General features: G+C 53.8%; 54 protein-coding genes and 3 pseudogenes. 35 read left to right on the forward strand and 22 right to left on the reverse strand.

The features are described from left to right. Positions 1 to 63 precede the first annotated feature (63 nt). Positions 64 to 768, forward strand: coding sequence for an IS6-like element IS26 family transposase (locus tag H559_RS0112095; protein ID WP_001067855.1), 705 nt, complete (start codon positions 64 to 66; stop codon positions 766 to 768). On the opposite strand, the gene H559_RS22240 is transcribed toward H559_RS0112095, so the two are convergent. Beyond that, on the reverse strand, positions 659 to 1,618 hold the full coding sequence (locus H559_RS22240; protein ID WP_015057121.1) for a class 1 integron integrase IntI1: 960 nt from the start codon (positions 1,616 to 1,618) through the stop codon (positions 659 to 661). The two genes, H559_RS0112095 and H559_RS22240, sit on opposite strands and share 110 nt — an antisense overlap. Positions 1,619 to 1,763: 145 nt before the next feature. Between H559_RS22240 and H559_RS0112105 the strand changes: the two genes are divergently transcribed. The 4 genes from H559_RS0112105 to H559_RS0112120 all read left to right on the forward strand — a co-directional run bounded on the left by H559_RS0112105 (position 1,764) and on the right by H559_RS0112120 (position 4,527). Then, positions 1,764 to 2,555 (forward strand): ANT(3'')-Ia family aminoglycoside nucleotidyltransferase AadA2, encoded by a 792-nt coding sequence (locus H559_RS0112105; protein ID WP_001261740.1) that lies wholly within the window; start codon positions 1,764 to 1,766, stop codon positions 2,553 to 2,555. Positions 2,556 to 2,718: 163 nt separating this feature from the next. Beyond that, positions 2,719 to 3,066, forward strand: coding sequence for a quaternary ammonium compound efflux SMR transporter QacE delta 1 (locus H559_RS0112110; protein ID WP_000679427.1), 348 nt, complete (start codon positions 2,719 to 2,721; stop codon positions 3,064 to 3,066). Next, positions 3,060 to 3,899, forward strand: coding sequence for a sulfonamide-resistant dihydropteroate synthase Sul1 (gene sul1 / locus H559_RS0112115; RefSeq protein ID WP_000259031.1), 840 nt, complete (start codon positions 3,060 to 3,062; stop codon positions 3,897 to 3,899). Before H559_RS0112110 ends, sul1 begins: the two co-directional genes overlap by 7 nt. 127 nt (positions 3,900 to 4,026) lie before the next feature. Then, entirely contained in the window at positions 4,027 to 4,527 is a 501-nt protein-coding gene (locus H559_RS0112120; protein WP_000376623.1) for a GNAT family N-acetyltransferase, read from the forward strand. On the opposite strand, the gene H559_RS0112125 is transcribed toward H559_RS0112120, so the two are convergent. Together H559_RS0112125 and H559_RS0112130 are read right to left on the reverse strand one after the other, a co-directional pair. Beyond that, entirely contained in the window at positions 4,496 to 5,488 is a 993-nt protein-coding gene (locus tag H559_RS0112125) for a TniB family NTP-binding protein (RefSeq protein ID WP_001381192.1), read from the reverse strand. The two genes, H559_RS0112120 and H559_RS0112125, sit on opposite strands and share 32 nt — an antisense overlap. Positions 5,489 to 5,490: 2 nt before the next feature. Then, positions 5,491 to 7,170 carry a TnsB C-terminal domain-containing protein gene (locus H559_RS0112130; protein WP_000179844.1) on the reverse strand — a complete coding sequence of 560 codons (1,680 nt, stop codon included), beginning with the start codon at positions 7,168 to 7,170 and terminating at the stop codon, positions 5,491 to 5,493. 247 nt (positions 7,171 to 7,417) lie between these two features. On the opposite strand from H559_RS0112130, the gene H559_RS0112135 reads away from it, so the two are divergent. The 10 genes from H559_RS0112135 to H559_RS0112180 all read left to right on the forward strand — a co-directional run bounded on the left by H559_RS0112135 (position 7,418) and on the right by H559_RS0112180 (position 17,119). Then, a complete protein-coding gene (locus H559_RS0112135; RefSeq protein ID WP_001247892.1) occupies positions 7,418 to 7,708 on the forward strand; it encodes a nucleotidyltransferase family protein in 291 nt (96 codons plus the stop codon). Next, positions 7,705 to 8,091, forward strand: coding sequence for a HepT-like ribonuclease domain-containing protein (locus tag H559_RS0112140; protein WP_003100872.1), 387 nt, complete (start codon positions 7,705 to 7,707; stop codon positions 8,089 to 8,091). The genes H559_RS0112135 and H559_RS0112140 overlap by 4 nt, the downstream gene beginning before the upstream one ends. Before the next feature lie 236 nt (positions 8,092 to 8,327). Next, positions 8,328 to 8,684 (forward strand): cupin domain-containing protein, encoded by a 357-nt coding sequence (locus H559_RS22255; RefSeq protein ID WP_081413038.1) that lies wholly within the window; start codon positions 8,328 to 8,330, stop codon positions 8,682 to 8,684. Between the two features lie 254 nt (positions 8,685 to 8,938). Then, positions 8,939 to 9,265: a hypothetical protein gene (locus H559_RS0112150; RefSeq protein WP_003100858.1), complete on the forward strand. Its 327-nt coding sequence runs from the start codon at positions 8,939 to 8,941 to the stop codon at positions 9,263 to 9,265. After that, positions 9,262 to 9,762, forward strand: a complete 501-nt coding sequence (locus tag H559_RS0112155) for a hypothetical protein (RefSeq protein WP_003100856.1) — start codon at positions 9,262 to 9,264, stop codon at positions 9,760 to 9,762. Before H559_RS0112150 ends, H559_RS0112155 begins: the two co-directional genes overlap by 4 nt. Next, positions 9,759 to 10,130, forward strand: a complete 372-nt coding sequence (locus H559_RS0112160; protein ID WP_003100853.1) for a hypothetical protein — start codon at positions 9,759 to 9,761, stop codon at positions 10,128 to 10,130. The genes H559_RS0112155 and H559_RS0112160 overlap by 4 nt, the downstream gene beginning before the upstream one ends. Next, a complete protein-coding gene (locus H559_RS0112165; RefSeq protein WP_003100847.1) occupies positions 10,124 to 10,681 on the forward strand; it encodes a recombinase family protein in 558 nt (185 codons plus the stop codon). Before H559_RS0112160 ends, H559_RS0112165 begins: the two co-directional genes overlap by 7 nt. A gap of 422 nt (positions 10,682 to 11,103) precedes the next feature. After that, the gene (locus H559_RS0112170; RefSeq protein WP_034641144.1) at positions 11,104 to 13,053 is read left to right on the forward strand and encodes a site-specific DNA-methyltransferase; all 1,950 of its coding nucleotides are present in this window, start codon (positions 11,104 to 11,106) and stop codon (positions 13,051 to 13,053) included. Beyond that, complete coding sequence (locus H559_RS0112175) at positions 13,053 to 14,036, forward strand: virulence RhuM family protein (protein WP_034641147.1); 984 nt, start codon at positions 13,053 to 13,055, stop codon at positions 14,034 to 14,036. The genes H559_RS0112170 and H559_RS0112175 overlap by 1 nt, the downstream gene beginning before the upstream one ends. Beyond that, on the forward strand, positions 14,033 to 17,119 hold the full coding sequence (locus H559_RS0112180; protein WP_028452923.1) for a type III restriction-modification system endonuclease: 3,087 nt from the start codon (positions 14,033 to 14,035) through the stop codon (positions 17,117 to 17,119). The genes H559_RS0112175 and H559_RS0112180 overlap by 4 nt, the downstream gene beginning before the upstream one ends. 55 nt (positions 17,120 to 17,174) lie before the next feature. Here H559_RS0112180 and H559_RS0112185 read toward each other — a convergent pair whose 3' ends face one another. The 5 genes and pseudogenes from H559_RS0112185 to H559_RS0112210 form a co-directional block, all read right to left on the reverse strand. Then, a complete protein-coding gene (locus tag H559_RS0112185; protein WP_051279402.1) occupies positions 17,175 to 18,143 on the reverse strand; it encodes a tyrosine-type recombinase/integrase in 969 nt (322 codons plus the stop codon). A gap of 406 nt (positions 18,144 to 18,549) precedes the next feature. Further along, positions 18,550 to 18,881: pseudogene (locus H559_RS22260) on the reverse strand (transposase); the annotation flags it as partial. 102 nt (positions 18,882 to 18,983) lie between these two features. Then, entirely contained in the window at positions 18,984 to 19,577 is a 594-nt protein-coding gene (locus H559_RS22695) for a hypothetical protein (protein ID WP_155845399.1), read from the reverse strand. 1,023 nt (positions 19,578 to 20,600) lie between these two features. Then, entirely contained in the window at positions 20,601 to 20,939 is a 339-nt protein-coding gene (locus tag H559_RS0112205; protein WP_028452927.1) for a YkvA family protein, read from the reverse strand. Between the two features lie 360 nt (positions 20,940 to 21,299). Beyond that, entirely contained in the window at positions 21,300 to 22,001 is a 702-nt protein-coding gene (locus H559_RS0112210; protein ID WP_155845400.1) for a hypothetical protein, read from the reverse strand. 836 nt (positions 22,002 to 22,837) lie between these two features. Between H559_RS0112210 and H559_RS22265 the strand changes: the two genes are divergently transcribed. Further along, positions 22,838 to 24,466, forward strand: a complete 1,629-nt coding sequence (locus H559_RS22265) for a nuclease-related domain-containing DEAD/DEAH box helicase (RefSeq protein ID WP_034641151.1) — start codon at positions 22,838 to 22,840, stop codon at positions 24,464 to 24,466. A 58-nt stretch (positions 24,467 to 24,524) separates the two neighbouring features. Then, positions 24,525 to 24,782 (forward strand): hypothetical protein, encoded by a 258-nt coding sequence (locus H559_RS0112220; RefSeq protein WP_028452930.1) that lies wholly within the window; start codon positions 24,525 to 24,527, stop codon positions 24,780 to 24,782. 20 nt (positions 24,783 to 24,802) lie between these two features. Here the strand turns inward: H559_RS0112220 and H559_RS0112225 are convergent, their stop codons facing one another. The 7 genes from H559_RS0112225 to H559_RS0112255 form a co-directional block, all read right to left on the reverse strand. Next, a complete protein-coding gene (locus H559_RS0112225; RefSeq protein ID WP_211230939.1) occupies positions 24,803 to 26,113 on the reverse strand; it encodes a Fic family protein in 1,311 nt (436 codons plus the stop codon). A 530-nt stretch (positions 26,114 to 26,643) separates the two neighbouring features. Next, positions 26,644 to 28,221 (reverse strand): hypothetical protein, encoded by a 1,578-nt coding sequence (locus H559_RS0112230; protein WP_028452932.1) that lies wholly within the window; start codon positions 28,219 to 28,221, stop codon positions 26,644 to 26,646. Between the two features lie 112 nt (positions 28,222 to 28,333). After that, positions 28,334 to 31,534 carry a UvrD-helicase domain-containing protein gene (locus H559_RS20210; RefSeq protein ID WP_051279409.1) on the reverse strand — a complete coding sequence of 1,067 codons (3,201 nt, stop codon included), beginning with the start codon at positions 31,532 to 31,534 and terminating at the stop codon, positions 28,334 to 28,336. A 1-nt stretch (position 31,535) separates the two neighbouring features. Beyond that, complete coding sequence (locus tag H559_RS0112240) at positions 31,536 to 34,163, reverse strand: PD-(D/E)XK nuclease family protein (RefSeq protein ID WP_028452933.1); 2,628 nt, start codon at positions 34,161 to 34,163, stop codon at positions 31,536 to 31,538. Between the two features lie 188 nt (positions 34,164 to 34,351). Further along, positions 34,352 to 34,501: a hypothetical protein gene (locus H559_RS22700; protein WP_155845401.1), complete on the reverse strand. Its 150-nt coding sequence runs from the start codon at positions 34,499 to 34,501 to the stop codon at positions 34,352 to 34,354. Positions 34,502 to 34,543: 42 nt separating this feature from the next. Beyond that, on the reverse strand, positions 34,544 to 34,987 hold the full coding sequence (locus tag H559_RS0112250) for a hypothetical protein (RefSeq protein WP_028452934.1): 444 nt from the start codon (positions 34,985 to 34,987) through the stop codon (positions 34,544 to 34,546). Positions 34,988 to 35,018: 31 nt separating this feature from the next. Next, the gene (locus H559_RS0112255) at positions 35,019 to 35,693 is read right to left on the reverse strand and encodes an SGNH/GDSL hydrolase family protein (RefSeq protein ID WP_211230940.1); all 675 of its coding nucleotides are present in this window, start codon (positions 35,691 to 35,693) and stop codon (positions 35,019 to 35,021) included. Positions 35,694 to 35,919: 226 nt separating this feature from the next. Between H559_RS0112255 and H559_RS0112260 the strand changes: the two genes are divergently transcribed. The 7 genes from H559_RS0112260 (at position 35,920) to H559_RS0112295 (ending at position 41,536) form a co-directional block, all read left to right on the forward strand. Then, the gene (locus H559_RS0112260) at positions 35,920 to 36,234 is read left to right on the forward strand and encodes a hypothetical protein (RefSeq protein ID WP_028452936.1); all 315 of its coding nucleotides are present in this window, start codon (positions 35,920 to 35,922) and stop codon (positions 36,232 to 36,234) included. A gap of 78 nt (positions 36,235 to 36,312) precedes the next feature. Next, positions 36,313 to 38,166, forward strand: a complete 1,854-nt coding sequence (locus H559_RS23185; RefSeq protein WP_228098378.1) for a Sir2 family NAD-dependent protein deacetylase — start codon at positions 36,313 to 36,315, stop codon at positions 38,164 to 38,166. Positions 38,167 to 38,277: 111 nt separating this feature from the next. After that, entirely contained in the window at positions 38,278 to 38,607 is a 330-nt protein-coding gene (locus tag H559_RS0112275; protein WP_245579372.1) for an HIT family protein, read from the forward strand. Continuing rightward, a complete protein-coding gene (locus H559_RS23035; RefSeq protein WP_211230941.1) occupies positions 38,565 to 39,650 on the forward strand; it encodes an HNH endonuclease in 1,086 nt (361 codons plus the stop codon). Before H559_RS0112275 ends, H559_RS23035 begins: the two co-directional genes overlap by 43 nt. A 303-nt stretch (positions 39,651 to 39,953) precedes the next feature. Continuing rightward, positions 39,954 to 40,079, forward strand: a complete 126-nt coding sequence (locus H559_RS23320) for a hypothetical protein (RefSeq protein WP_281171375.1) — start codon at positions 39,954 to 39,956, stop codon at positions 40,077 to 40,079. 117 nt (positions 40,080 to 40,196) lie between these two features. After that, on the forward strand, positions 40,197 to 40,652 hold the full coding sequence (locus H559_RS0112290) for a hypothetical protein (RefSeq protein ID WP_028452938.1): 456 nt from the start codon (positions 40,197 to 40,199) through the stop codon (positions 40,650 to 40,652). After that, positions 40,649 to 41,536, forward strand: coding sequence for an arginase family protein (locus H559_RS0112295; RefSeq protein ID WP_028452939.1), 888 nt, complete (start codon positions 40,649 to 40,651; stop codon positions 41,534 to 41,536). Before H559_RS0112290 ends, H559_RS0112295 begins: the two co-directional genes overlap by 4 nt. Before the next feature lie 90 nt (positions 41,537 to 41,626). Here the strand turns inward: H559_RS0112295 and H559_RS20225 are convergent. From H559_RS20225 to H559_RS0112320, 7 genes and pseudogenes are all read right to left on the reverse strand, one after another. Continuing rightward, a pseudogene (locus tag H559_RS20225) lies at positions 41,627 to 42,557 on the reverse strand (IS5 family transposase). A 448-nt stretch (positions 42,558 to 43,005) separates the two neighbouring features. Then, on the reverse strand, positions 43,006 to 43,443 hold the full coding sequence (locus H559_RS0112305) for a hypothetical protein (RefSeq protein WP_028452940.1): 438 nt from the start codon (positions 43,441 to 43,443) through the stop codon (positions 43,006 to 43,008). A 25-nt stretch (positions 43,444 to 43,468) separates the two neighbouring features. Further along, positions 43,469 to 43,807, reverse strand: a complete 339-nt coding sequence (locus H559_RS23040; protein WP_034641157.1) for a hypothetical protein — start codon at positions 43,805 to 43,807, stop codon at positions 43,469 to 43,471. Next, positions 43,762 to 44,049 (reverse strand): hypothetical protein, encoded by a 288-nt coding sequence (locus tag H559_RS22705; protein ID WP_028452941.1) that lies wholly within the window; start codon positions 44,047 to 44,049, stop codon positions 43,762 to 43,764. Before H559_RS22705 ends, H559_RS23040 begins: the two co-directional genes overlap by 46 nt. 22 nt (positions 44,050 to 44,071) lie before the next feature. After that, positions 44,072 to 45,580 (reverse strand): DUF2779 domain-containing protein, encoded by a 1,509-nt coding sequence (locus tag H559_RS0112315; protein ID WP_028452942.1) that lies wholly within the window; start codon positions 45,578 to 45,580, stop codon positions 44,072 to 44,074. A 16-nt stretch (positions 45,581 to 45,596) separates the two neighbouring features. Next, positions 45,597 to 45,734: a hypothetical protein gene (locus tag H559_RS22710; RefSeq protein WP_155845402.1), complete on the reverse strand. Its 138-nt coding sequence runs from the start codon at positions 45,732 to 45,734 to the stop codon at positions 45,597 to 45,599. A 78-nt stretch (positions 45,735 to 45,812) separates the two neighbouring features. Beyond that, entirely contained in the window at positions 45,813 to 46,370 is a 558-nt protein-coding gene (locus H559_RS0112320; RefSeq protein ID WP_028452943.1) for a PP2C family protein-serine/threonine phosphatase, read from the reverse strand. Positions 46,371 to 46,579: 209 nt separating this feature from the next. Here H559_RS0112320 and H559_RS0112325 point away from each other — a divergent pair, with 209 nt between their 5' ends. The 11 genes and pseudogenes from H559_RS0112325 to H559_RS0112370 all read left to right on the forward strand — a co-directional run. Further along, on the forward strand, positions 46,580 to 47,596 hold the full coding sequence (locus H559_RS0112325; RefSeq protein WP_028452944.1) for a helix-turn-helix transcriptional regulator: 1,017 nt from the start codon (positions 46,580 to 46,582) through the stop codon (positions 47,594 to 47,596). 403 nt (positions 47,597 to 47,999) lie between these two features. Beyond that, the gene (locus H559_RS0112330; RefSeq protein ID WP_155845403.1) at positions 48,000 to 48,356 is read left to right on the forward strand and encodes a hypothetical protein; all 357 of its coding nucleotides are present in this window, start codon (positions 48,000 to 48,002) and stop codon (positions 48,354 to 48,356) included. A 63-nt stretch (positions 48,357 to 48,419) separates the two neighbouring features. Next, complete coding sequence (locus H559_RS0112335; protein ID WP_155845404.1) at positions 48,420 to 49,130, forward strand: hypothetical protein; 711 nt, start codon at positions 48,420 to 48,422, stop codon at positions 49,128 to 49,130. A 361-nt stretch (positions 49,131 to 49,491) separates the two neighbouring features. After that, positions 49,492 to 50,265 (forward strand): DnaA/Hda family protein, encoded by a 774-nt coding sequence (locus H559_RS20235; RefSeq protein ID WP_051279411.1) that lies wholly within the window; start codon positions 49,492 to 49,494, stop codon positions 50,263 to 50,265. A gap of 189 nt (positions 50,266 to 50,454) precedes the next feature. After that, positions 50,455 to 51,110: pseudogene (locus H559_RS22275) on the forward strand (IS256 family transposase); the annotation flags it as partial. Between the two features lie 271 nt (positions 51,111 to 51,381). Further along, positions 51,382 to 51,534, forward strand: coding sequence for a hypothetical protein (locus tag H559_RS22715; protein ID WP_155845405.1), 153 nt, complete (start codon positions 51,382 to 51,384; stop codon positions 51,532 to 51,534). Next, positions 51,512 to 52,270 (forward strand): metallophosphoesterase, encoded by a 759-nt coding sequence (locus H559_RS0112355; protein ID WP_028452948.1) that lies wholly within the window; start codon positions 51,512 to 51,514, stop codon positions 52,268 to 52,270. Before H559_RS22715 ends, H559_RS0112355 begins: the two co-directional genes overlap by 23 nt. A gap of 32 nt (positions 52,271 to 52,302) precedes the next feature. Further along, positions 52,303 to 52,590, forward strand: a complete 288-nt coding sequence (locus H559_RS23395; RefSeq protein ID WP_373277357.1) for a BPSL0761 family protein — start codon at positions 52,303 to 52,305, stop codon at positions 52,588 to 52,590. Between the two features lie 404 nt (positions 52,591 to 52,994). Continuing rightward, entirely contained in the window at positions 52,995 to 53,414 is a 420-nt protein-coding gene (locus tag H559_RS0112365; RefSeq protein WP_034641160.1) for a hypothetical protein, read from the forward strand. Positions 53,415 to 53,535: 121 nt separating this feature from the next. Further along, positions 53,536 to 53,787 carry a hypothetical protein gene (locus tag H559_RS23045; RefSeq protein WP_155845406.1) on the forward strand — a complete coding sequence of 84 codons (252 nt, stop codon included), beginning with the start codon at positions 53,536 to 53,538 and terminating at the stop codon, positions 53,785 to 53,787. 103 nt (positions 53,788 to 53,890) lie between these two features. After that, positions 53,891 to 54,150, forward strand: a 260-nt coding sequence (locus tag H559_RS0112370; protein ID WP_028452950.1) for an IS5/IS1182 family transposase, incomplete at its 3' end; no start/stop codon positions are given.

The following is a 54,150-nucleotide window of genomic DNA, read 5'->3' on the forward strand; positions in this document are numbered from 1 at the left end:
GGCACTGTTGCAAATAGTCGGTGGTGATAAACTTATCATCCCCTTTTGCTGATGGAGCTGCACATGAACCCATTCAAAGGCCGGCATTTTCAGCGTGACATCATTCTGTGGGCCGTACGCTGGTACTGCAAATACGGCATCAGTTACCGTGAGCTGCAGGAGATGCTGGCTGAACGCGGAGTGAATGTCGATCACTCCACGATTTACCGCTGGGTTCAGCGTTATGCGCCTGAAATGGAAAAACGGCTGCGCTGGTACTGGCGTAACCCTTCCGATCTTTGCCCGTGGCACATGGATGAAACCTACGTGAAGGTCAATGGCCGCTGGGCGTATCTGTACCGGGCCGTCGACAGCCGGGGCCGCACTGTCGATTTTTATCTCTCCTCCCGTCGTAACAGCAAAGCTGCATACCGGTTTCTGGGTAAAATCCTCAACAACGTGAAGAAGTGGCAGATCCCGCGATTCATCAACACGGATAAAGCGCCCGCCTATGGTCGCGCGCTTGCTCTGCTCAAACGCGAAGGCCGGTGCCCGTCTGACGTTGAACACCGACAGATTAAGTACCGGAACAACGTGATTGAATGCGATCATGGCAAACTGAAACGGATAATCGGCGCCACGCTGGGATTTAAATCCATGAAGACGGCTTACGCCACCATCAAAGGTATTGAGGTGATGCGTGCACTACGCAAAGGCCAGGCCTCAGCATTTTATTATGGTGATCCCCTGGGCGAAATGCGCCTGGTAAGCAGAGTTTTTGAAATGTAAGGCCTTTGAATAAGACAAAAGGCTGCCTCATCGCTAACTTTGCAACAGTGCCTTCTACGGCACGTTTGAAGGCGCGCTGAAAGGTCTGGTCATACATGTGATGGCGACGCACGACACCGCTCCGTGGATCGGTCGAATGCGTGTGCTGCGCAAAAACCCAGAACCACGGCCAGGAATGCCCGGCGCGCGGATACTTCCGCTCAAGGGCGTCGGGAAGCGCAACGCCGCTGCGGCCCTCGGCCTGGTCCTTCAGCCACCATGCCCGTGCACGCGACAGCTGCTCGCGCAGGCTGGGTGCCAAGCTCTCGGGTAACATCAAGGCCCGATCCTTGGAGCCCTTGCCCTCCCGCACGATGATCGTGCCGTGATCGAAATCCAGATCCTTGACCCGCAGTTGCAAACCCTCACTGATCCGCATGCCCGTTCCATACAGAAGCTGGGCGAACAAACGATGCTCGCCTTCCAGAAAACCGAGGATGCGAACCACTTCATCCGGGGTCAGCACCACCGGCAAGCGCCGCGACGGCCGAGGTCTTCCGATCTCCTGAAGCCAGGGCAGATCCGTGCACAGCACCTTGCCGTAGAAGAACAGCAAGGCCGCCAATGCCTGACGATGCGTGGAGACCGAAACCTTGCGCTCGTTCGCCAGCCAGGACAGAAATGCCTCGACTTCGCTGCTGCCCAAGGTTGCCGGGTGACGCACACCGTGGAAACGGATGAAGGCACGAACCCAGTGGACATAAGCCTGTTCGGTTCGTAAACTGTAATGCAAGTAGCGTATGCGCTCACGCAACTGGTCCAGAACCTTGACCGAACGCAGCGGTGGTAACGGCGCAGTGGCGGTTTTCATGGCTTGTTATGACTGTTTTTTTGTACAGTCTATGCCTCGGGCATCCAAGCAGCAAGCGCGTTACGCCGTGGGTCGATGTTTGATGTTATGGAGCAGCAACGATGTTACGCAGCAGGGCAGTCGCCCTAAAACAAAGTTAGACATCATGAGGGTAGCGGTGACCATCGAAATTTCGAACCAACTATCAGAGGTGCTAAGCGTCATTGAGCGCCATCTGGAATCAACGTTGCTGGCCGTGCATTTGTACGGCTCCGCAGTGGATGGCGGCCTGAAGCCATACAGCGATATTGATTTGTTGGTTACTGTGGCCGTAAAGCTTGATGAAACGACGCGGCGAGCATTGCTCAATGACCTTATGGAGGCTTCGGCTTTCCCTGGCGAGAGCGAGACGCTCCGCGCTATAGAAGTCACCCTTGTCGTGCATGACGACATCATCCCGTGGCGTTATCCGGCTAAGCGCGAGCTGCAATTTGGAGAATGGCAGCGCAATGACATTCTTGCGGGTATCTTCGAGCCAGCCATGATCGACATTGATCTAGCTATCCTGCTTACAAAAGCAAGAGAACATAGCGTTGCCTTGGTAGGTCCGGCAGCGGAGGAATTCTTTGACCCGGTTCCTGAACAGGATCTATTCGAGGCGCTGAGGGAAACCTTGAAGCTATGGAACTCGCAGCCCGACTGGGCCGGCGATGAGCGAAATGTAGTGCTTACGTTGTCCCGCATTTGGTACAGCGCAATAACCGGCAAAATCGCGCCGAAGGATGTCGCTGCCGACTGGGCAATAAAACGCCTACCTGCCCAGTATCAGCCCGTCTTACTTGAAGCTAAGCAAGCTTATCTGGGACAAAAAGAAGATCACTTGGCCTCACGCGCAGATCACTTGGAAGAATTTATTCGCTTTGTGAAAGGCGAGATCATCAAGTCAGTTGGTAAATGATGTCTAACAATTCGTTCAAGCCGACCGCGCTACGCGCGGCGGCTTAACTCCGGCGTTAGATGCACTAAGCACATAATTGCTCACAGCCAAACTATCAGGTCAAGTCTGCTTTTATTATTTTTAAGCGTGCATAATAAGCCCTACACAAATTGGGAGATATATCATGAAAGGCTGGCTTTTTCTTGTTATCGCAATAGTTGGCGAAGTAATCGCAACATCCGCATTAAAATCTAGCGAGGGCTTTACTAAGCTTGCCCCTTCCGCCGTTGTCATAATCGGTTATGGCATCGCATTTTATTTTCTTTCTCTGGTTCTGAAATCCATCCCTGTCGGTGTTGCTTATGCAGTCTGGTCGGGACTCGGCGTCGTCATAATTACAGCCATTGCCTGGTTGCTTCATGGGCAAAAGCTTGATGCGTGGGGCTTTGTAGGTATGGGGCTCATAATTGCTGCCTTTTTGCTCGCCCGATCCCCATCGTGGAAGTCGCTGCGGAGGCCGACGCCATGGTGACGGTGTTCGGCATTCTGAATCTCACCGAGGACTCCTTCTTCGATGAGAGCCGGCGGCTAGACCCCGCCGGCGCTGTCACCGCGGCGATCGAAATGCTGCGAGTCGGATCAGACGTCGTGGATGTCGGACCGGCCGCCAGCCATCCGGACGCGAGGCCTGTATCGCCGGCCGATGAGATCAGACGTATTGCGCCGCTCTTAGACGCCCTGTCCGATCAGATGCACCGTGTTTCAATCGACAGCTTCCAACCGGAAACCCAGCGCTATGCGCTCAAGCGCGGCGTGGGCTACCTGAACGATATCCAAGGATTTCCTGACCCTGCGCTCTATCCCGATATTGCTGAGGCGGACTGCAGGCTGGTGGTTATGCACTCAGCGCAGCGGGATGGCATCGCCACCCGCACCGGTCACCTTCGACCCGAAGACGCGCTCGACGAGATTGTGCGGTTCTTCGAGGCGCGGGTTTCCGCCTTGCGACGGAGCGGGGTCGCTGCCGACCGGCTCATCCTCGATCCGGGGATGGGATTTTTCTTGAGCCCCGCACCGGAAACATCGCTGCACGTGCTGTCGAACCTTCAAAAGCTGAAGTCGGCGTTGGGGCTTCCGCTATTGGTCTCGGTGTCGCGGAAATCCTTCTTGGGCGCCACCGTTGGCCTTCCTGTAAAGGATCTGGGTCCAGCGAGCCTTGCGGCGGAACTTCACGCGATCGGCAATGGCGCTGACTACGTCCGCACCCACGCGCCTGGAGATCTGCGAAGCGCAATCACCTTCTCGGAAACCCTCGCGAAATTTCGCAGTCGCGACGCCAGAGACCGAGGGTTAGATCATGCCTAGCATTCACCTTCCGGCCGCCCGCTAGCGGACCCTGGTCAGGTTCCGCGAAGGTGGGCGCAGACATGCTGGGCTCGTCAGGATCAAACTGCACTATGAGGCGGCGGTTCATACCGCGCCAGGGGAGCGAATGGACAGCGAGGAGCCTCCGAACGTTCGGGTCGCCTGCTCGGGTGATATCGACGAGGTTGTGCGGCTGATGCACGACGCTGCGGCGTGGATGTCCGCCAAGGGAACGCCCGCCTGGGACGTCGCGCGGATCGACCGGACATTCGCGGAGACCTTCGTCCTGAGATCCGAGCTCCTAGTCGCGAGTTGCAGCGACGGCATCGTCGGCTGTTGCACCTTGTCGGCCGAGGATCCCGAGTTCTGGCCCGACGCCCTCAAGGGGGAGGCCGCATATCTGCACAAGCTCGCGGTGCGACGGACACATGCGGGCCGGGGTGTCAGCTCCGCGCTGATCGAGGCTTGCCGCCATGCCGCGCGAACGCAGGGGTGCGCCAAGCTGCGGCTCGACTGCCACCCGAACCTGCGTGGCCTATACGAGCGGCTCGGATTCACCCACGTCGACACTTTCAATCCCGGCTGGGATCCAACCTTCATCGCAGAACGCCTAGAACTCGAAATCTAACGTCCGTTCGGGCATCGAGGTCCATGTCGGGGTGGGACGGGCCCGTGGCTTCAAGATCACTTGCAGTCCGACCGCGATGTCTTGGTTGCGCGAGAGGTTGTCGACAGGCCATGCTGAGTGTGCGATGGTTGATCGCTTCCTCGCCGCTCTCCACGGCGACGATGGCCGCCGCCATCAGCAAGTGCGCCAGTTCCCCTATGGTGCCCTCGCTGCGTGTGAGCAGGTAGCGAGCCATGTCCAGCGTGGCAATTGGGGAAGGCCGGCGCAGCGGGAGCGAAGCGGCGAAGCTGGCCAGCAGTGAGCAGCAATCGTCGTTGGCCTCCCATACCGGCAGCATCATCGGCTCGAAGCGATTTTCCAACTGGTCATCGGAGCGGATGGCTAGGTAGGCGTCGCGCGTGCCTACCCCAACCAACGGGATGCGCAGTTCGTTGCCGAGGAAGCGCAGCAGGTTGAGGAATTCCCGGCGGTTGACGCTGTTGCCGGCCAGCACGTTGTGCAGCTCGTCGATCACCAGCATGCGCACGCCGACCTTGCGCAGCAGTGCCAGAGCCAGTTGCTCCATTTCCGGCAACCGTGGGCGTGGGCGCAGCGGCGCGCCCATCGCGGCGAGCAGCGCGACGTAGAAGCGGATCACGGACGGCTCGGACGGCATCTGCACGACCAACACCGGGATGTGCTCCTGGTCGGCGTCGGAGCTGGCCGGGTGGGTGCGGCGGAACTTCTCGACGATCATCGACTTGCCATTGTTGGTCGGGCCAACCAGCAGCAGGTTGGGCATGCGTTGCTTGTTTGGCCACGCATAAAGGGCTTCCAGCCGGTTCAGCGCCTCGACTGCGCGCGGATAGCCGATCCAGCGGTCGGCGCGAAGGCGCTGGATGCGCTCGTCCGCCGGAAGACGGGCCAAGCCCTGGGCCGCCGGCAGCAGGTGGGACAGGTCGATGATGGGATATTCGTCCACGGCTACCACTCCTCAATCTGGTCGAACGGTTTGGCGGGTGGCAAGTTGTCTGCCTGCGGGTCGGCAATATCCGTATCCGGCGGAACGGGCTTGTCCGGCCGAGCTGATGTCTTGAGGTGCTGGCGGCGATCCGCGTCACGCCGCGCCTTGCGTGTGGCCTTCTGCGCGCTGGTCACAATCTCACGCATCTGGCCGATCATGCGGAACAGCGCCGACTCATCCACCTGTTCGCGCCCTTGCTGCCGCAGTTTCGCCAGCGCCTGCCGTTGTTCCCAGAGGGTGACAGCCGGATGCGACAAGGTACGGTAGGGAATTTCCAGGTAATGCTGTCCCTCCGGTTCCAGGACCCAGATACGGCTGATGTCGCGCGGATCGCGCCGGATCAGAAAGGACGGCCAGCGTTCACGCCGCGCAATCCACGGCTTGAGCGCATCGGCGTAGTAGTGGATGTGGTCGATGACAAAGCCGGTGCGGGTCAGCGTGCGCCGGAGGATCGGCAGAAAATCGACCAGGAACGAAGTAGCGCGTGTGACGACGGCCGGTACGCCGACACGCGCCACGGCCTCGGCCCAGCGCGCGGCCGGCGGTTGGAGCAGGCCGTTGTGCACCGAACCGTGGTAGGTGCCGACCGCCAATGTGAGCCAGCGCTCTAGCTCGCGCAGCGTCAGGGCGGCCTTGTTTTCGGAATCGTAGTCGCCGCGCTGGTCAGGGTTGGAGAAGGTCGTTCCCGGCAGTTCGTCGTGAATCATCTGCATCGCCGTGCCGATGATCCGTTCCACGATGCCGCCATAGTGCGGCTGTCCCAGCGGGCGATAGTCCAGCCGGATGCCATGCTGCTCGCAACCCCGGCGCAGGGCCTCGCTCTTGAACTCGGCCGCGTTGTCTAGGTAGAGCAGCAAGGGCTTGCCGCTCATCTGCCAATCCATTTCCACGTTCAGTCCTTCCAGCCAAGGGCGCTTGTCGCAGGCGACATGCACGAGGCACAGGCCAACCGAAACGGCAGACGGCGCTTCCAGCGTGACGACCATGCCGAGCACGCAGCGGGTGAACACGTCGATGGCGAGGGTCAGGTACGGGCGGCCAATAGGTTGCCGGTCGCGGTCATCGACCACGATCAGGTCGATGACCGTATGGTCTATCTGCACCTGCTCCAGCGGCGCGGTCACGGCAGGAGGCTCGCCGCCCACACCTTGTAGGTCACGAGCGGCATCCTGGCCTTCCCGCCGGCGGATGACCTTGCGCGGGTCAAGGCTAGCGATCCGTAAGGCCACGGTATTGCGCGCCGGCACTCGCAGTTTTTGAGCCTTGCACACCTGAGTGACTTCGCGGTGAAAGGCCGCTAGGCTGCGCTTCTGCTTGGTCAGGAACCGCTTTTGCAGTAGCTCGTGGATGACGCGCTCGACCGGTTCCGGCAAGCGCCCCTTACCTTTACCTCCACCGGACTGGCCGGGCACCAGATCCGTCACGAGGCCGCTGCCTTGCCGGGCACGCCGGATCAGAACGTATACCTGGCGCCGAGACAAGCCCAGCGCCTGAGCCGCCATATCGGCCGCTTCGTGCCCGACCGTCTCCGACTGCGCCAACGGACTGATGATCTCCGCACGACGGCGCGCACGCTCCCAAGCCTCATCAGGCAGAGTGGCCACGCCTTGTTCTGGAATCCGTGGGGTGTCCGTCGCCATGCTCACCTCGCTTTGGTGCACACGAGTATTGAGCATAGTCGAGATTGGTGCAGATCACTTCTGATATTGAACTGTCAGGAGCTGGCTGCACAACAGCCATTACGCCCAATCAACTGGTGCAGTCGTCTTCTGAAAATGACACCGGCGCGGCACGGGAATCAAGGCATTGCGATTCTCGAAAATAGTTCTTGAAATTCTATTCTTGATTGCATATCATCTCAACGAGTTTCGATAAGAAAGGATGCCCATGCGACCGTCTGTTGTGCTTGACATGAAGCGAAGCGCAGTGCGTGAAGCGGTAGGCCGCTTTCGCGCCGCGAACCCGCGCGTCTTCGGCTCGGTGCTGCATGGCACCGACCGGGATGGCAGCGACCTCGACCTGTTGGTCGATGCGCTGCCCGGTGCCACGTTGTTGGACTTGGGCGATTTGGAAGAAGAACTGAAATCGCTGCTCGGCGTTGACGTCGATCTGCTGACTCCCGGCGACCTGCCGCCGAAGTTCCGGGCCAAGGTGCTCGCGGAGGCGCAACCGATATGAGCGAGAACCGCCTGCCCGATTACCTCGACCACATTCAGCAGGCCGCAACCGATGCGCGCAGCTTCGTGGAAGGGATGGCCAAGGACGACTTCTTGGCCGACAAGCGCACCCAGCAGGCCGTCATCATGAGCCTGATCGTCATCGGCGAGGCGGCCACAAAGGTGATGGATGGCTACGTCGAGTTCACCCAGGCGCATGCCGACGTGCCGTGGCGCAGCATGCGCAATATGCGTAATCGCATGGCTCACGGCTATTTCGACATCAACCTCGATGTGGTGTGGGAGACGGTACAGGAATGGCTGCCGGCGTTGCTCCAGCAATTGCCCGCCGTGCGTCAGGATGCCGACGATGAAGACCGTAACGACAAAGGCATGGAGCCATGACCAATCAAGCCGCCGATGTTCGGCCCCTCTGGCGTGTTCGATCCCGCGACCTATGAGCCGCGCTCGGGCAAGACCTTCTGGATGGCCGCAACGGACGTGAGTTCGCTGGTGGGCAAGGAGGCAGCAGCCGACACGCTCATCGGCAACTGCACGACCGCACGACCAGCCTCCCGTTCAAATTCGAGTTAGAACTCATATCCAGCCTGTCTGGGGGCACTGTGAAAGAGGGATCTCCGATGACTGTTGAATCGAGAATATTTTCTGTAGCCGAGTATGTTCAGCCGTCCGAAGGCGAGCCTATTCGTTCCGTTGTGCTTGAAACCCGAGACTCAATTATCGTGGTTTGGCATGTCCATCCCGGGCAGGAAATTGCGGCTCACATTCATCCTCACGGCCAAGACACGTGGACTGTTTTGTCGGGAATGGCTGATTACTTTCAGGGCAATGGGATTGTTCGTGTCCTCAGGGAAGGTGAGATAGCCGTGGCAAGACCGGGCCAAGTGCACGGGGCGCGAAATACAGGTACCGAGCCATTTGTGTTCGTCTCGGTTGTGGCATCAGCCAATGCCGGTTTCGTATTGGCTGAGCGATAGAGCCCAATCTCTGGAGTTGGTCCAATGAGCGGTCGGGGAGATAGGTAACAGACATGCAGCGGACACGGCTGCTAAACCAGGTCGCAAACCTCCTTGCGTCGCAGCGTGCCGCAAGCGACGCGATCAATCGAATGGGGTCGGCATGAGACTGAACACCATCCAGTTCCCGACCGCGTAGCCGCCTGTCCTGCCGATCAGGTCTTGACCATCGACGCCTGGGATCAGTCCTGAATGTTCTTGGAGACCACTACGTTATGAGCCGCAGCCGCCGCAAAACACCCATCGTCGGGCACACGACCTGCGGCAGCGAGCGCGAGGACAAGAAGCTCTGGCATCAGCGCTGGCGCACCCGTGAGCGCACGGCGCTGACCAGCGCGTCGCCCGAAGCCCTGAGCGCCCATCTGCCCCTGCTGGAAAACCAGGCCAGCAGCGTCTGGTCGATGGGCAAGGATGGCCGCTCCTACTGGCCCGTCAAGCGCCAGGCCGCCACGGCGGATCGCATCGCCAATCACAAGGGACGCAACCCGCAAGAACGCGCCTCCCTGAAAAAGCGCCTGCTGCGCAAGTGGATGAGCAAATGAAGCTCTCCTTCCATCAGCACATTGCGCTGTTCTGGATGATCGGTGCTCCGGGCGTCTTCGCGCCCGTGATCGAGAACGCCAAGCGGCCCGATGCCGGCGCCGTCATGGCGTGGGGTGTCGCGATCGTGGCGGTGATGATCCTCTTCACCCCTTTGCTGCTGCGCTGTCCACCATTCCGGCGCTGGTATGGCCGGACGGATGCGCTGTCGGAGCGGCAGCGCCAGGCGCTTGCCGAGCGCGGCCTGCGCCGCTACTACCAGACCGCTTTCGATGACGGCTACGTGCCCCGCGTGATGCCCTACGTGTGGCGCATCATCTGGACGGTCGGCGGGTTGATGGCTGTGACCGCCGTACTGCCTACCAACACCGGACGGCCAGCCTTCGATGCCTTGGTGGTCTTCTCGACCTGGTATCCGATAGGCGTGATGCTGCTGGTTTTCGCGTCGAGGCCCCTTGGCCGGTTGATTCGCCAAAGAGCACAGGAGCGGCGGAAATGAGCACGTCAACCATCGAGGCGCTGGCCAGCGCCTGGGCAAGGATTGCCGAGGAAGCGGAATTCCCCGCTGACTACGAGGGGACTGCCACACCACAAGCGCATCGGGCTAGCGAAGCTATTCAGGAGCAGATTCGGGAGCGCATCGTCGCCACCAACGACATGCGGCTGTTCAGCCTGCTGCACCTGCTGGGTCAGGCGTCGCTGCGCATGGAGCAAGCGCTGTGGCCGGAGGATTACGAGCGGATGACGCGCGAGGTTGAGGAAGCCCTGCGGCAAGCCACCGACGCCAACGCCAGATCGTACACCCACGAAGAAGTGATGCAGGCGATGCAGGAACGCATCGACCGGGCGCGAGACAAGCCATGTTGATTGGCTATGCGCGCGTCTCGACGCAGGATCAGAACCTGGAGCTGCAACGCGAAGCCTTGAGCAAGGCCGGATGTAAAAAGGTCTTCGAGGACAAGGTGAGTGGCACGCGGGCAGACCGGCCTGGCTTGGCCAAGACGCTCGAAATGCTGCGCGAAGGCGATACTTTGGTCGTCTGGAAGCTCGACCGGCTGGGCCGGTCGGTCAAGCAACTGGTCGATCTGGTCGGCGATCTGCACAAGCACGGTGTCCAGTTCAGGAGCCTCACCGACTCCATCGACACCGGCACACCATCCGGGCGGTTCTTCTTCCACGTCATGGCGAGCCTTGCCGAAATGGAGCGCGAGCTGACCGTCGAGCGCACCCGCGCCGGGCTGGAAGTCGCCAAGCAGCTCGGCCGCAAAGGCGGCCGCAAGCCGAAGATGACCGACAGCAAGATCGAGTCGGCCAAGAAGCTGCTGGCCAGCGGGGTGCCGCCCAAGGACGTGGCCAAGAACCTCGGCGTGTCCATTCCGACGCTGTACCGCTGGGTGCCAGCCTCCACGCACGCTTAGCGTGCTTTATTTTCCGTTTTCTGAGACGACCCCTAAATGAAAGACTTGCCGATGATCTAACGCCTGAGCGTCTACGTGCAATCCAGGATCACGTCTACGACCGGCGCGACCTTTACTGGATTGCCAGCCACCGTCTTGAACGCTGGATGCACCAACGCTGGCCGCAATGGCGTGAAGAAGAGGCCGATACACCCGATGAGTTTCGTGGAACGCTAGATTGCCCAATCTGCAGGCAAGAGTTCCTGGTCATTGGTTATCACGACAAACCATTCTGCTTTTGTTGCAACACGGATATTGACGCTGCCGAATGCGACTGCTGTGGCCGGACCTATTTGACGGACCACCCCTGCTGTGAATACGACGAGTAGGCACAGCAGGAATACCAAGATGCAAGACACACCAATCATTGAACCGAGAATTTCATGAGTATCGAAAAAATCGAAGCCAACAGCCCCGAAGCCCAGTCGGCCAATATCGTGGCCGACAATCTTGCCCAACTTAAAGCCCTGTTTCCCGAACTAGTGACGGAAAGTGCGAACGGCGCGGCCATCAATGTCGATGTGCTGAAAGCCTTGGTTGGCGACCAGACTGTGACCGATGCCGACGAGAAATATGGCCTGAACTGGCATGGCAAGAAGAAGGCTCGGCAGATTGCTTTGACCCCGAGCACTGGAACCCTGCGCCCCTGCCCGGAGGAAAGCGTTGATTGGGAAACGACGCAGAACCTGATGATCGAGGGGGATAACCTCGAAGTGCTGAAGCTGCTACAAAAGAGCTACGCGGGGAAAGTGAAACTGATCTACATTGACCCGCCATATAACACCGGCAAGGACTTTGTTTACCCGGACAACTTCCAAGACAACATCGAAAACTATCAGCAGTTGATGGGATGGCGGGATACTGGTGGGGGGAAAATTAGCTCTCTTGCGTCTCGAAAGAATACAGAAGCAAGTGGAAGGTTTCACACTGACTGGCTAAACATGATGTATCCGCGATTGCGTTTAGCCAAAGATTTGCTTAAGGACGACGGAGCAATTTTCGTCTCTATTGATGATTGTGAAGTCGCGCACTTACGACTGCTTTTGGACGATATTTTTGGGTCTGAAAATTTTGTGGCAAATCTTATTTGGGAGAAAAAATTCGCGCCCCAAAATGATGAAAAATACTTTTCAGAGCGTCACGACTTTGTAGTTGTATTCGCCAGAAGGAAAGAGCTTTGGAAACGCAATTTGTTGCCACGTAGTGAAGAGGCTGCTGCAAGATATAAGAACCCAGATAACGATCCTCGAGGGCCTTGGGCTTCGAGTGACTTACTCCGAATGGAGCATCGGGATAACTGCGTTTATTCGATAAAAGGACCAAGCGGAACTGAGTGGGCACCTGAACCAGGCACAAGCTGGCGACACCCTGAGGAAGAAATGCTGGAGCTTATTCGCTCCAATCAGGTGTGGTTCGGTGCGGATGGGAGCAGCAAACCAAGAAGGAAGCGGTATCTATCAGAGGTCAGCGACGGCGTTGTGCCTGAAACCATGTGGTTTCATAAGGATTGCGGGCACAATCAAGAAGGTACGCAAGAGGTTAAGTCGTTGTTTTCCGACGTGGGGGTTGCATTCTCAAATCCAAAGCCGACTAGGCTTATTCGACAAATGATTAATATCGGCACGAATCCAGAAAGTGACGATATTGTTCTCGATTTTTTCGCAGGATCAGGAACTACCGGCCATGCGGTAATGGCCCAAAACTTGGATGATGGCGGTCGCCGAAGATTCGTACTTGTGCAGTTGCCGGAGCCACTAGATACCGAAGTGAAAGAACAAGCAATGGCAGCTAATTGCTGTGAGACACTTGGTATTGCGAAAAACATCGCTGCACTAACTAGAGAGAGACTTCGACGGTCTGCAAAGCGATTGGAGAGTAAATCGCAGCTATTGGTTGGTGATGTAGGTTTTAGAGCCTTTAAGTTGGATACCTCCAACATCCGCGCCTGGAGTCCCACGGTCAACGATCTGAAAACCTCGCTTTTCGATCACCTCGAACACCTAGAGTCAGGCCGTGGCAGCGACGACATCCTCTACGAAATCCTGCTCAAGCTGGGTCTGGACCTCTGCGTTCCCATCGAGAAGCGGGAAATCGCTGGCAAGCAGGTCAATAGCGTCGGCTCGGGTGTGCTGATGGCCTGTCTGGTCGAAAGCATCAAGGCAGTCGAGGTAGAAGCCCTGGCGCTGGGGATGGTGGCGTGGCGTGAGGAGCAAGGCACGGTGGGCGACACCACGGCGGTGTTCCGTGATAGCGCCTTCGAGAACGATGTTGCCAAGAGCAATCTGGCCGCGATCCTCGAACAACACGGCATCAAGCAAGTGCGGAGCCTGTGATGAGCGAGTTTCTGATTTACCAGGCGGAAGATGGCAAGACCCAGCTTTCCGTGGTGCTGGAAAACGAAGAGTTGTGGCTGAGCCAGAAGCAACTGACCGAGTTGTTTGGCAAGGCCAAGACCACCATCAGCGAACACATTAAGCACATCTTCGAGGATGGGGAATTGCGCGAGGATTCAGTTGTTCGGTTTTTCCGAACAACTGCCGCCGATGGCAAAAACTACGAGGTGGCGCACTACAACCTCGACATGGTGCTGGCCTTGGGCTACCGGGTACGCAGCCAGGCGGGCGTTCGCTTTCGGCAGTGGGCAAGTGCCCAACTGAAGGAATACCTCGTCAAAGGCTTCGTGCTCGACGATGAGCGCCTGAAGAACCCCGGCCAGGCACGTGACTACTTTGACGAACTGACCCGCCGCCTGCAGGATATCCGCACCAGCGAGCGTCGTTTTTATCAAAAAATCACCGACATCTACGCGACCAGCGTCGATTACGACTCGACAGCCGCCATTACGCAGGAGTTTTTCGCCACGGTGCAGAACAAAGTGCACTACGCGATTCACGGCCACACGGCGGCTGAACTGATTAAGCAACGTGCGGATAGCAGCCAGCCCAATATGGGGCTGACCAATTGGAGTGGTGCGCGGATTCGCAAAAGCGATGTCAGCGTTGCCAAAAACTATCTGACCGAGGAAGAACTGCGCGCCCTGAACAATCTGGCCGAGCAATACCTGGTGTTTGCGGAAGGTCAGGCTGCACGGCGTATTGCGATGACCATGAAGGACTGGATCACCAAGCTGGAAGGATTTCTGACGCTGAACGACAGGGAAATCCTGCGCGGAGCCGGTCAGGTGTCGGCTGACTTGGCGAAAAGCCATGCGGAAACCGAGTTTTCCAAGTTTCGGGTGATCGACGATGCTCGGATTGAGTCGGATTTTGATCGCATGGTGAAGTCACTTCCGGCTCCCAGGAAGGGCAAACAATGAAACTGCATTTTGAATCGGACCTGCCCTACCAAATCGAAGCCATCGAGGCCGTCTGTGACCTGTTCCGGGGCCAGGAGGTTTGCCGCTCCGTTTTCACGGTTACGGCGCAAGCCTTGGGCGGTGCTGGCAATCAGCAAAGCTTTGAAGGCAAGCAATTCACCGAAAGCGGTGGTATCGGCAATGCCCTGCAACTGATCGTCGATGAGGAATTGAACGAGAATCTGCAGCAGGTGCAGCTTCGCAATGGCCTGCCGCCCTCGCTGCCACTGGAATCCAAGCAGCCGCTCGATTTCACGGTGGAAATGGAAACCGGCACGGGCAAGACCTACGTTTACCTGCGCTCTGTGTTCGAGTTGAACCAGCGATATGGCTTCACCAAGTTCGTCGTGGTGGTGCCGTCGGTGGCGATCAAGGAAGGCGTGAACAAGACGCTGCAGATCACCCGCGAGCATTTCGAGGGGCTGTACCCCAGCGCCAAGGGCTACGAGTTCTTTCAGTACGATTCCGACAAGCTCGGCCAGGTACGTAACTTTGCGACTAGCCCGAACATTCAGATCATGGTCATCACGGTCGGGGCCATCAACAAATTCGGTGACGAAGCGGCAGCACAGGCGGAAGAGTCTGACGAGAGCAAGCGCCGTGAGAAGTCCAAGAACAAAATGTACCGGGCCAGCGAGAAAACGGGCGGTGAGCGCCCCATCGACCTGATTCGGCAGACCAGCCCGATCCTGATCGTAGATGAACCGCAAAGCGTTGATGGCGGTATCGACGGCAAGGGCAAGAAGGCACTGGCGCACATGTCGCCGCTTTGCACCCTGCGTTATTCAGCGACGCACGTGGAAAAGCACAACATGGTGTATCGCCTGGACGCCGTGGATGCCTACGAGCAGCGGTTGGTTAAGCAGATCGAAGTGGCAGCGGCCACCGTGCAGGGCGGTAACAACAAGCCCTACGTGAAGCTGCTTGCGGTCAACAACAAGCGCGGCGTGATTTCGGCCAGCATCGAAGTTGACCGTGAGAACGCGGCTGGCGTGGTGCGCCGGGACACGATTACCGTTCAGGATGGCTTCGACCTGGAGCAGGAAACCGGACGAGCCTTGTATGCCGACATACGCATCGGGGAAATCCGCGCCGGTACTGGGAAGAAAAGCAGCGACCAGTTCCTGGAACTGAAGGTGCCAGGCAGCGAGGTGTTTCTGCGTATCGGCGAAGCCTGGGGCGACGTGGATGCCAGCGCCGTGCATCGGGAGATGATTCGTCGCACCATCAAGGAACATCTGGACAAGGAAAAACGCCTGCGGCCCTTGGGCGTGAAGGTTTTGAGCCTGTTCTTCATCGACGAGGTGGCGAAATACCGGCAATACGACGAGCAGGGCAATCCGGTGAAGGGCGAATACGCGGTGATCTTCGAGGAAGAGTACACGCGTTGGGCACGTCACCCCGACTACCAGAGCCTGTTTGGCGAGATCGACCTGGCGACGGCTGCTGATGAGGTGCACAACGGCTATTTCTCCATCGACAAGAAGAAGGTCGGCGGCAAAACGGTCGAAATGCTCAAGGACACGAGCGGCACGACGGCTGCCGACGACGATACCTACAACCTCATCATGCGCGACAAGGAAAAACTGCTCTCCTTCGAGTCGCCGCTGAAATTCATCTTCTCGCACTCGGCGCTTAAGGAAGGTTGGGATAACCCGAACGTCTTCCAGATTTGCAACTTCTCAACCCGCGAAACCGAGCGGTGGCGTCGGCAAACGATTGGCCGCGGGCTGCGCCTGTGCGTCAATCAGAAGGGCGAGCGGCTACGTGGTTTCGAGATCAATACGCTGACTGTGATTGCCACGGAAAGTTACGAGCAGTTTGCCGAGAACCTGCAGAAGGATATTGAGAAGGACACCGGGATTCAGTTCGGCGTGGTGCATGCCCACGAATTTGCCGGCATCCCCGTGACTGCTGATGGTGGTGAAGTGTCGCCCTTGGGCTTCGAGGCATCCAAAACCTTGTGGGGCCACCTTCAGGCTCAGGGCTATATCAGCGACAAGGGCAAGGTGCAGGATTCGCTGAAAACGGCGTTGAAAACGGGCGACCTGCAACTACCCGCCGAATTTGAAGCTCAGCGTCACCAGATTGTGGCGGTATTGAAGAAGCTTTCCGGAAAGCTGGAAGTCATGAATGCCGATGATCGCAAACCGATTGCTGTCAGAAAATCGGTGTTACTCAGCCCGGACTTCAAGGCCCTGTGGGACCGAATCAAGCACAAAACCACGTATCGCGTTCAATTCGACAACGAAAAGTTGATCGAACGCTGTATCCAGGCGCTGGACGATGCTCCGCCAGTGTCCAAAACCCGCCTGCAGTGGAAGAAGGCTGGCATGGCGATTGGCAAGGCGGGTGTCGACGCTTCGCTGCTGTCGGTATCGGAATCCATCGCCCTCTATGAGGCGGATATTGAGTTGCCCGATGTGCTGACGGAACTGCAAGACAGAACCCAACTGACTCGCAAGACGATTGCCCGCATCCTGACCGAGAGCACCCGGCTGAACGATTTCAAGCGCAATCCGCAGCAGTTCATCGAATTGGCCTCGGACGCAATTAACCGTTGCAAGCGCCTGGCCTTGGTCGATGGCATTAAATACCAGCGCCTCGGTGACGAGCATTACTACGCGCAGGAGCTATTCGAGTCGGAAGAGGTGTCTGGTTACTTGCAAAATATGGTGCTCAATACCGAAAGGTCGGTGTACGAGCATGTCGTTTACGACTCGGCCATCGAGCGTGACTTTGCGGAGTCTCTTGAGAAGAACGAGGCGGTCAAGGTCTATGCCAAGCTGCCCGGCTGGTTCAAGGTGCCGACCCCGCTAGGGACGTACAACCCCGACTGGGCTGTGTTGGTGACGCTGGACGGTCAGGAGCGCCTGTACTTCGTTGTTGAGACCAAGGGTAGCTTGTTTGACGATGAGCTTCGGGATCGGGAAGGCGGCAAGATTAAGTGCGGTGCAGCGCACTTTACGGCCCTGGCGAGCGAGGCAGATGCCGCACGGTATGTTGTTGCCCGCTCGGTCGAGGATGTTTTTGCCAAGGTATGAGCGAATTGGCTAAGGCTCGCGTGGAAATAATGACATATAACTCTATGGACTAATTTTAAAGAAAATCTTCACCAGCATGATCCTTGAACAGATTTGCGCGCCGCAAGTAGCGTAATACTGTTCGAGGATCTTTCTGACCGGTGACTTCCATAATCTTGTACAACTGAACATCCCGCTCACCAGCGGACGTGATAAAACCTGACCGAAGGCTATGTGCCCCAAACTCAGTGAAGCCGAGTCCAATCTGGTTAGCATAGTTCTTCACCACCCGTGCCATCCACTGCGCGCTCAGGCGCTGCTCGGTTGCGGCACCCGCCCAGTCAACGCGTCGGAAAACAGCCCCTTCATCAATCCCCGCAGTGGATAACCAGGCCTTCAGATGCGTAACAGGTTGCAGGCGTCGACCATTCAAGATGGGCTTTTCAAATCCACTGCCGCCTTGATCGGTTTTGCCACGCCGGATCAAGCAGACCAAGTTGCCGGCCTGGTCAAATTTCAGATCGGACACATCGAGTGCAGCCAGTTCTGACCTCCGAAACGCACCTGCAAAGCCTAGTGCAATGATCGCCCTATCACGTAAACCTAACAGCGTATCGGGCGTGAGTTGCAACATGCGAAACACCTGATGATCCAGGATGGGCTCTTTTTGATTGCGAGGCAGCGTGCCATGGATACGCCGGATACCAGTCAACGTACCCCGCACTAACGGATGGTCTGTCGGTGACGGTAATTCCTTCATCTGATGCACATAGCGAATCGATGCCAAGCGTCTTTCCAAGGTTACAGCCGCAACACCTGAGTCTGCTTGATCGGAGAGAAACAGCGCCAAGGTTTCGGGAGTAGCCGGTGTCGTTGCCAACTTGAACCGTTCGCACCAGTCACAAAAAATCCGAAAGTCTGACTGATATGCCCGTAACGTGGCTGGTGCCAGCTGAGCGCGCAAGTAGCCAATCGCGGCTTCAAAGGATTTTTGCAGCTCAGCGGGTACACCGCTGAAGCTGGGTTGTGGCGTCAATGTTGTCATGGCGTGAACTCATCTGGCTCTGCATTCATTCTAGCCGACTAGTCATGATAAGTGTCATTATCGTGACTATAAGTCGGGCCATGTTAAACTGGAATTGCGATTGGACTTCAAAGCAGCTTGCAACACAAACTTGGGGTTACGTCACTACGATCAAGGGAAAGAGCTGAGCCGGCATCAGGATGCTGATAGCGTGTACCGTCATCAAGATGCACTTTCCCGATCCGTATAGCTCTTGGCAGCGGGGCAGTAATGAGAACGCCAACGGCTTGATCCGCGAATTCCTGCCCAAGGGAGAGTATCTGTCGATGTTCAGCAAGGAACAACTAGTATGACTTTGTTGCACAAATCAAATCAGGGGAAGACTTCCCCAAATCCCGGACGGACACAGATGAATACTCGTACGATTCTTCCGGTAAGGAATGAGCACCTGCAACGTTTTCTGCAGCCGCTGCAAGGTACTGTAATCAGGCACTGGCCAGTCAAATCCGGCCAATTTCAACAGACTGGTGACCATGCCCATGGTTTGGCGGAGCGCCAGATTGAAGAGATTTTTGATCATCAGGCAGAACTGAATCGCTGCATTGCAGAATTGTTCGGCGCTCCCCCGTTTGCCGACTGGGCGGCAAACCATGCCATGTCCTAGTCTAGCCAGATCAGCAGAGAGGCACGTTGACGCAGCGCATGATTGTAGGATTCCCAGCTGGTTATGCGGTACTTTGGCGGGGCTGGCTTGCACATGCAGACAACAACGGATTTGGTGGCGATGGAGTCAGATCGAGCAGGATGCCTGCCGATTTGTGCTGCAATGCCGGCTCGGGCTGAAGGCTGAAAGATTCCGGGTTAATTTTCTCCCAAATGAAGGCGTCCATTTTTCATCAAATTTGCAATCAGGCCTTCTATATTATTTGGTAAATTCTGATCGCGAATCATTCCAACTAGTTCCCATATAGTGAGTACGAATACTTTCTCACAGAAATTGATAGGGCGATCTAATCCTCTAATCGTACTCAGAATACTACTTCTCGCAGAATTGCACTGATCTCTGTCGCCTCCGTGCAAAATGACTAAGCCAATACTATTGGCGTCCACGTTTGCTGAGTAATACAACTTCGACAAAACTCCGTCGACTGGACTTATTGTTACTCCATCGAAATCCCCTCCAAATATTTTTGTATCTATACCCTTCTTATGCTTAATGGAGCTAGCTTTCTGAATTTCAATGTAGATTCTTCTTGCTTGAAGGCAAAATAGCAGATCCATCACTTTGCGACTGTTTTGTACTCTTGGATGATACGTTAAGTGGTAGTTGCTATCGTCTGGGTTGGCAACTCGTGAATAGATTAGTCGCCTTAATATCTCGCTAACGTCAATAAAGCTCAGTGCGCATAATCCGTCTTCATTATTATAAACGATGCCATATAGTAAGTCATCCATGCTTGCCTTGTTGAGTGCTGTTTTGATTAACTGCTGCCTATTTAAATATATATTAATATGAAGTGGCGCATTTTTTGCGACTGGCGATATCTATTAAGTTTGATAGGGTGGCTTGCTTATGGTCTGACTGGGGCGTTATCTATTTAGATGTTTTTTCAATTTATGATCGAATACAATACTTGGAAAGATGGCGAACTAAGGTATGCATTCAATGCGAGATTTATGATATACCTTGCAAAATTTCCGATATCCAGCAGCTTTGCAGCCTCGATGTTACTTTTACGAGCAACAAGCCGCACTAGCCAACTTATCTATCCACCTTGGGTATCAATACAAATCCGTTCCGCTAGCCAAATGCGCAAGTTAATAAATACTGCAATTTGCGCATCTGAATCAGTGATACCGACAACTTCAAGTCTCCCAAATATCATGCTCTGGTATGCTGGAGGCTTGCAAATAACGCAGCTCAAAGTGTGTTGCATCCATAAGTATGACGGCCATTTCATCACGATGGTCGTTTCTCGCAGATTGGATCTGCCTCTGCGCTACAGCCCCCCCTTAAAATGATGAAGCATTGGCAGCAGCAAAGGGCCGATTTATTAAAAAAGCGTGCAATCAAAAGAGAGGAACTGGACAGCTAGACCCCAAGTCTCCCAATAAATTGCAGAATAAAACCACCGAACCATATTAACAACACGGGAACAAGAATAACGATAGAAATTATCTTGATTATTTTATTTCTCGCAAAAACACCTCCGAATAAAAATGCTGTCAGAATTATAAATGCAATGAAAATCGCCCACGCCCCGGCAATAAACCCTAAAACGCATAAGAACAACCACTGATCACACATATATGTATCCTCAAGATGCGGCGGCAATTCAGTCGGAGGCTCAGAGGACGCCAATCGAGACCATAAAATACTATCGGGATGGCCCATGATGGCGTCCACTTGAACGACCAGTTAGATAACGGCCCCCCAGTGTGCCTAAGATACGGTAGCCCAAGTAATTTGAAGATTTCTCAAGAAAACCACTGTTTGAGGGTTTCTTTCGCCCTCTGAGCATGCTCATCCTTGATATGAGCAGCAGTTGTCGCTACGGCAGCAACAAGCACACCCAAGTCATCGGTGTAACCGATAATAGGTGTTATATCGGGAATGGCATCAATTGGTGAAATAAAGTAACCCAATGCCCCGTAAATGACGCCCTTGGCCCAAACTGGCGTGTCTGGATCTGATGCAGCGTAGTAAAGCTTTAGAGCAGGCTCTAGAACAGATTCGCCCGCTGCTTTGGCGTAGCCTTTGACTTTATCCCAAAAGCTGCCGTCCGAATAAGCTTGCGTGTATTGGTTCTCAGACATTTGATCCTCCCGTAAAAATTAAGAATGGATGAAGAAGTTACGGCAATGATGTTCAGATGCCGAACATGATATATACACCAGTGTAGGCATTAATGTATTTTTGTGTATTTTCTCACATAATCACAGAACTGTATGCTGATGTGAATATGTCAGATTGTTCCCAACCACAATTACCTCCCCCTTAAATAATCGAGTTACAAATTTTATCAGCTTGACCACTATACGTGGGCTGGGTAATCACTACCAATCAGATTAGTGCATAAACGTCACATCAAGCACACTCAAGCACCATTAGTTAATTCTGCTTTTACCTAAAAGGCAACATATTTTCTTGCAAGTAAATAATGCGCAGAACTACAACTACTTTATATAATAAGATAGTGAGAACCAGATTACAATAAGCAGCATGGAAATTACAAATAAGCCGGCCGCTCCATTGGGCCGCACTGATCCAGCATAACCGATAAGCGTTGTTGCAATGTTCTTTTTAGTACGATTCAGCGATTGCCAATGAGTGATTGCTTTAAGCAAAGAAAACAGGCCCGTACCTACAGCCGTGGACAGTAGAAACACTCTAAATACCACAAATATATCAAGTTCCCCATATGAGATTTTTTTATAGATAAATCCAACTATTGCCATTGCAATGGCTGCAGAAACAGAAAGCGCAATATTTGTATAAAGCGTCTTGCGACTTTTTATGGCGGCATCCTCGAATTCTGTTTTTAGCTGAGCGAGTTTTTCTGAAACAAGTGAAGATGCTTCAGCCTTTGCTATAGCGAGCCGTTCGTCGATGGTAGATGCTAATTTTTCAGATGCGTAGTCAATCAGAATCACCAGCTCCTCTTTCGTAAAACGCCGTTGATTATGTATCTCTTCTGAAAGCATCTTAATATTCGCTTCCACCTGCTTTCCTGCCTCAAAAATTACTTGTGAAAGTTCCTGCCCTGCTTGCGTTAAAGAACTCTTAACTAATGGATCGACTTTTTCATCTATTAATTCCCCGGCCGCTGCTTTTACTTGCGCGAGTTCTTTTGACCAATCTGTGTTAATAAGTGCCATAGTCATCTATCTTTAATTATTGAAATTGAAACCACAATAAACCAGAATATAAAGGGGAAAAGGCATACGTTTCCTCCGTAAGAGTAAAATCCGCACTATCCATTACATATAAAATATTAATAAAATCAAAGCAATAAGTTGCACTTGGTAGTTGGCCTCATGATCGTTTCCATGGCTTGAAACTATGAAACATGTTAGTGCTTTATTCAAGCATGGCATCGACTTTTATTCATTTTATGAAACACGTAGATATTAATGCAACACTTTTCGAGGCTTTGCCAATGTTCTTCAAAGTTCATGACGAGCAGTGTACTACGAGTCCTTTTGCTCGGTTTTTTATAACTAACTCCACTTCCCCGTGCAACCACAGAAGGTCCAACACTCCATTTAGGTCTTCAGCAAGAGCTATGGTAAAGTAGGTCTTCAATTTCAGATATATTCCCAGATCGATACCTAACACCTTGGTCGTTAGGTACCAGGCCGTCCCGGGCTCCAAATAAATATGATGGGATCCCGGATAATGAAATTCTGGTGTCTGTTATTGGCGGCCTCACAGACAGCACAAAGGCTTGTCATGCTGCAGCTTCCAGCCGAGAATGCGAAACGGCTTCAATTTGCAATTAACCATTTTCGAATTGCTACCGCAGTAGAATCAGCATCTTTTTTTGTCATGATAAGGCTCAAGATGATCATTAAATGTCCCCATGCGCACATGCCAGCACCACATTGCGTATGCCACACAGAGCGTGTTCGATAGGAACCCGGCTCACACAAGCAAACACAGAACGTCATGCTTCTGTTATTTTTCGTAATCATTACCTCACACGGCACTGAGTATGGCCAGACTTCATCCAAGCACCCTGCCATCGGTTCAAACCCATGGCGGTATGTATCGTGAGCTGCAAATCATCGAACAACTGGTGCAGCAACTTTCAGATCACTACACGGTTTTTCATCATCTGGATTGGGCCCGGGTCGATGCTGGACGCGAACATCATGGTGAGCTGGATGTTGTCGTAATGAACGGATGTGGCGATCTCGTCATCTGTGAAATCAAGGCAGGGGATGTGTTGGAGCGTGAAGGTCAATATTTCAAGCTCTACACGTCCGGCGAGAAGAATGTCAGCAGGCAGTGCCAAATCCAGCAGCGTGTATTGCAGGGTCGTTTAAATGAAGTGGGAATCAGCAATGCTCATGTAGCAATGTTCCTAGTCTTGCCAGATTACCGCTGCCTCAAAGGAGCCGGCTTGGCACTCCCCCGATCCTTGATTGTTGACGCTAGAGAATGCCATGCACTGGCACAGCGGGTGCGAGAAGTGCTTCCTGAAACAAGTTTGTCGGCACAAGGCGAGCGGGTTTCGGCTTTCCTGAAAAACCTATTCCAGATCCAGTTGGACTTGTCAGCTCGTGCGAAACAGCTTGCAAATACTGTCCATCAACTCGCTGGTGGGCTGTCTACCTGGATACCGAGGATTCGTCACAACAGCGGCATCATCCAGGTTCAAGGCACAGCAGGCTCTGGAAAAACGCAACTTGCGTTCCAGCTGCTGGAGCAATCTACGGCTAAGGAACACGCGCTATACGTCTGTTATAACCGCGCGCTTGCAGACTGCATGATTGCCAGTCTGCCTCCCCGCGTGCAGGCACAAACATTTCATGAAGGCTGTGTCAGCCTCTGGCGCCAACGGAAAGGTGAACCCAATTTTGCAGATCCCGAGTTTTTCAAGGAATCCGAGCGCCATTATCTCGAGCATGAATTTCAGCCACGGTATGACCTGCTGATCGTGGATGAATCGCAGGACTTCGAACCGGAATGGATTTTGGCTCTGGCGAAGCAACTCAAAGAGAATGGTCGGATGTATGTGCTGGGCGACGAAGACCAACGAGTCTATAGCCGCGAGGCCTTCGATATTCCCGAGGCAGTTTGCATCGACAGTCCAGATAACTATCGAACACCGCGCATGGTTTGCGCCATGATCAACGCGCTGGGACTGGGCAGCCGAGTTATCGAAGCCCGTTCACCTCTGGAAGGCTCGCTTCCATCCATGCGTCTGTACTCTGAAACTGACAATGATCTTTTTAGCGCAACCCGCGCTGCTGTGAATGAGTTCGAAAAGGCAGGGTATGCCTTGTCTGATATCGTGGTGTTGAGTTTCCGAGGCCATCGGCATTCTGCACTGTGTTCACTTGATCAACTGGGTAGCTGGAATGTCAAAAGTTTTACCGGCAACTATGACAACGATGGCAATCCGATCTGGCGGGACGGGGAACTCCTGATCGACAGCATCAGCCGCTATAAAGGGCAATCATCGCCCGCTGTCGTGCTAACCGAGCTCGATTTCACCGAACTGGATGAGCAAACTCGGCGTCGGCTGTTTGTGGGCATGACTCGGGCAAGCATGGCCGTCAGCATGGTGATGACCGCGGAGGCTGAGCAGATACTCATGAAGCAGCTGGGCGCGTAAGAGTACAAGTCTGCCTGTTATTATGCGATTTGGCGCCTCAACTGCTTAGGGACATGTAATGCCTAACGATATCGATCTGATCTTTTCTCCTCTGCAGCAGATGTACACCGTAAACGAACAAACGGTGGAGGTGTGCATCTACCGCCTGCCTGATTCAGGCTGGACACTTGAGGTCGTGGATCAATACAACAACTCCACCATCTTCGATGGTGAGTTCGAAAGCGATCAGGACGCCTTCGATCTGTTCCTTTGTGAAATCAGAGAACATGGCATCGAATCATTCATCGGCCTAGCGCCAGGTAAAGTAGTCCATTGATCCTGGACCGACGGCAAGGATTAATGCCGATGAACGGCCTTCCATGCAGTGTATTCGGACGGTCGTAATCCGTAGCGCGCCAGTACCCCCTCATGCAGTCTGCGGAGCTCTTCAACAATCAGTGCCTGTACGGCAGCTTGTTCATCCTCGTGAATACGTTCAGCCACGGCGCACTGAATACAGGAAAACGGTTCAAGTTCCGGGTGCGTGATGACTTCACGAATGGTTTGCTTGATGAAATCACGCCATGCTAAGCGAAGGGGGTCAGGCTCGGCCAAGTCTTGTTTGATCGCCAGATATTCCTGCGTAGAACGTTCATAGGCCCAGACATACAGATCACGTAAAAGCTCGACGCGAGTCATTTCGTATACGCCGAGAGTAGCTCGACTGTAAGCTTGCTCCGGCACATCCAGAAAAGTTAGTGGACATAGGTTAGCTCTGAACAGCGGCAGATTCGCGGCCAATCGCGAGGTACGCTTGTTGATGTCGGCAAAAGGTTGCAGGTAGGGCAAATGCACCATCATGAAGAAGGATTGCTCAAACGGATCGGCAATCTGGTTGGCTTTGCCCAAAAGCACCCCCAGTGCGTCGTCGATCTGCTGCGGTGTTGAGAGCGGGCGATAAACACTTTTGCCGATATCGACGGCGTGCTGGCGAATTCGCCCCTCATCGGCGGGATTGGGCAGCAAGTTTTCTGCCAAAGCGCTGTGCAAGTTCATCAGCGTGTAGCGGTTGAATTCCGCACCATCGATGTTTCCAACTAGCAGTTCAATCGCTGTTTTATGGTTCAGGATCATCTGTGTTTCGATGGCCGCCTTGCCACGTGCAGCCTTGCCATGCTCGATCAACTCACGCGTGTCGAGCCGGGAATAGGTATTGCCTTCCAGATGACTTGATGCCCATGATAGGTCGATGAGCAATCGGTTCAGAATGGCGCGGCTGTAGGTACCCGCAGGTTCTCGAGCGTCAGCCGTCCTGCCCATCCGATGTAATTGGCGGCGCAGCGGCTCCGACAAATACCATGTCTCATTGGGGCGGTAAGCATCAAGCAAATCTCGCTGGTAGCCTACCGGCTTGCGTGCCTCCAGAGGTTGGTCGATATAGGCAAGGATGTCCTGGCTATCAGCAGACAGTGGAATGAAAGGCGGGAAACGATCGACTATGGTGGCTGGTACAGCGCTGCCAGATTGAGTATCTGCACGAAAATAGCGACGAGCCCGACCTTCGCCTTCGGCTTTGACTTGCCTGCTATCAATCAGCTTTGCGATCAGACGCTGCGCAGTTCGCCTGGCGATGCCGGGGTGCGCGGTCAGCAGTTCGGCCAGTGTCAATCCGTTCTCGGATGCTTGGATACTGTTCAGTAACTCTGAGGTAGATGACATCGCGTTGTGGCGCCGTACGGGATATATGTGGCGCAATTATGGCGCTATTTATGAAACTGCGCCAAAACTAGCGCGAAAAAATGGCGCAGTTCACGGCAAACTGCGCCACCCGGTGGCAGAAAAGGAGAGCAGCTGTTCGCTCGCGTATCACATAGACCGTTCATGGGCATTGATCCGAAGTTCGATATACACCAGTCGACGCTATATATGCTTCCCCATCCTGACGGTCAGGTTTAACGCTCATTCCGATCAACCACCATCCACGACATCTTGGTCATATATGGTGAAGATCGTTGTTAGAGGTAGTACGCAACGAGCCCAGCGCTGCGATTCCCCGATTCCCTGTTGAGTAGCGTTTTGCATGGTCTGCATGCGCGGGTATTCGATAGGGGTGCGATCCCTGATAGCGCAAGGCGGCATGATCCAGTGGATCGAGGGTGCGCTGGAAATTGCTGCAGGAAACTGACTCAAATCGACTCCTACATTGTCTGTAGGACGCCCTCGACTCGGCTCTGCAACAGCAACAGTTTCTTTCTATTCTCATTGATTATATGGTTGACAATTTGTTGCGCGCTTGAAATATAACGCTCACTTGCCTCAGCCTCTATCACCAACCCCATTAAGCTGCTTCTGGCATGCTGAATAAATGCGCTCTCAATCTTGTCAATCTGCTCATGAAAACGATCACGCGCACTATTAAGACGTGCCCTCATCTCTTGCTCAAGGTCTTTCCTTTTAGCCTCAATTTCTTTTTCTTTATAAGACCCTATCGAAGATAAATACTTCACAAAAATAGATGTCAATGTTGCAGCTGCAATATATGGAAGCATCGGAGTCAAAACCGTCAGACTTGAGATGGCAACCAACTTCCCTCCGATTGCCATAGCCCACCCGGATCCAACCAAGAATTCGGTCACTAATGTCGCAGATGCCAAATCATTCATGGCAAATGCCACGCGTGTTCGCAGTCGCAAGCTGGGGGCTTTAGCAGAAACCGCATGATGATGAACTCTGTCCATGATCAATGACCGCGTTTTTGCCAGTTGATCCTGATAATTTGAAATTTCATGCTCGAGTACAGAGAGAGACTCTTCGTACCTACTGACAATTCTAGTCAATTTTAGCTCTATTTCCTTCCCCATGGATCGGGCAACATCACTCCAAACGATGGATTTCCTTCCTGAGTCATTACGCAAGCGGCGAAGAACGTCCAGCTCGAACGAGTTACCAGCATCACAAATAGCCTCATCTATCTCTTCGGATAAATGTTTTTTTAGCAAACCGACCCGCTCTCTTAAGATATGGATGCGAATCTCAGTCTGCCGACGAAGTTCATAGATTGCAGCAGCTTCATTCGGAACAACAAAACTGCCTTTCAGATTATCGAACCCCTCCTCATAATTATCTATATCTTCTTTCAAAACAATTAATTCATCACGAATTTTACCAAGCAGGTCTTCCTTCTTAATCTTGCCACTCTTGTATTCTAATGATAATTCATGCACCCATGAACCACCGACTATTCTCTGAGCTTCATCTATAATAAGAGTGAAATCATCTCCACGAACCCGATTAATTATAGAAGTAGCGATAGACGAAATACCCGCCTTAGTTTCTTCAGGGAAAACAGCAAGCTCTACCGAAGACAGTTCAATACCAAGAGCCTGGGCGAGCTCAATAGCCAAACGCCTACTATCAGTGCCTTGACACTGCAGAAGCGGAGTCGACAATGCGAATGCTTGGCGGAGAACCAAACCATCAATTCCGGATGCACTCCGCTTCAATTTCACGATGAGATCTTTATAAGAAAGATCTGTTCTTGTTGACACGGCAGAGATAAGAATCATGCTTGCTGAAGAAGAACATTCGAACTTTTCAATTAGTTGCTGCATCGCAACAAACTCTTGTAGATTCACAACGCCATCTTTAGATGCAATAAAACCGAGAATTCTCAAAAGGCAAGTTATAAAACTCTCATCATCTTTTGAGAATTTATCAAACCCATATCCAACAGGAATCACTTCAAAATTCACGCCATAACTTTCGAATTTATTCATTTCATCTACCAATAACAGTTGCATCGACAATTAACAACACAATTACCCATATTAAAAAATGGGCTTCAACTATAGGATTCGAGCACAACGTTCAATCACAAAGAATTCTTAGTTAGAAGCTCGTCGTAGCGATTTCCTCTGCCGTCGCACCGACCGACATCCGCAAACAACCACCCGCAACCGGCAGGAAAAGCCATGCCTCCGCCACCTTGCGTCCCGTAGCTTTCTCAATGGCAGATGCATAGGCCGACATCTGTGCGGCATATTTCGGAGCCAGCGTTGACCATTTCCCCGGCTCCAGCACCGAGGATTTGTGATCAATCAGAATCCAGCCGTCCGCCGTGTCGAGCAGCAAGTCGATACGCCCGTTCAAAATCTGCCCATTCGCAAGCACACTCTGCACGGGAATTTCGGCATGAGCTGTCACAGCTAGCCAGCGGCCAGCGATCCACTGGTGCAGTTCCTGAATACGTTGAGTGAGCAAGTTCGCTGAAATTGCGCCTTGCATTCCGTAAGCGTCAAGCACTCGAACCACTTCGCCTTCACTCAAGGGCACCTGACGATCTGTGAACGACAAAGAGATGCACGAATGGATAGCGGTACCCAGCACATCCTTGTCTTCGTATGAAGAAAGCACCAAAGGCTCACCAAGCTGGACCGTATCCATTGCAGTTGCAGACATAGAGGCGGCCTGCGAGGGATTGAATTTCAGCGGAATCTTGTCACGCGCGGATGAAACAGTGCCAAAGCCGAACAACACGCCTTCCCCATCTTCCTTCTGCTGGGTTGCAAGACTACCTGCATCAAGCTCCCAGCGCATGGCTGAAATCTGCTCGCCAGAAGGCAGAGTAATCGAGTCACTCTCTTCATCCTGCAGCAGCCAGTCTGCAGCTACAGTGTCGAGCCATTCTCCAGAGAGCTTCCTGCGTTGCCGTGCCAGGATCAGCAGATCACGAGCACGCGTCATGCTGACATAAAGCAAGCGCTTGGATTCCTCGATGGCAGATGCCTGGAACGCCGCCGCCATGGGTGTAGTTTCTATGCGCTCTGCCAATTCCACTGTCCTTTGTTTTCCAAATGGCCAGGGCCAGTAGCGGATAAAGCGATCGGCCAGAGGCCGCTGCACATCGAAAGGACGGGTTGACTGGGCACTAATCCCCCAGAGACGACTATTCACATCCTTGGCCAGATCAGTGAGGATCACCACCGGCCACTCCAGCCCCTTGGCCGCATGGTGCGTCATGATCCTGATGGCATCGACCGCAGGTTCTGCCAACATATCCTGATTACTGTCAGCCTGCTCTCCGAGCCAAAGCAGCAGCCCAGAAATCGATGCAGCCATCTGCCCTACCTGGCAGACCTCCTCATAGTGTCGCGCCAATTCGCTCAAAGCCTGCAGGTTGGCCAATCGGACGCGCGCACGATCACCAGTCTCAGACCAGGCGCTCACCGTTTCCGGCAGATGGCAGATGGCCATGACGGATTCCAGTGCTTCAGTGGGCGACATCACCGGCAAATCAGCCCTCAGAGCCACAATTTTGGCCAGCAACGGATGGACGGGATGATCTTCGCACGCCACTTCCATCCATTGATCAGGCTTGTTGGACTTCCTGAGATAGCGAAGACGATCTGCGACCCAGACCTCCGGCTCCAGTCCGTCATGCATAGCGACGATTTCGGCTGTCGCGATGGTATCGGTCGGATCATTCAGCCGGCGCAAACAGGCCAAAGCCAAGGTCACCTCCGGGGTTGCGAGCAAGCCAGGCTGGGCAGTTGCAACCGGAATCCCCTGTGCAGACAGTGCGGCCGCCAACGCGACGACGCCATCATGGGTCCTAGAGAGAATGGCGACATCGCCATATCGGACCGATCGCAGTTTTTTCTGGGACTTATCAAAAATGGTGTAACCGGATTGAACAAGTTGAACCACGCCACGAGCTACGGCACGGACGTCATCCGATACGTTTTTTCCGTGCAAAATCCAGTTGCCGAATGCCGGCTTTGGCATGGTTTCGGCACGACGCGGACTAAGCTCGACTTCATTTTTCGTCAAACTATTGGCGAATGCGGGGGCAAACACGGCATTCACAATGTTGACCAGTTCCGGGCGCGAGCGCCAGGAATATGGCAACACCTCCTTGCTCGCCCCCATCTTTGGCAGCGCATTGATAATGGACAGCATCAACTCCGTGTCGCTGCCGCGGAAACCATAAATTGCCTGCTTAATGTCACCAACCCAATAAACCTTTTTCGCAAAGGAAGCCAGCTTGAGAAACAAGGCAAGCTGAATGGGACTGGTATCCTGAAACTCATCCACCATCAGCAGATCGAGTTCATCGCGAAGCACCGTAGCAACGTCGGGCTGATCGAGCAGATTCAGCAACAAATGCTCCTGATCTGCGAAGTCGAGTGCCCCCAGCTCCTGCTTATACTGGCGATAGTTTTCCAGAGCTTGCTCAGCCAGCCTGAACATGGTTTTGAGATATGACCGCAGATCCTGCTGTAGCTGAAGGTGTTCCCCATAGCGTTCGGCCAGCAAGGTAATCGATTCAACCTGTGCTGTAAGTGCTGCCTCGGGTTTCATTTTGGAGAGCTTGACCCAGTCACTCCAGGGCAAACACCCCCTCTGCAGTCCCTTAGTGCACACGTGGAGGTGTTGCAGATACTTCTTCGTGACATCCTTTCCACCCTCACTGGCCATAAGCTCGATGACGGGCAGTACAGCAAGGATCGCTTGCAACAAGGCTTGGCTCAGATCCTGTTTGGTTACAGCAGGGAAATGGCTCAGTAGTGCCTGGCAGTTCTGTTCGGCAAAACCTGCGATTCTTCCGAGGGAGATATCATTGGTACGCAGTTGCGTCACCAGCGTCTGCAACGCTTCCTTCCACTCGTCCTCCAATCCCAGCCGATGAGACAACGCAAGCAGCTCACGCATCGCTTGTTCGTCCAGCACCGCATCAATAGCCCTGCTGAGCAACAAGCTGGCTTGCGATTCTTCTAGCACCTGCAACTCCGTCGATTCACCCGCTTCAAAGGCAAAACGCTCGATCAGCTTCCCGCACACACTGTTCACGGTACCAATCCTTGCCTGTCCAATTGCATTGGACAGGCCCCAGCTCCCCTGCTTCAGCAGATGCTCGCGCACCCGCTCCCGCAATTCGGCCGCTGCCTTCTTAGTAAACGTCGTTGCAATCACTCCGGATGCCCGCACGCCACCGCTCTGCAACTCTTCATGCAGCAATTGAGTAAGCCGGTGAGTCTTGCCACTCCCGGCACCGGCACTGATAAAGGTGATCTTGGCATTCATACTCATGTCAGTTGCTCCATCCGGCCAGGGTGCGGTAGTCGTTGTAGGCCTCGTTCAGATATTCCATTGCCAGGCTATTGTCGGGAGGCGTCGAGTCTTCATCCGGCTCGGTTCCATCCATGGCCACCTCAAATAAACCTTCCTGAATCTGCTTGGCACGCCAGCGCCAGGTGTTGATAAACCGTCGCCAAAGTTGGGCGGTGTCCTCACCATCTGCGGAATTAACCACGTCGGCGCCTTGCAGGACATGATCATCCGCAGCCAGGCAAAGGGCCCTATCAAGGATGAAATACGCAACGGATGGCGCAGCCTTGGTGTCCTGGCGCAGCAATTCGGCATACATCGCCAACTGCAGATGCTGGTTCCCTTTCAATTTTTCCCGGTACTTCATGGCCCCAGCCCACTTCATGTCGACCACTACCCGAGCACCTTGCTGATTGGTCATCACCAGATCGGCATAGCCTGCCAGCTCGCCACCAGGGAAGGTTCCGGACAAGGGCTGTTCGGGGATTACATCTACAATACCTGATGACTCGACGAGTTTTCGCAGGGACAGCATGGCGTGTTCCAGTCGTCGGCGGAACATTTCGAGCTCGGCCCGTTTTCCCGGTGCGAGCAATACTGCCCCCTCATGCAAAATCAGAGTCTTGAATTCTTCATCGAACCACTGTGCGAAATGGGCATCATCCATCTGCAGTGCATCGGTGCGCAGGTAGTAACGCTCAACCAGTGCATGAGCGAGATTACCAAGCATCCTAAAGGGATGCCCTAGTGTAATGCTGCGCGAAGCGCGCAGTGCTGCGGGGTATTTCAGCAGCCATTGATAGGGGTTGAACAGCATCGGCTCGAGGCTCGAGAAAGATTCCTTCGGTCGCAATTCGACCGACACGTCCTCCGGCAAAGTCCACCAGCGTTTTCTTGACGGCAAGCGGATGTTCTTCAGAGGAACCATGCCCTGCCCGCCTTGTTCGATAAGGCGCTCAAGCGGCTGAATCACAGGTTCTTCCACCAGCGAGCAGATCATCTGCCAGAGTGGATGCACCTCACTACCCGGCGAAGGCAAAACAAGTACAAGCTGCTCCATCGCTGCCATCACAGGCCGCATCCACTGCACGGCAGCTTGATCCAACTGATCACTCACAGCAGGCAATTGGCATCCCGCATGAGCCAGCGACTGAATTTCTCGGGTAGACCAAGGCAAATTGCTCGGCAAAACCGGCATCCCCATCTGCCACCAGATTACGCGTCGTGATTGTTCAATGACGGCTCCTGGATAACGAGTCACCAGACAAGCGCCCGCTTCAGCATCACCGAGCGGATTGAGAGCGCCCGCGCCAACTACCTGCATGACCAGTTTTTGCAATTGCCGCTGCCGCAGAGAAAATTCCCCCTGTCTCAGCAACTCATCCAGAGCCTCACAGAACGCCGAGCATTGGGCATAACCCGCCTGAAAAGCCAGCTGTGCAGCAACATCCTCATCACCGAGACGATGCCGGAAAAACCGCTGCAAGTTCCTGACCCGTTCCATAACCACCTCGACAGGAACCCCCTCCTCCAGAGGAAAACGTCGATGTTCAACCCAGGTTGCAATCTGGGCGCGTACGGCTTCCGCTTGTTCTGGACCATAGTATTCGGCGATCTCATTCAGAACATTTTGCCAGCGCTCCCCCCCCACACCCGGCGCATCCGCAATTTTCTCAGCAAGCTTGCGGCGAGCCATTGACCGGATCGGACAGATGGGATGGGTAAGAAATTGCAGCAGCGCACCATAATCAAGTGGGTCCCAGAGCAATGCCAGCGCCATAGGCAATACCTGCAAAGCAGGACGACATGCACTGCTAGCTTTCAAGCCCAATCGAGCCTGATTTGCGCTAGCGAGACAACCATCGAGGACGGCCCCTGCTTCGCCTGCAACCAGCAACGTATCCGCTTCATCGGGCAAATGTACCGACAACCAGGATGCGGCAATGCATTCCGTCTCTGACTGCACTACAAGTACCGAACCATCATCCCGCCACTTGAGCACATTGCCCTTAAGACCGGATTTAGCCAGTTTGAGCTGCTGCTGCAGTTCGCCCAGAAAGCCGTGTCCGGCCCCCTGAAGATCCTGCTCCACTTTAACGGGCAGTTTGGCAAACATGTTCTGCCATGTCAGGGGCAATGTCGCCAGAGGGTCGATACAGCGAAGACTATCAATTCTGGCTTGTCGTACTTTCAGTTGTTCGCACACTCGGCGCAAACGCTGCCCCACATTGGGACTTACCGAAAAAGCAGCCAGCACCTCCACATCCGCCATATCTACCAGTCGCAACGGAGCATCTGCGGCAACTTGTCCATTCCAGCCATGCAGGGACCACTGATCACGCCATTCAAGCAAGGTGGCTGCTGTACCCAACGGATCCGTGGCAAAACTCTGATGGAAAAAGCGATCAGCACGATCACAACGACGCAAGCAATCCCGATACTGAATAACGCGTTCGGCATGAGCAGGGAATATGGCCGTTAATCCCAACTGATCCTCCAGGATCTGCAACAACCCCATTGGCCCAACCGCAGCATGACCCAGAACATTGCGCGCTTTTTCGGTACGTTGACCGTCTAGATTGAGCCCGAATGTGATGTGCAAACCCGTCATACCCATCTCCCTAACGCATCGAATACCATAGCAACCACCAAGGTTACACAGAGATTGTATTGCCTGACATGAAATGGAATAAAGTTGTACTATTCAAAGTTCACAGCCATCCGTGTCATCTGCCAGTCCCGCTTCGCCAGCTTTACGAGGGAGTTTCAGCTTGTTTCCCAGCAATTGCTGTACACAGCTTAAGGGGTCCTGTTTTGCGCATGCCGGCGCCATTCGATAGCTCGGATACGCTCAAGGGTGCTTTTGCTGATGCCAAAATGGGACTGGAACCAGATCACAAACAGCATGCTCCAGGTTTCCTCCGGGCCAAAGGCCTCATCATGGTTCATCGGGCGATCCTGTGATCGTTAGTTTTATTAGCCTGCGCTCCGTCAGGAATCCAGTATCTTGCGTCCCAGATCTGCAGGATCTTTGGCACCAAGCTGGTTCAGCACCGAGTGATGCACCTGGCCCGGCCCCTGGGCGAGGATTTTCTCAAATTCGCCATACTGTTCCAGAATCCAGTCCTGGGTTGGTTTGCCGCTCAACCACTGCATGAATGCCGTTTTATCCTCCTGGCTCCAGGTGCACTTTTCTGTCATCACCTCTGCCACGCCAAAGCCACTGTAGGTTCTTGGCCCTGCTTCTTCGGCCGTCTTGGGAGGATCGACCAGTGGTGTGCGGAACTCGATGACATCGAAATACCCGGCCATTTGCTCGGGCGACATCGGTTCAAGCTGCAGGCTCATCCAGGTCATGAAATTGCTCGTTTCCAGATGCTCGAACAACAGATCGGGAGTGATCGCCACGTTTCTTCCGCTGGGCAGTTTGGCCATGATTTGACGTCCTCTTGCAGGTTGGATTGCCTCAGGCAAACGAGTGCTGGTGATGATCAGGTTCGTTGAATAAGCTGGTCACAATGGCATCTACAATCTTCTGCCCACCCCGGGCAGAAGGCTCGATGGTCGATACATCGGAGTAGTCGTCTGCTTCGTCGCAGATCACCCGCAAGTCGAGCACCGGGATGTGCAGGCTGGCGGCTTCTTCGAGGATGATCTCGTTAAAGAGCGCGAGCGCGGCCTGCTCAGCCAGCCCCAGATCAGGGATCTTGTTGTAGATGGTGCAGACCGTAACCGGGCGTCCGGTGTACTTTGCCTGCAGCAGCATATCCCGATAGGTCCGGCGGAACGGTTGGCGGATATGCCGTTGCAGCTGAGTCAAGGCTTCACCAATGGTATTCACCCGGTCGCCAAGCAGGTACAGGCATTGCAGGGCATCATTGCCACCACTGCTGATGACCACATGGCTGACTTCCTCGGGCAGATGCTGGAGTTGCACCTGCACATCGCGGGTCACGGCTCCGTCAACAGCCAGCAGCAGTCCCTGCCACGGCTCGGGCAGGCTGGCTTGCAGTTGCTGGATCACCGCGGGCTGACCGGGGACGTAGCTAGCATTGTCGAAGATGGAGTCGCCCAGCAACGCGACGCAGCGGCGCGTTGCACCACTATCCAGTATCTCAATCGGAGGGAGCGGATACGTCACGGTTGTTTCCTTATGCAGCAGGTCACAGGATGAAGGCAGTATGAAACAGCCAGTAGCTCATATGATGAGCCTTCACTAACTGATTCTGAGCTTATGCAATGAGCCAGTTTAGCGCTAGAATTCGCTAAAAAAATTCAGACTGTCCATATGAACCAGTCCCAGTGCTTTTTCGCAGCAATCATCTGCTGCATGAGCTCCATGTGATACCTATTGCCAGGCAAGAGATATGAACCATGTGAACCTACCTATGGGGTGGGCACGGCAGGGGGAGGAACTAGTTCTTGTGCTCTTGCCGGATCGCAGCCTAGCCATTTACAAGCTGCAAGCCTGGAACAAACTGCTCAAAGAACTGGAAGCTAACCGCAAATCCATCGGAACACACCAATACCGGCTGATGCAGCGCTCACTTATTGGTAGTGCTGAACAATATACGGTCACGGAAGCTGGTGTTATTGCCATCCCTGAGCTCTTACTGGCTTTGCTTAATGGACGGTCGTTTGCAGGCTGTGTTGATGAAGGGACTCGCTTGCTATTCCGCTAATCTCCATTTACTACATCGAACAATCAGTCTTGACTAATTCCGTCAACCGTCAGTTGCACGACTTGCTGAGATGCCATCATGAGCCAGTCCGAACGATTTTTCCGCATCAATCAGCTGTTGCATGAGCGCCGCGTGGTACCGATTGGCGTGTTTCTGGATGAGCTGGAGATTTCCCGGGCCACGTTCAAGCGCGATATTGAGTACCTGCGCGATCGCCTGCAGGCGCCGATCATCTGGGATCGCGAGGCCGGGGGCTACCGCTTCGAATCGGACCGACAGGCCGGGCAGTTCGAAATGCCGGGGCTCTGGTTCTCCGCGAAGGAAGCCACAGCACTGCTGTCGATGCAGCATGTGCTCTCCCAGCTGGAGCCGGGATTGCTTTCTGGTCACGTGGGACCGTTTCAAGCACGCCTGCGCACACTGCTGGCCCAGGAAGGACTGGATCCGGATGCGGTGCAGCGGCGTATTCGCCTGCTGCCCTCGCTGCATCGCCCGGTTGCGCCGGCACACTTCGAGGCGATCGCGCATGCCGTGATGCAACGACAGCGGCTCAGTCTGCAGTATCGCTCCCCCGGAGCCGAGCAGGCGACGGCCCGCATCGTTTCACCGCAGCGGCTGACCCATTATCGCAATGCCTGGTATCTGGAAGCGTGGTGCCATCTGCGCAATGCCATCCGCTCGTTTGCGCTGGATAGCGTTGAGACGGTCGCGCTGAGCCAGGAGGTCGCGCTGGATGTGCCGGATGCTGAACTGCAGCAGGCACTGGAAGGTGGTTACGGGATTTTCAGTGGCAATGAGCGACAGTGGGCTCGCCTGTGCTTCAGCGGCAAGGCAGCCCATTACGTCAGCCGCGAAACCTGGCATGCCGACCAGAGCGGCGAATGGCTGGACGCCGAGCATTATCTGCTGCAACTGCCGTATCGCGGGGAGCGGGAACTGGTGATGGACATCCTCAGGCATGGTGCCGATGTCGAAGTACTCGATCCCCCCACACTGCGTCAGGCGGTGGTGGCACAGCTGCAGGCCGCGCTCGGGCATTACGCGGCAGAGCTGGCCAAGCCAGCCCCTGCTGACACACCTGCACTGAATCTCAGCCCGCTGCATGCAGCCGCCCGCAAGGCCGCAGACCGGATTCGCCATGCCGATGGCTTGCTGATCACCGCTGGCGCGGGCATGGGGGTGGATTCTGGCCTACCGGATTTTCGTGGCGGCCAAGGATTCTGGGAGGCCTACCCGGCACTCGGACGCGCCCAGCTCAGTTTCATGGATGTTGCCTGTCCGCAGACCTTCCGTACTGACCCGGAGCTGGCCTGGGGATTCTATGGCCACCGGCTCAAGCTATACCGCGAAACCGAACCACACGAGGGCTTCCACGTGCTGCACCGCTGGGGAGAGCGCCTGCTGCATGGTGCCGCGGTCTTCACCAGCAATGTGGATGGCCAGTTCCAGAAAGCCGGTTTTGCGGCGCAGCGCATCAGCGAGTGCCACGGCTCAATTCATCATCTGCAATGTCTGGATGCCTGTTCGACCCGGATCGAGTCAGCTGACTGGCTGGAGCCGCAGATCGACGCGGAACATTGTCGCTGGCTGGGCAAACTGCCGAGATGTCCGCAGTGTGGCGCCCTGATGCGGCCGAACATCCTGATGTTCGGTGACTGGGAGTGGCTGGGACAGCGCAGCGATGAGCAGCGGCAACGGCTGAACCGCTGGCTGGATAAACCAAAGCGCCTGGCCATCATCGAACTGGGGGCCGGCACCACCATTGCCACGGTACGCCGCGCCGGAGAGCGCCTGCTCAGTCGGGACAATGTCGAGTTAACCACCCTGATCCGCATCAACCCGACCGAAGCCGACGGCCCCGCGGGTACCGTCAGCCTGGAAAGTGGTGCGCTGGTCGGCGTGCAGGCCATCGCGGAGACGCTGGGCTGGTAGTGCGTACGCTCAACGAGCGTACATCGAACAACCAACTGAGTACTAAACTAAACAATGAATAGCACTTGTCCCTTTTGTAGCCTGCCATCAGATCGCGTATTACGAACCAACATGTTCGGCAAAGCGATCCTCGATGGCTTTCCTGTTTCCCCCGGACACTCACTGATCATTCCGCACCGGCATGTTAGCTCTTTCTTCGAGCTGACTTCATCTGAGCGGGAGGCCTTGATTCTGCTGCTAGATGAGACTAAGCAAGCTCTCCAAGAAGAGTTCAAACCTGATGGCTACAACATCGGTATTAATGACGGCCCCGCTGCAGGCCAGACAGTAGCGCACTTACACATTCACCTCATTCCTCGATACTCGGGTGACTTGGCTGATCCGCGAGGCGGAGTAAGATGGGTCATCCCGGAGAAAGCCAATTACTGGTCACCACAATGAGCCTTCCAAGCGCAGAAGAGCAGATCTCATTTCTGCAACAGATACAGCGCCTGTTTAGCGAGGGCGAATTTAGCGCCACGTACAAATTCGCGTTGATTCTTGCTCTTGCGGAGCTCGCCATCGAGCGAGGCGACGATTCCGGCGAGGCTCTTGAGCTATCCATGGCCACAGTCGCCGAGAAATTTGCGGAGCTTTACTGGCGCCAAATGGCCCCCTATCAAGGAGATCAAGCAGCAGCTGCTGAACTCCTTCATCAGAACCAAGGCAAACGGGCTGCGATCACTGCACCGCTGCAAAAAATTTATGCTGCATGTGGAGGTCAATTAGCGCTAGCAAAAACCCATCAGGATTGGCCTTCCTGTCTGAAGAATATCGCACGTACCGTTCGCGATATGCCTATGCAACACCTGCAAGTGCTTGGAGGCGTGCAGCAGCCGTTTCTCTATGATTATCCATCCTCACCAAGAAGCATTCGCCTGAAGCCCGGCGTGGTCTTCAATTTGCGACGGTATCAAGGACTGGTTCAGCAGCTAGCGAAGTCTGGCTGGGTCACACATGTTCGAAATAACCGCTTGAACCATCCGATTATTGGCAAGCATGATGACCTGGAAGTCTTCATGTTCGGTGCAGAGCGCTCCCCTCTGCGCGAGGTAGCGAAAATATTGGCCCCACTTCAGGGTAATCGCTGCTTTTATTGCCAAGAGCGAATCAGTGAACAAGCAGAAGTAGATCACTTTATTGCATGGTCTCGATACCCGCGGGATCTGGCACACAATTTCGTACTCGCCCATCGAGGCTGCAATAATGACAAACGCGAGCTACTTGCCGGTCTTCCGCATTTGGAAAAATGGCTGAGACGACTTGAACTGCATGGAAATGAAATCGGCGAGCATCTTTCGGAACTCGGGTTTGTAGTGGATAGCAATGCTAGCCGCCAAGTGGCCTACTGGGCCTACGAGCAAGGCCTAAACTCACAAAGTCAAAGCTGGCTAGCCAAAGGAATAACCGAACCACTGCACCACAGGTGCATCTCACTTTTCTGACATGTTTGTGCAAACCTGGCGGACATTTAGCCTGTGCGCAGTTTCTTAAGCCGTCCCTGCACACTCTCTAGCTCAGCCTGTTAAGCTTTCTGGATGCGAGGTGCAAACCGCTCATTTGCGCTGGATTACGTCGAAGCGGTCTCGCGGAGCCCGGAGCCCGCGCTTGATGTGCCAGATACAGAACTGCAGCAGGCCATGGAAGGCGGCAGGAAAACCCGCAGCGCCTTGCCATCATCGAACTGGGGAGCGGCACTATGATTGCCACTGTCCGCTGCGCCGGAGAACACCTGCTCAGTCGGGACCATGTCTAGTTGCCCCCTGATCAGCATTACCCCAACCGAAGCCAACGACCCCACGGGCGCCGTCAGCCTGGAAAGTGGTGCACTGGCCGGCGTGCAGGCCATCGCGGAGGCGTTGGGCTGGCGATAGTGGCTCACGACGGTTGAGCCATTCAGCTCGCCAGCCAGTGCATTTGGTGAGCCACCACCAGGTGCAAGATGGCGGCATGACTCATCACCCAGCCGCAGCACGGCTCAGGAGCAGATCATGCCCTTACTGCCCAGTGGCACCCATATCGCCTTTGATCCGGAGCCCGTACTCGCGTTGCTTGAAGCCCCCCTGGCCCCGGAAAACACCATTGCCCTGATGCTGCTGCGGGACTGGCAGTCCCTGCAGGGAGCGTTGGGGGTGGTCACACTGCTGCCTGCAGACGAAGCTGGCCAGCAAGGACTGCCGGCCTTGCTGAGCGACGATTCGCTGCCTGCCCCTGCCAGGCATGTCATGGTACCGACCGGCATGAATGTGGCGGGGTATCAGCAGTATCTGCTGGCCTGTGGCCTGCATGCCGATGCGCAAGCCCTGCAGAACGATCTGGATGGACGGAGCAAGGAACACTTTGGCTTTCTCATGGATGCCGTCCGGCAATACCAGCAAGTGCTACTGGAAGCCGATGCCGATGGTGCTCGCTGGGGATACCTCCTCGCGAATGGAGGACTGTCATGATGCGGCAAACAGCACCACTCTCAGCCCTACCGGTGTTCTATTCCGAACGGATGATTGGCCAAGTCGCCAGCTTTTCACCCAGCGCCGGCAAGCCCCGCGCGGTGCTGGCCTCCTGGCAGAAACTCGACATCCCATTAGAGCTCCACGATGTCGAGCCAGTCACCAATGCGTTGCTGGAGATGGCGCATGCGACCGAATATGTTGAAGGCATTTTCGCGGGGTCGATTGCCAACGGGTTTCGCAGCAAAGACCCTGCACTCGCAGAAACCTGTCGCTATACGGTTGGGGCCATGCTAGCTGCTGCACGTGAAGCCATTTGCAACCGGCAGGTGGCAATCGCGCCCGTATCCGGCTTTCATCATGCCAGTCATAACGCAGCCTTCGGTTACTGCACGTTCAATGGCCTGCTGGTGACAGCGCTAGCACTCAAAAAGCTCGGTTTGATCAGCACGATTGCCATACTGGATTGCGATGTGCATTACGGGGACGGGAGCCAGGACATTATCAACCGGCTAGGTCTTAAACACTGGATTCAGCATGTCAGTATGGGCCAGCACTGGACTACCTTGCCCGAACATGCAGAACAATTCCTGGCTGATCTGCCACAGGTCATGACCTCGTTCGCGGGCTGTAATCTGTTGCTGTATCAGGCAGGTGCCGACCCCCACCTCAATGACCCGCTAGGCGGCTTTTTGAGCAGCGAACAGATGTTGCGGCGGGACCGGATCGTGTTCGAATACTGCAAGCGTTTTGCGCTGCCTGTGGCCTGGAATCTGGCTGGTGGCTACCAGCGGGACGTAGCGGGTTCGATCAGACCGGTGCTGGATTTGCATGACCAAACACTAAAAGAATGTGCAAGACAATTTCTTAACTTGGACAGTTAGCTAAGCGATTTTAGCCCAAGAGGGGCGGTCCCAAGAGGCTTTGTTGCATAAATCCGTTGGAGGTTGAGTAACCCCAACCCACAGACGCACCTATCCCACGCGCACCGTTTCTGGCGTACCAAGTTGGGTGAAGCGGTTTAGCAGCGCCGCACGAATTTGCAGTTCAGCGACCTGGCGGTCAAAGTTCCGCGACATTACCCGCTCACCAAGCCGCTTCAGGCACCGCATTTGGGTTTCCACCAAACTACGGCGGTGGTAGCCGCTCCACTTTTTCCAGATCGTCCGACCTAACCGCTTCGTCGCTCGCAAGGCTTCATTTCGGGCCTGTGCACCGGCGGTGTTTTCTTTCCAAGGCTTGCCATTTTTCCGGAGAGGGATGATTGCCTCGGCATTGCGAGCAACAATCGCGGAGTAGCAGCCTTTGGTGTCATAAGCGCCATCACCGCTCACAAACGCCAGTGGCTGATCCGTAGGAATCTGGGCCAGCAGTTCCGGCAGCATCGGCGCATCACCCACACTGTTTGAGGTGACTTCGATGGCACGAATTTTCAGTGTTTCTGCATCAATACCGAGATGGACCTTGCGCCACTGCCGGCGATATTCGGCACCATGCTTCTTGGTTTTCCACTCGCCTTCACCCAGCATCTTGATGCCGGTGCTCTCGACCAGCAGATGCAGGCCAGATGCTTTACTGCGATAAGGAATCTTGACCAGCAGGGTTTCTGTCGACGCGACAAGGTGCTGTAGTCGGGCACAGGCCAGTTCAGGCCTGCCAGCTTGAGTTGACTGCCAACCATTCCGGTAGTCTGCCGCAGAGCCAGATTGAAGAGGTTTTTGATCATCAGGCAGAACTGGACGGCGGCATCAGTGAACCGCTCGGCACGACCCCGTTTGCCGGTCGGAGCGGCAAACCATGCCATGTTTTATCCAGCCAAATCATCAGCAATCCTCGCTGGCATAAGGCTTGATTGTAGGTGTTTCAGTTGGTTGTGCCGTACTTGGGAGAGGCTGGCTTACTCATGCGGGACAGCGGCGTAACGGCAAAGGGGCTAGTTAAAGCAGGATGCGTGCGGATTTGTGCAACAAAACCCATGGTTATTCCGCGCTAATTTGAAAGTAAGTGTGCGACAAATAGGTTTTCAATTAAGTTATTTTTCGATAATAAAGTTCGGCGACTTGAATCCGAACTGCGTTCTCGGCAGATTATTTAATATCCTTTCAATGCATGAAATCAATATCGACATGGCTGTTGCAAAGCTGGTTCTGGCGGAATATTGCAGTATCAGCCCACTGGTATTCGCGACTATGACGAGTAGGGATCGCCCCCCTCCAAGTCGCAATCCTAGTCCACCGTGAGCTATTGCAACATTTGCCGCGTTAAAAATGGAAATACTAGCGGGGATTGTTGAGTTCATTCGCAGCGAAGCCGCACCAATCCCGAAATGATGCGGCTGAGACGGTATTGAACCTCAGAATTTTTCAGCCCATTTTTCCCAGAAGCCTGGCTCATCATGGTAGGCATTCTGCATTGCCCTGTCTAAAGGCAGGTAGCAAAACGTGGCATCCGGATAGCGCATGCTGCCATCGGGATTTTCCAGATACGCTTCAATCTTGAGGTAATCCGGGTTGCTCCGATCAAAAGGAATGTCGATGTAGATTTGCCCGCGATAACTGCACATGACGTTTTCAGACGCAAATTCTCCGCAGCGCTCCCAAGCAAAGCCTTGCTCATCCAGCCATTTGATGATTTCGGCGCGAATAGGCAATTCGCGCCAGTCTACATCCTCGAAAGGTATCTTTCTTTCACTTGTGTCAGAAGGTGTTAAGATTTTATGGAAAATGACAAACAGGACACCACGCTGTTTTTCTCTGGAAATTTTGTCGATGTGCTTGATAATGGCAGGCATGTCATTTACTCCTAATTCTTTGACGTTACATGTTTGTTTGCACTATGTTGGCTGTACCTTCATCTGTTGTTATGTTTAGGAAGTGAAAGTTTTCAGGTCTGGTGTTGTTTGTTGCGTTTTGGTATATGGTCCTTGCATGTACATCGCTGTTTGTGATTTCGTTTCCAATCGAGATGACAGCGAATATGAAGATTGTTTCTTCGGTGGTAGTGAATTTTTCGTGAGGGAATATGCCAGTCTTTTTGTCAAAAGATCTATTTGGCCCAAAGTAGTCAATATCTATTGCTCCGTCGTGAGAGGAAATATGGGCAAGTTTTTCTATGTCGTTTTCCAATTTGCTTTTGCTAAGCCAGTAGTGCGGCATGCATTTGTATTCAAGCACCGCAAGTATTTTTTTGTCTTTATATTGACTATTACCGTGTCAGGTTTAAACCCCAGCATGCTTGGCTCGACAAATATCCTTATGCCTTTGCTTACTTTCTTGCTATTAATAAATTTTTCCAATGATTGAAAAATTATGGCTTGCATAGCCATTTCGCTATTTATTCTTAGATCGTTATATGCATCAACAAGGTCTTTCTTAATTTGCTTTATCATTTCGTCCATGCTGCTGTTTCCTATTTGAAAATTAGTTTTTATTGCTTAGATTTAGTTTCGAATTACTAAATTCACTCCACAGCCGAACCATGGCATAGGTATCGAGCTTGCAATATGTCAGTAGCTGCTGCTCGATTTGCTGTTTTTGTTCCGGGCTGGTTTCGCTTGCAATGGCTTCCAGATAGGCGTCCATGGCCATGCTGCCATCCTGAACGCCATGCAGATCGTCGTAGCTGAGCTCCGGGCACAGCGCAGGCAGCACGGCCTTGATGCTCCAGCTTCCATGCTGGTTGGGGTGGTAATAGTGTTCACGGGCGATGGGCAGCAGATCCACAATCCGCTCATTCAGAGCAAGTAATGGCTCAGAAAACTCGGGAAAACGTTCGGCAAGCTCGTTGATACGGCCTTTTTCGAACGCCTGGTAGTAAACAAAAATCGGGCCTTCCTTGCCGCATGCTGCAAGCAGCGAACGTACTAGTTTTTCGGCCGGGTCGTTGCCGGAGATATCCAGAAACTCGCTGTGCTCGATATGCCCGGCACCCAGCATCCGGTGCACGCTGAACTGGAAGGGAGTTTTTTGATAGGGGCGAGTACCTGCCCAGATCGGTACGGCAAAAGAGATGGTTTCAAAGTCCAGAAAATAGGCCGGAAGCTGAAAGCCGGATAGGGCTCTGGCGGTGGCCTGCTGATCGAAAAATACCGTTCCCGACAAGGTGGCGTACTTCACCCGTTTTTGCTGCTTGTTCAGCAGATCATCCGGAACATCCCGTAGTTCTGTAATGCCGTGTTGCTCCAAATAGCTGGATAGTGAGGGACTGGGGCGTGGTAGCCAATGAATCGGGTGGATTGCCTTCTGCTGATTGCGAAAGCAGTAGTCTGAAAAACCGCATTTGTAGGGCGTTTCACATTGGCTACCCGTCTTCATCTGTGGTTCATTTTCTTGAGAAACTGTCTCCTTGGCTGCCTTGATCCAGCTGGCTACTTCTCCAGCACGCGCAATGGTTTCGTCGGTCAGGTCGTGTTCAACGAGCAGCCCGTGGTAATCCCCATTGCCGGGATATATCCATTCCTTGTCCAGGTGTGCTACTACCGTCTTGTTTAGTGGCAGGCCGGCCTGTCTGGCTATATAGGCCTGGATGGCAATTTCGTCGCGGTGATAATCCTTCACATGTGTGGTGGATTTCAGTTCAAACATATCCCAGCCACCTGCATTGCCTTGCTGTGCCGGCAATAAGAGATCACTGAAAATCATCACATTTTCGGCTTCCAATGCCGCTTCAAAAAGGGGCTGCTCAGACGTCAAGCTATTCGAGGTTTGCACCAGTTTTTCGCTGAATCCGTCTGCAATATGATCAATATGAACCCCCTTGGTCTGTGGGTCATAATGCTGGCGAGCCAAGCCACCCACCAGGTAGCCACAGGCTAAGCTGGCCTGACTTTTGTCCGATTCATTTTGCAATTCTGGGTGGTGAACCTCAATCCAGACTCGCTTCGGGCATTGGCGGTAAGCCATGATTTTTGATTTGGATAGCGATGGCATGGGATGCTCTGTCAAATTAGTGGTCAGCACTCGATGACTGGATCGTGGCCAGAATGATGCTCAGGTTATCCGGCGCACCGCGCCGCAATACTTCATTGCTCCAGCAGGTCACTTGTTCGGACAGGGCGAGTTCCGGGTTGAAAAGTTCTTGCAATACATCGTCGGCCCATATGTCGTGTACACCGTCGCTGCACAGCAGAAAACTGTCATCTGCATGCGTGGTGATATCGCGCTAATGCAGCTGGAAGTCCGGGACTTCAGGATCGGCGACCAGGGCGCTCTCCAGGATGTAGTAGATGGAGGCATATTCTTCGCCCACCCGGGCTTCGCCGTTGGCAATCAGTGTGTTCAGAAAAGTATGGTCATGGCTTAACTGCTGCCAGACGCCTGCTGCGACGATGTGATAAATGCGGATATCGCCCGCGTTGTAGACGTATGCACGGTCATCTGTGCTGGCCTGCATGGCGATGGTGGTGCTGGTGCCAAATGTTTTGTCGCGGCCATAACGGTAGGCGAGTGCAATTTGCAATTGGCGAACCAGTTTCCCGTCTGGAGTTTCGCCAGCGGCAATTGCACCGGCTAGTTGTTCCAGAACCAGTCGGCTGACCAGTTGGGCTTGCGGACTGGAGGCGATGCCATCTGCCACTGCCAGCACCAGATCCTCACCATGATTCCGGCATTGCGCCACGGGCAGTGTTGCCTGCAGGAATACTTCATGGTGGATGAGCAGGGCATCCTGTTGCTGGCTGGAGCTGCCTTTGTTCTGGCAGAATGAGATATCAAAAATCATGAGTTACATTACCCTGCTCTTGATAATTTCCCGTCAAATAATTACATCACATCTTATTGGTGTGTAATATATGGATCAACATTAACTCGGCTTCCTCTCCGGTTTAATAGCCAGTATCGCAGTGACTTTGGACATTAAGTGTCTGGCTGAAATAGCATGATGTTTGGTGGACGGATGCCCCGGGTAACGTCCAGGAAGGAGGGCAGAACTTGCCGAAAAATACGACGACCGATATTTCAGAGCGGCGCCAGGCGCTGCTGGATTTTTTGCCTGTTGAGAACAATGGAGTTCCCGGCCATAACTCTGCCAGTCTCGAAGCATGGGCAAAGACATTGGATCCGCAGGTCAGTTACAAGACAATTAAGCGCGATCTGGAAGCGCTGCTGGCGTTGCAGAGGGTGGTGTGCGAAGAGGCCAGCGGCCACAAACGCTGGTGGCGTGCGCGTGGAGGCAGAAGCTACCAGCCGATGAGTCGTCATGAGGCGTTCCTGCATGGGCTGGTCAATCAGCGCTTGAATCATCTCCTGCCAGCAAGCCTGTTCCAAGCCCTGCAGCCGGCCATGCAGCAGGCTGAAAGCACATTGGCCAGACCGGATTTGCAGCAAGAACGATCCTGGTTCGACAAGGTGCAGTCTGCACCGGGCTTGTTGCCGCCTCCGGTCATCGAGCCGGAGTTGATGCAAACAATTATCAGCGCCCTGCTAAATGAACACTGGTTGTTGGCGTGCTATAAGAAGCGAGATCAGCAGGTGCAGGATGCCAAGCGTCTGATGCCACTGGGCATCGCCGAGGTGGATAACATCTATTATCTGGTGGCGCGCTACGACGGCTATGACGACAACCGTCATCTTCGGATTGACCGCTTCATTTCAGCGCAGGAACTGGATGAACCATTCAGTTATCCCCGCGATTTCTGCTTAAGAAATTACCTAGCCAGTGGAGCCTTTCGCTACATACAAGGTGAACCGATTGCGCTGAAGCTGCAGATGGGACGCTATACCAGTCAGCACCTGATCGACCAGCCCTTGTCGGATGACATGGATATCCAAGCCGACGGCGAGAAGGATTGCATTGTCACGGCGACGGTGAGCGACGATGACCGCCTGTTCTGGTGGCTGTTGGCGATGGGGGAGAACGTGATTGTCCTTGAACCTGCTTCACTGCGAACCCGGATGATCGAAATGCTTCAAGCCATGCAGGATAATTACCGGCCAAGAGGGCAGTAGGTATGAAGCAATACAGATTCGCAGCTTACCGAACCAATGCGGTGCAAACCTCCGTCCTATGAACTTGAAAGACGCCTGCTGAACACTGGGGCATCCAGCGCAGTAATCGATCAGAACGCGACCGATTCGGCTTTTCGCCGTGAGGGCGAAGAGGAATACCGGAAATCAAGCGTCTGCTGTTGCTCAACGATCTATTGCCCGATGACCTGTTCGTTGAACATTGCGCTGTTTCTCTCTAGCAGCAAACCCGTTGTGGATGTAGCCATCCACCTTGGCCCTCCCGCTGGCCTGGTGTTGGATTCGTAAACGGAGCCGCCACTTTGCTGACGTGCCGGCGGGGATAAATTGGAATGCATCCATCAGTCAGCAGGGCTGGAGGCTTTCCATAAGCATGAGGTGCGCAATGTCATGCACCCCTACAATCCCGGCCGAAAAACTGACCCGCCGGTCGTTTAATGTCCAGTCTTATGGCTATCGTTGCGTCATTAATCAACGACAGGCGAAAAACATGGCACAGAATTCGTCAGGCTGGTCACAACAAGCCCAATGGATTACGCGCGAAACGCTGGATGATGTCCGTAGCGGGTTTTGTTTGCTGCCCTGCCCTACTCTGCACTTCAAGCACAGGCAAGGCCAGTTCGCCACCTCATCTGTAGAGGAATTGCAAGCCGGCATGTTGATACTCACCGAGGAAGGTGGTCGGCAACAGCTTTATGCTTCGGTCGAGGATCTGCTGGCCGCGGGCTGGGTAATTGACTGATAGCAGATACGACTAGCCGAGCAAAGGGTGTTCTACGTGGGCTAGTAAAAATAAGGGAAATGCGTGCAAACCTATTCCAGTCCGATGATCGAATCACTGTACGACAGCAACCTGCAGGAAAAGATGACTTTGCACCCGCTAGGTGTGCGCAGTTGCGAAGTCACTAAGAAACTATCCGGGCTCCTCTCGCATTGTGAAACGGAAGGTGATGCTGCGCTCGCCATCATTCTGGCTGATCGCGATGACACAGAGACTCGCAGCCAATTACGACAACTGATGCTCACACAGCACCACATACGCTGCCTGTTAATCTGGCTGAATCCCCTCCACACGCCCATGGCCGTCAGCAAGCTACCGTATCCGCAGGTATGGGTTGATGAACCCGAGCAGCCAGGTTATCTGACTGGTGAAGAGCAACTTGCAGCGCTGATACAACTGTATACCAAACCGGCGCTGATCGAACTCTGGCCCAGCCAGATCAAGGATTCACTAGATGCCCACACCCGGGTTGTAATCCGCCAGCAGGTTTATAAGCCCGGTGAAGATATCGTACAGCTCAGCAGTCGCCTCCTGACCAACTTGCCGAGCCATCGACCAGCCCACTCGGTGATGTGCCAATTCCGCGGAGCACCCTCCGTTATGAAGCGTAGCGAAGTCATAGGTTGCATGCGACTTTTGGAGCAATGCAGCGACAACGATGCGATCATCCGCTTTGGTGTGGCCTACACAACAGAAACCACGCTAACAGCGACGTACATGTTACTGATGTATTGACGTCCTCCCCCTCCTCTCTCTCACCCTCGCCGGTCTCAAGACCGGAAAGGAGGGGGTGATGTCTACTGCGTCTGACTACTTAAGCGGCCTGATTGCTTTGTCGGGTTCCTGTTGCTGACGGCATTACCGCTCCGTTCACTTCAAAGACTAACCGAGCACAGTCCTGCCCTTCACTACACAGCATGACTTCGCCGCGGCGAAGCACATTGATCGCGCCAACCACATCGGCGTTGTTTTCGTAACCATACGCCACACGCTCGAATCGTCTTGTGTGTGTCGGTTCTCTGCCGTCACATGCCTACTGCACGGACAAGTCTGAGCCGCCTTCATCTTCCGAAACAACCCAACGAGATTGAAGCAGATGACACAAAAAAAGCCAGCAAGGCCCGACAGGAAATGTGATGCAGAGCTATGCTGCCGAATCAAGCAAACTGGGCTTATTCCGCATCTAACGTTTGACACATGGGTCAGCGGCATCAGCAACCAGCAAGCAGAAGCTGCGGTGCAGCACATCATGGAATGCCGCAATAACACACCACTATACATATACGGTGGCATTGGCCTTGGCAAAACGCATCTTATGCATGCTGCTGGCCATCGAATTCACCAACTCAGCCCTGGATTGAACATTCGCTCTCTCAGTGCAGAACGACTCGAACTGGAGTTGCTTCAAGCCATCCGAGAAAAGACGATTGATAACTACCGGGAAATCTCCTCATCAATTGACCTGTTTCTCCTAGACAGCATCCATTTCCTTGCTAGTCGCGTTCCAGTACAGGAAGAGGTACTCCGTCTTTTCAAAATAATGCAGGACAACGGCCACAGGATCATCATCACTGGCGAGAGTAGGCCCGCCGAGATACCCGACCTGCAGACTCGCCTTGTTGATTACCTGTCTGCAGGAGAAATGGTAGATATTCGATCGCCTGATCACGACATGCGCGTCAAAATTTTGTTGAAAGCAGCTGCGGTCAATCAGGATACGATCGATGACCAAGTGGCCGAATTCATTGCTGCACGCTTTCACGACTGTACCCGTGAATTACTCGGCGCCCTGATACGGGTACAAGCGTATGCACGCCTTATTCAACAGCCAATCACCTGCACGCTCGCGCAGTCTATATTAGGTGATTAGCTGTCCACTCCCGCTTGATTGATTACACCCTTTTTGAATAACTCGGGCCTTTGCTTCTACCAGTGCTTCATCGCTTGAAGCGGGGATTGATGCTGCAGTGCCCGTTGTGGCAGATGCTGGTTAAAGGTTGTGCAGAATTTTGTGCAGACGGTCTTTTGGCAGGACACCGCCGCATTGATCGGAAACACCATGACTACTCCTAAACACGCTATCTCAGATGAACTACTGAACAGCTTGCTGGCCAACTATCAGAAACCCGAAGACCTCATCGGCGAGAATGGACTGTTCAAACAGTTAACCAAGCCGATCATCAAAAAAGCCCTCGAAGTCGAAATGGCCGAGCACCTCGGCCGCGACAAACAGCAGCCGGTCACCAATCCTGCCGGCAATACCCGCAATGGCCGCAGCCGCAAAACGCTCAAGGGCGAGTTGGGTGTCTTGCCCATCGACATTCCACGCGACCGGCATGGCACCTTCGAGCCGCAATTGATCCCCAAGACCAGACCCGCAGGACCGGTTTCGACGACAAAATCCGCTCACTTCACGCCCGCGGCATGACGGCACGGCAAATTCAGGCGCATCTGGAGGAAATGTATGGTGCCGAGGTATCACCCAGCCTAATTCCTTCCGTTACTGAAGCGGTGATGAAGGACGCCAAGGCTTGACAGTCCCGCCCGCTGGATCGCGTCTGCCCGATCGTCTACCTCGACTGCATCCACGTCAATGTCCGTGACGGCGCAGTGCGCAACAAAGCCATCTATCTGACGCTGGGCGTCGATCTGGCCGGAGAAAAGGAAGTGCTGAGACTGTGGATTGGGCAAAATGAGGGAGCGAGATTCTGGCTAAACGCCCGCCGCTTATCCGAAGGGACTGTAAGGCACTTGGGCCGATCAAAGACTAAGCTCGGAAAAGATGCCCCAGTGACTCTAGGGAAAACAAACAACCCTATAGTAAAAAATCTGTACGAGAGTTTGCCATTGGTATACTGGTCATAGGACAGAACTAGGGCAGATCCAATGCTCGACAAGCATCGTTGTTACGAGCGAGAAAGATGTCAATTAGCACTGTGTAACCGCCAAGGTATCCAGTTACCAGTAATGAGAATAGGAGTTCGCTATGGCCTTCAAGTTGGCCCTTGCCTTCATGGGGATCACACTGATTTACGCCTTTGGCATCCTTGGATTCTTCATGTACATCGCTGCACGTAATAAGCGTCAGGCCGCTGAACTGGAGCGAAATCACGCGAATGAAAATCTGGATCCTAAGTGACCTTCATATCGACATTTATCCCTTCCAAGTCGAAGAGCCTGATGCTGATCTAGCCATCATTGCAGGAGATGTTTCGGAAGGGTTTAAGGGTTTGCAGTGGGTGCGCCGTAACATCAAAAACATGCCCACCCTTTACGTTCCTGGTAATCATGAATATTACGGGGAATGCCTCGAACAACACGACGCGCTGATGTGTGCACTGCAGCATCAATCTCCAAGCGTTCTGCAATGTCGTAGCGTCATTCATGGCGATGTACGCTTTTTAGGCTGCACCCTTTGGACCGATTACCAGCTCTTTGGATCTGAGCAACAACTTCTTGCCATGATCGAATCCGAGCGCCGGTTAACAGACCACCGCATGATCCGCAGCGATACAGCAGGCCTACTTCGTCTGTTCAGTTCCGCAGATGCACTTGCCATCCACCAGCAACACCGGCAATGGCTGAGTGAAGCGCTGGCAATACCCTTTCATGGCAAAACAGTGGTCATCACTCACCATGCTCCGCACCCTGGCAGTGTGCATCCACGATTTGCCGATTCAACCCTGTCCGCAGCCTTCGCTTCCAACCTTGCGGAACTCATGGACGGTGTGGATTTGTGGGTACATGGCCATTGCCATGACAATTCCGATTATGTGATCGGAAAGACGCGGATCATCTGCAATCCAAGGGGATACGTCTCCCATAACCGCGTGGAAAACCCTGCATTCCAGGACACGCTGATCGTTGAGCTTTGAATCTTTCAAATTTTGGGAGTAACGAGATGACCATGCCTTCAGAACGAACTTTAGCAGTTCTGAAAACGAGAGAGTTTCTACAAAACCTAATCAAGAACACGGAAACACCTGAATACATCCGACATGAGGCGAAGTGGCTCTTACGACACTATCCGGATGCAACCGATATCAAGATCGTGGCTCAGGCAATGCAGACAATGAGATCCTCACTCCCGGCCGGACCGGTATTTTGCATTGATGACCCATTCTGCCCGACGCTGAGCAAATACTTCCCTCAAGAGGCACTGGCAAACGTAAGCAAGGTACAAGAAAATCCCTAATCTCACAGCTCGCCTGATTGTCATCCTCCCCGCCCAAAGGACGGGGAGGATGACAAGCTCTATACTTCACAGGCCTGAAGGCCAATGCATGGCGCACACTTAGTCAAAATTGTCCTTTGTCCCTCTGCATTAGAACTAACAGTCAGCTGACTTGTAAGGTGATACATGTGCAACGAACATCACCTGCTTTTCCATTCTTGGATTCAACAATCACAGGAAACAGCCATGCAGAATGCATATAAGCGGGTCACTAGTGCAATGACGCACTTGCGCAACTCGACCGAATGGCAAGCGCGGCAAGCCACATTTAGCCAGTTTGATCGCACTCTCGATAACAACCTTCCCCCAGTACAGCTTGGACGTACCATAGCTTCTGGCACACCACGCTTAAAACCAAGTAGTAAATGAAATCTGAACTCGATCAACGCATGGCTTGGTATCTGCGTATGAAGCAGAGCACCAACTATCTGGGTATCGACCAAATGCAGGCTGGCATGGCCTATGCAATTTGGGCGCGCAACGCTTACGTAGGCCTCTGGCTCCCCGAGGAACGTGGCTTTCTAATCTCGCGATACAAGATGTATCCGACGCCCTATTTATTTGTTGAGTACCACTGGGAGACAGGCGAACCCTTCGGTACAGTCAAACCGCTACGCCCGCTCGAAATTTGCCCAATACCTCTAGTGCCAACTTCTGCGTACCATGAAGAAAGGGATAATGCCCAATTGTGTGGATGGCTCGACGCACTGGAAGAGCGCCATCCTCCCCTATCCGGTTGGGACTCTATCAGCGAACGCCGTCAGTCAATTGCTCGACGGGCTTAAAGTGGCAATTTTGCTGGATTTGACACTGACGGAACATAGTACATCCATGAGGATGATACCCACTTAATGTCCAACTAAGCCGCTACCTTTGCGCTATCAGATTACGTTGATAAGCGCATTTATGAGATGGACTAGTACAGGCTGGACAATACAAGCCCAGTGGATCACGCGTGAAACGCTCAGCGATATTAACAGTGGCTATTTCTTGCTGCCACATCCAACGTTGTTTTTCAAAAACTGGCAAGGCCAGTTTGCCACCGCAGCTGTAACACAATTACAAGCAGGCAACCTTGTACTCACCGTGGCTGGCGGTAGGCAAATCACATATGATTCAGTGGAAAACCTTTTGGCTGACGGTTGGGTGATAGATTAACAATTCGTAATTTGACTATTTTAGTTATGAAAGCGGCTTTGTTGCACAAATCGGCACGCATCCTGCTTGATCTGACCACATCACCCCCCAATCCGTCATCAGCATGAGCAAACCAGCCCCGCCAAAGTACCGCACCACCAACTGGAAATCCTACACTCATGCGCTGCGCCAGCGTGGTTCTCTGTTGATCTGGCTGGACAAGGACATGGCATGGTTTGCCGCTCCAACCGGCAAACGTGGTCGCGCCGAACGATTCAGCGATGCAGCGATTCAGTTCTGTTTGATGGTCAAAAATCTCTTCAATCTGGCGCTCCGCCAAACTACGGGCATGGTCGCCAGCCTGTTGAAACTGGCCGGATTGGA

The sequence above is a fragment of the Chitinilyticum aquatile DSM 21506 genome (assembly GCF_000430805.1).
In the GTDB taxonomy this organism is placed as follows: Bacteria; Pseudomonadota; Gammaproteobacteria; order Burkholderiales; family Chitinibacteraceae; genus Chitinilyticum; species Chitinilyticum aquatile.

Coding starts and splice junctions, on each gene's coding strand:
- H559_RS0112320 (WP_028452943.1), bottom strand. CDS start 46,370: ATGATTTTTGATATCTCATTCTGCCAGAACAAAGGCAGCTCCAGCCAG.
- H559_RS23185 (WP_228098378.1), top strand. CDS start 36,313: ATGAGCCAGTCCGAACGATTTTTCCGCATCAATCAGCTGTTGCATGAG.
- H559_RS0112175 (WP_034641147.1), top strand. CDS start 13,053: ATGAGCGAGTTTCTGATTTACCAGGCGGAAGATGGCAAGACCCAGCTT.
- H559_RS0112155 (WP_003100856.1), top strand. CDS start 9,262: ATGAAGCTCTCCTTCCATCAGCACATTGCGCTGTTCTGGATGATCGGT.
- sul1 (WP_000259031.1), top strand. CDS start 3,060: ATGGTGACGGTGTTCGGCATTCTGAATCTCACCGAGGACTCCTTCTTC.
- H559_RS0112135 (WP_001247892.1), top strand. CDS start 7,418: ATGCGACCGTCTGTTGTGCTTGACATGAAGCGAAGCGCAGTGCGTGAA.
- H559_RS20235 (WP_051279411.1), top strand. CDS start 49,492: ATGACACAAAAAAAGCCAGCAAGGCCCGACAGGAAATGTGATGCAGAG.
- H559_RS0112120 (WP_000376623.1), top strand. CDS start 4,027: ATGGACAGCGAGGAGCCTCCGAACGTTCGGGTCGCCTGCTCGGGTGAT.
- H559_RS23035 (WP_211230941.1), top strand. CDS start 38,565: ATGGGTCATCCCGGAGAAAGCCAATTACTGGTCACCACAATGAGCCTT.
- H559_RS22240 (WP_015057121.1), bottom strand. CDS start 1,618: ATGAAAACCGCCACTGCGCCGTTACCACCGCTGCGTTCGGTCAAGGTT.
- H559_RS22695 (WP_155845399.1), bottom strand. CDS start 19,577: ATGGATGACTTACTATATGGCATCGTTTATAATAATGAAGACGGATTA.
- H559_RS0112315 (WP_028452942.1), bottom strand. CDS start 45,580: ATGCCATCGCTATCCAAATCAAAAATCATGGCTTACCGCCAATGCCCG.
- H559_RS0112130 (WP_000179844.1), bottom strand. CDS start 7,170: ATGGCGACGGACACCCCACGGATTCCAGAACAAGGCGTGGCCACTCTG.
- H559_RS0112260 (WP_028452936.1), top strand. CDS start 35,920: ATGAACCATGTGAACCTACCTATGGGGTGGGCACGGCAGGGGGAGGAA.
- H559_RS22255 (WP_081413038.1), top strand. CDS start 8,328: ATGACTGTTGAATCGAGAATATTTTCTGTAGCCGAGTATGTTCAGCCG.
- H559_RS0112305 (WP_028452940.1), bottom strand. CDS start 43,443: ATGCCTGCCATTATCAAGCACATCGACAAAATTTCCAGAGAAAAACAG.
- H559_RS0112230 (WP_028452932.1), bottom strand. CDS start 28,221: ATGAATAAATTCGAAAGTTATGGCGTGAATTTTGAAGTGATTCCTGTT.
- H559_RS20210 (WP_051279409.1), bottom strand. CDS start 31,534: ATGAGTATGAATGCCAAGATCACCTTTATCAGTGCCGGTGCCGGGAGT.
- H559_RS23395 (WP_373277357.1), top strand. CDS start 52,303: ATGCCTTCAGAACGAACTTTAGCAGTTCTGAAAACGAGAGAGTTTCTA.
- H559_RS0112330 (WP_155845403.1), top strand. CDS start 48,000: ATGTCATGCACCCCTACAATCCCGGCCGAAAAACTGACCCGCCGGTCG.
- H559_RS0112140 (WP_003100872.1), top strand. CDS start 7,705: ATGAGCGAGAACCGCCTGCCCGATTACCTCGACCACATTCAGCAGGCC.
- H559_RS0112160 (WP_003100853.1), top strand. CDS start 9,759: ATGAGCACGTCAACCATCGAGGCGCTGGCCAGCGCCTGGGCAAGGATT.
- H559_RS23320 (WP_281171375.1), top strand. CDS start 39,954: ATGTCTAGTTGCCCCCTGATCAGCATTACCCCAACCGAAGCCAACGAC.
- H559_RS0112180 (WP_028452923.1), top strand. CDS start 14,033: ATGAAACTGCATTTTGAATCGGACCTGCCCTACCAAATCGAAGCCATC.
- H559_RS0112150 (WP_003100858.1), top strand. CDS start 8,939: ATGAGCCGCAGCCGCCGCAAAACACCCATCGTCGGGCACACGACCTGC.
- H559_RS0112220 (WP_028452930.1), top strand. CDS start 24,525: ATGCCTAACGATATCGATCTGATCTTTTCTCCTCTGCAGCAGATGTAC.
- H559_RS0112205 (WP_028452927.1), bottom strand. CDS start 20,939: ATGTCTGAGAACCAATACACGCAAGCTTATTCGGACGGCAGCTTTTGG.
- H559_RS0112240 (WP_028452933.1), bottom strand. CDS start 34,163: ATGACGGGTTTGCACATCACATTCGGGCTCAATCTAGACGGTCAACGT.
- H559_RS0112355 (WP_028452948.1), top strand. CDS start 51,512: ATGAAAATCTGGATCCTAAGTGACCTTCATATCGACATTTATCCCTTC.
- H559_RS22265 (WP_034641151.1), top strand. CDS start 22,838: ATGGCCAGACTTCATCCAAGCACCCTGCCATCGGTTCAAACCCATGGC.
- H559_RS0112165 (WP_003100847.1), top strand. CDS start 10,124: ATGTTGATTGGCTATGCGCGCGTCTCGACGCAGGATCAGAACCTGGAG.
- H559_RS23045 (WP_155845406.1), top strand. CDS start 53,536: ATGAGATGGACTAGTACAGGCTGGACAATACAAGCCCAGTGGATCACG.
- H559_RS0112170 (WP_034641144.1), top strand. CDS start 11,104: ATGAGTATCGAAAAAATCGAAGCCAACAGCCCCGAAGCCCAGTCGGCC.
- H559_RS0112365 (WP_034641160.1), top strand. CDS start 52,995: ATGAAATCTGAACTCGATCAACGCATGGCTTGGTATCTGCGTATGAAG.
- H559_RS0112290 (WP_028452938.1), top strand. CDS start 40,197: ATGCCCTTACTGCCCAGTGGCACCCATATCGCCTTTGATCCGGAGCCC.
- H559_RS0112250 (WP_028452934.1), bottom strand. CDS start 34,987: ATGGCCAAACTGCCCAGCGGAAGAAACGTGGCGATCACTCCCGATCTG.
- H559_RS22700 (WP_155845401.1), bottom strand. CDS start 34,501: ATGAACCATGATGAGGCCTTTGGCCCGGAGGAAACCTGGAGCATGCTG.
- H559_RS22705 (WP_028452941.1), bottom strand. CDS start 44,049: ATGGACGAAATGATAAAGCAAATTAAGAAAGACCTTGTTGATGCATAT.
- H559_RS0112105 (WP_001261740.1), top strand. CDS start 1,764: ATGAGGGTAGCGGTGACCATCGAAATTTCGAACCAACTATCAGAGGTG.
- H559_RS0112110 (WP_000679427.1), top strand. CDS start 2,719: ATGAAAGGCTGGCTTTTTCTTGTTATCGCAATAGTTGGCGAAGTAATC.
- H559_RS0112275 (WP_245579372.1), top strand. CDS start 38,278: ATGTTCGGCAAAGCGATCCTCGATGGCTTTCCTGTTTCCCCCGGACAC.
- H559_RS22715 (WP_155845405.1), top strand. CDS start 51,382: ATGGCCTTCAAGTTGGCCCTTGCCTTCATGGGGATCACACTGATTTAC.
- H559_RS0112210 (WP_155845400.1), bottom strand. CDS start 22,001: ATGGCACTTATTAACACAGATTGGTCAAAAGAACTCGCGCAAGTAAAA.
- H559_RS0112295 (WP_028452939.1), top strand. CDS start 40,649: ATGATGCGGCAAACAGCACCACTCTCAGCCCTACCGGTGTTCTATTCC.
- H559_RS0112095 (WP_001067855.1), top strand. CDS start 64: ATGAACCCATTCAAAGGCCGGCATTTTCAGCGTGACATCATTCTGTGG.
- H559_RS23040 (WP_034641157.1), bottom strand. CDS start 43,807: ATGCCGCACTACTGGCTTAGCAAAAGCAAATTGGAAAACGACATAGAA.
- H559_RS0112185 (WP_051279402.1), bottom strand. CDS start 18,143: ATGACAACATTGACGCCACAACCCAGCTTCAGCGGTGTACCCGCTGAG.